Origin of the sequence: Rhodococcus sp. 14C212, from assembly GCF_011058195.1 — a bacterium.
Taxonomy (GTDB): Bacteria; Actinomycetota; Actinomycetes; order Mycobacteriales; family Mycobacteriaceae; genus Rhodococcus; species Rhodococcus aetherivorans.
The window spans coordinates 1-56,429 of record NZ_JAALEH010000022.1 but is presented as its reverse complement, the minus strand read 5'-3'; the positions used below and the strand labels follow the sequence as shown (position 1 = coordinate 56,429).

Annotated in this window: 56 protein-coding genes and 3 pseudogenes (1 of these 59 running past the window's edge); 21 read left to right on the top strand and 38 right to left on the bottom strand. The window is 69.1% G+C overall.

What is annotated here, in order from left to right:
* Positions 1–3, bottom strand: the 5' end (the start) of a protein-coding gene (locus tag G6038_RS12560; protein WP_165038090.1) for a hypothetical protein. Its footprint begins 351 nt before the window's first position; only the first 3 of its 354 coding nucleotides appear in the window; the start codon lies at positions 1–3; the stop codon falls past the left edge of the window.
* 378 nt (positions 4–381) lie between these two features.
* Here G6038_RS12560 and G6038_RS12555 point away from each other — a divergent pair, with 378 nt between their 5' ends.
* Positions 382–2,064, top strand: coding sequence for an alpha/beta fold hydrolase (locus G6038_RS12555; RefSeq protein WP_165038088.1), 1,683 nt, complete (start codon positions 382–384; stop codon positions 2,062–2,064).
* A gap of 84 nt (positions 2,065–2,148) precedes the next feature.
* On the opposite strand, the gene G6038_RS12550 is transcribed toward G6038_RS12555, so the two are convergent.
* Together G6038_RS12550 and G6038_RS12545 are read right to left on the bottom strand one after the other, a co-directional pair.
* A complete protein-coding gene (locus G6038_RS12550; RefSeq protein ID WP_165038086.1) occupies positions 2,149–2,445 on the bottom strand; it encodes a HigA family addiction module antitoxin in 297 nt (98 codons plus the stop codon).
* A gap of 45 nt (positions 2,446–2,490) precedes the next feature.
* On the bottom strand, positions 2,491–2,772 hold the full coding sequence (locus G6038_RS12545; protein WP_165038084.1) for a type II toxin-antitoxin system RelE/ParE family toxin: 282 nt from the start codon (positions 2,770–2,772) through the stop codon (positions 2,491–2,493).
* 298 nt (positions 2,773–3,070) lie between these two features.
* Here G6038_RS12545 and G6038_RS12540 point away from each other — a divergent pair, with 298 nt between their 5' ends.
* Together G6038_RS12540 and G6038_RS32080 are read left to right on the top strand one after the other, a co-directional pair.
* Entirely contained in the window at positions 3,071–3,700 is a 630-nt protein-coding gene (locus G6038_RS12540; RefSeq protein WP_165038082.1) for an antibiotic biosynthesis monooxygenase, read from the top strand.
* 255 nt (positions 3,701–3,955) lie between these two features.
* On the top strand, positions 3,956–4,942 hold the full coding sequence (locus tag G6038_RS32080; protein WP_346772811.1) for a DUF4188 domain-containing protein: 987 nt from the start codon (positions 3,956–3,958) through the stop codon (positions 4,940–4,942).
* A 95-nt stretch (positions 4,943–5,037) separates the two neighbouring features.
* Here the strand turns inward: G6038_RS32080 and G6038_RS12525 are convergent, their stop codons facing one another.
* From G6038_RS12525 to G6038_RS12505, 5 genes are all read right to left on the bottom strand, one after another.
* Positions 5,038–5,469: a GNAT family N-acetyltransferase gene (locus tag G6038_RS12525; RefSeq protein ID WP_346772810.1), complete on the bottom strand. Its 432-nt coding sequence runs from the start codon at positions 5,467–5,469 to the stop codon at positions 5,038–5,040.
* A gap of 157 nt (positions 5,470–5,626) precedes the next feature.
* Positions 5,627–6,076, bottom strand: coding sequence for a nitroreductase family deazaflavin-dependent oxidoreductase (locus G6038_RS12520; RefSeq protein WP_346772809.1), 450 nt, complete (start codon positions 6,074–6,076; stop codon positions 5,627–5,629).
* A gap of 20 nt (positions 6,077–6,096) precedes the next feature.
* Positions 6,097–6,975: an alpha/beta hydrolase gene (locus tag G6038_RS12515; protein WP_165038078.1), complete on the bottom strand. Its 879-nt coding sequence runs from the start codon at positions 6,973–6,975 to the stop codon at positions 6,097–6,099.
* The gene (locus G6038_RS12510; RefSeq protein WP_165038076.1) at positions 6,975–7,628 is read right to left on the bottom strand and encodes a TetR/AcrR family transcriptional regulator; all 654 of its coding nucleotides are present in this window, start codon (positions 7,626–7,628) and stop codon (positions 6,975–6,977) included. Before G6038_RS12510 ends, G6038_RS12515 begins: the two co-directional genes overlap by 1 nt.
* A complete protein-coding gene (locus G6038_RS12505; RefSeq protein WP_165038074.1) occupies positions 7,625–9,430 on the bottom strand; it encodes an amidohydrolase family protein in 1,806 nt (601 codons plus the stop codon). Before G6038_RS12505 ends, G6038_RS12510 begins: the two co-directional genes overlap by 4 nt.
* A 117-nt stretch (positions 9,431–9,547) precedes the next feature.
* Here G6038_RS12505 and G6038_RS12500 point away from each other — a divergent pair, with 117 nt between their 5' ends.
* Positions 9,548–10,618: an alanine racemase gene (locus G6038_RS12500; RefSeq protein WP_165038072.1), complete on the top strand. Its 1,071-nt coding sequence runs from the start codon at positions 9,548–9,550 to the stop codon at positions 10,616–10,618.
* Between the two features lie 32 nt (positions 10,619–10,650).
* Here G6038_RS12500 and G6038_RS12495 read toward each other — a convergent pair whose 3' ends face one another.
* A complete protein-coding gene (locus tag G6038_RS12495; RefSeq protein ID WP_165038071.1) occupies positions 10,651–12,096 on the bottom strand; it encodes a PLP-dependent aminotransferase family protein in 1,446 nt (481 codons plus the stop codon).
* A gap of 79 nt (positions 12,097–12,175) precedes the next feature.
* Between G6038_RS12495 and G6038_RS12490 the strand changes: the two genes are divergently transcribed.
* The gene (locus tag G6038_RS12490) at positions 12,176–12,871 is read left to right on the top strand and encodes a pyridoxamine 5'-phosphate oxidase family protein (RefSeq protein WP_165038069.1); all 696 of its coding nucleotides are present in this window, start codon (positions 12,176–12,178) and stop codon (positions 12,869–12,871) included.
* On the opposite strand, the gene G6038_RS12485 is transcribed toward G6038_RS12490, so the two are convergent.
* The 3 genes from G6038_RS12485 to G6038_RS12475 are packed head-to-tail and all read right to left on the bottom strand — an operon-like array spanning position 12,799 to position 15,204.
* Complete coding sequence (locus tag G6038_RS12485) at positions 12,799–13,251, bottom strand: MaoC family dehydratase (protein ID WP_165038067.1); 453 nt, start codon at positions 13,249–13,251, stop codon at positions 12,799–12,801. The genes G6038_RS12490 and G6038_RS12485 overlap by 73 nt on opposite strands.
* Before the next feature lie 17 nt (positions 13,252–13,268).
* The gene (locus G6038_RS12480; protein ID WP_165038065.1) at positions 13,269–14,033 is read right to left on the bottom strand and encodes a GntR family transcriptional regulator; all 765 of its coding nucleotides are present in this window, start codon (positions 14,031–14,033) and stop codon (positions 13,269–13,271) included.
* Between the two features lie 19 nt (positions 14,034–14,052).
* Complete coding sequence (locus tag G6038_RS12475; RefSeq protein WP_165038063.1) at positions 14,053–15,204, bottom strand: acyl-CoA dehydrogenase family protein; 1,152 nt, start codon at positions 15,202–15,204, stop codon at positions 14,053–14,055.
* Between the two features lie 260 nt (positions 15,205–15,464).
* Here G6038_RS12475 and G6038_RS12470 point away from each other — a divergent pair, with 260 nt between their 5' ends.
* Genes G6038_RS12470 through G6038_RS12460 form a run of 3 tightly spaced genes read left to right on the top strand, consistent with a single transcriptional unit; the run spans position 15,465 to position 17,656 of the window.
* A complete protein-coding gene (locus G6038_RS12470; RefSeq protein ID WP_165038127.1) occupies positions 15,465–16,292 on the top strand; it encodes a CoA ester lyase in 828 nt (275 codons plus the stop codon).
* Position 16,293: 1 nt separating this feature from the next.
* Entirely contained in the window at positions 16,294–17,301 is a 1,008-nt protein-coding gene (locus G6038_RS12465; RefSeq protein WP_165038061.1) for a MaoC family dehydratase, read from the top strand.
* A gap of 13 nt (positions 17,302–17,314) precedes the next feature.
* Positions 17,315–17,656 (top strand): WhiB family transcriptional regulator, encoded by a 342-nt coding sequence (locus tag G6038_RS12460; protein WP_165038059.1) that lies wholly within the window; start codon positions 17,315–17,317, stop codon positions 17,654–17,656.
* A gap of 99 nt (positions 17,657–17,755) precedes the next feature.
* Here the strand turns inward: G6038_RS12460 and G6038_RS12455 are convergent, their stop codons facing one another.
* Positions 17,756–18,826, bottom strand: a complete 1,071-nt coding sequence (locus G6038_RS12455) for an enoyl-CoA hydratase/isomerase family protein (protein WP_165038057.1) — start codon at positions 18,824–18,826, stop codon at positions 17,756–17,758.
* 44 nt (positions 18,827–18,870) lie between these two features.
* On the opposite strand from G6038_RS12455, the gene G6038_RS12450 reads away from it, so the two are divergent.
* Together G6038_RS12450 and G6038_RS12445 are read left to right on the top strand one after the other, a co-directional pair.
* A complete protein-coding gene (locus G6038_RS12450; RefSeq protein WP_165038055.1) occupies positions 18,871–20,097 on the top strand; it encodes a CoA transferase in 1,227 nt (408 codons plus the stop codon).
* Complete coding sequence (locus tag G6038_RS12445) at positions 20,094–21,491, top strand: amidohydrolase family protein (RefSeq protein WP_165038053.1); 1,398 nt, start codon at positions 20,094–20,096, stop codon at positions 21,489–21,491. The genes G6038_RS12450 and G6038_RS12445 overlap by 4 nt, the downstream gene beginning before the upstream one ends.
* A gap of 278 nt (positions 21,492–21,769) precedes the next feature.
* Here G6038_RS12445 and G6038_RS12440 read toward each other — a convergent pair whose 3' ends face one another.
* Genes G6038_RS12440 through G6038_RS12430 form a run of 3 tightly spaced genes read right to left on the bottom strand, consistent with a single transcriptional unit; the run spans position 21,770 to position 23,650 of the window.
* Positions 21,770–22,582 carry an ABC transporter permease gene (locus tag G6038_RS12440; RefSeq protein ID WP_165038051.1) on the bottom strand — a complete coding sequence of 271 codons (813 nt, stop codon included), beginning with the start codon at positions 22,580–22,582 and terminating at the stop codon, positions 21,770–21,772.
* A complete protein-coding gene (locus G6038_RS12435; RefSeq protein ID WP_165038049.1) occupies positions 22,579–23,505 on the bottom strand; it encodes an ATP-binding cassette domain-containing protein in 927 nt (308 codons plus the stop codon). The genes G6038_RS12440 and G6038_RS12435 overlap by 4 nt, the downstream gene beginning before the upstream one ends.
* A 1-nt stretch (position 23,506) precedes the next feature.
* Positions 23,507–23,650 carry a hypothetical protein gene (locus tag G6038_RS12430; RefSeq protein ID WP_165038047.1) on the bottom strand — a complete coding sequence of 48 codons (144 nt, stop codon included), beginning with the start codon at positions 23,648–23,650 and terminating at the stop codon, positions 23,507–23,509.
* Positions 23,651–23,947: 297 nt separating this feature from the next.
* On the opposite strand from G6038_RS12430, the pseudogene G6038_RS31290 reads away from it, so the two are divergent.
* Positions 23,948–24,213 (top strand): annotated as a pseudogene (locus tag G6038_RS31290) (hypothetical protein); the annotation flags it as partial.
* Positions 24,214–24,219: 6 nt separating this feature from the next.
* Here G6038_RS31290 and G6038_RS30935 read toward each other — a convergent pair.
* The 5 genes and pseudogenes from G6038_RS30935 to G6038_RS12410 form a co-directional block, all read right to left on the bottom strand.
* Positions 24,220–25,029, bottom strand: a pseudogene (locus tag G6038_RS30935) (DDE-type integrase/transposase/recombinase); the annotation flags it as partial.
* Between the two features lie 171 nt (positions 25,030–25,200).
* Positions 25,201–26,724, bottom strand: a complete 1,524-nt coding sequence (locus G6038_RS12425; RefSeq protein WP_165038045.1) for an aldehyde dehydrogenase family protein — start codon at positions 26,722–26,724, stop codon at positions 25,201–25,203.
* A gap of 61 nt (positions 26,725–26,785) precedes the next feature.
* The gene (gene ribB, locus G6038_RS32075; RefSeq protein WP_346772808.1) at positions 26,786–27,913 is read right to left on the bottom strand and encodes a 3,4-dihydroxy-2-butanone-4-phosphate synthase; all 1,128 of its coding nucleotides are present in this window, start codon (positions 27,911–27,913) and stop codon (positions 26,786–26,788) included.
* Entirely contained in the window at positions 27,910–28,407 is a 498-nt protein-coding gene (locus tag G6038_RS12415; RefSeq protein ID WP_165038043.1) for a flavin reductase family protein, read from the bottom strand. Before G6038_RS12415 ends, ribB begins: the two co-directional genes overlap by 4 nt.
* 59 nt (positions 28,408–28,466) lie before the next feature.
* Complete coding sequence (locus G6038_RS12410; protein ID WP_165038041.1) at positions 28,467–29,585, bottom strand: LLM class flavin-dependent oxidoreductase; 1,119 nt, start codon at positions 29,583–29,585, stop codon at positions 28,467–28,469.
* 527 nt (positions 29,586–30,112) lie between these two features.
* Between G6038_RS12410 and G6038_RS12405 the strand changes: the two genes are divergently transcribed.
* The 5 genes and pseudogenes from G6038_RS12405 to G6038_RS12385 form a co-directional block, all read left to right on the top strand.
* The gene (locus G6038_RS12405) at positions 30,113–30,997 is read left to right on the top strand and encodes a LysR family transcriptional regulator (RefSeq protein ID WP_165038039.1); all 885 of its coding nucleotides are present in this window, start codon (positions 30,113–30,115) and stop codon (positions 30,995–30,997) included.
* 1,250 nt (positions 30,998–32,247) lie between these two features.
* The gene (locus G6038_RS12400; protein ID WP_165038037.1) at positions 32,248–33,582 is read left to right on the top strand and encodes an MFS transporter; all 1,335 of its coding nucleotides are present in this window, start codon (positions 32,248–32,250) and stop codon (positions 33,580–33,582) included.
* 609 nt (positions 33,583–34,191) lie between these two features.
* Positions 34,192–35,214, top strand: a complete 1,023-nt coding sequence (locus G6038_RS12395) for a putative sulfate exporter family transporter (protein ID WP_165038124.1) — start codon at positions 34,192–34,194, stop codon at positions 35,212–35,214.
* 73 nt (positions 35,215–35,287) lie between these two features.
* Entirely contained in the window at positions 35,288–36,022 is a 735-nt protein-coding gene (locus G6038_RS12390; RefSeq protein WP_165038035.1) for a TSUP family transporter, read from the top strand.
* Positions 36,023–36,052: 30 nt separating this feature from the next.
* Positions 36,053–36,263, top strand: a pseudogene (locus G6038_RS12385) (acyl-CoA dehydrogenase family protein); the annotation flags it as partial.
* Between the two features lie 28 nt (positions 36,264–36,291).
* On the opposite strand, the gene G6038_RS12380 reads toward G6038_RS12385, so the two are convergent.
* The 13 genes from G6038_RS12380 to G6038_RS12320 all read right to left on the bottom strand — a co-directional run bounded on the left by G6038_RS12380 (position 36,292) and on the right by G6038_RS12320 (position 48,318).
* Entirely contained in the window at positions 36,292–36,936 is a 645-nt protein-coding gene (locus tag G6038_RS12380; RefSeq protein ID WP_165038033.1) for an NAD(P)H-dependent oxidoreductase, read from the bottom strand.
* Between the two features lie 62 nt (positions 36,937–36,998).
* Entirely contained in the window at positions 36,999–38,216 is a 1,218-nt protein-coding gene (locus G6038_RS12375) for a CaiB/BaiF CoA-transferase family protein (RefSeq protein ID WP_165038031.1), read from the bottom strand.
* Positions 38,213–38,986 carry a tyrosine-protein phosphatase gene (locus G6038_RS12370; RefSeq protein WP_165038029.1) on the bottom strand — a complete coding sequence of 258 codons (774 nt, stop codon included), beginning with the start codon at positions 38,984–38,986 and terminating at the stop codon, positions 38,213–38,215. The genes G6038_RS12375 and G6038_RS12370 overlap by 4 nt, the downstream gene beginning before the upstream one ends.
* Before the next feature lie 93 nt (positions 38,987–39,079).
* Positions 39,080–40,156, bottom strand: a complete 1,077-nt coding sequence (locus tag G6038_RS12365; protein WP_165038027.1) for an acyl-CoA dehydrogenase — start codon at positions 40,154–40,156, stop codon at positions 39,080–39,082.
* The gene (locus G6038_RS12360) at positions 40,156–41,304 is read right to left on the bottom strand and encodes an acyl-CoA dehydrogenase family protein (protein ID WP_165038025.1); all 1,149 of its coding nucleotides are present in this window, start codon (positions 41,302–41,304) and stop codon (positions 40,156–40,158) included. Before G6038_RS12360 ends, G6038_RS12365 begins: the two co-directional genes overlap by 1 nt.
* 23 nt (positions 41,305–41,327) lie before the next feature.
* The gene (locus G6038_RS12355; RefSeq protein ID WP_346772807.1) at positions 41,328–41,909 is read right to left on the bottom strand and encodes a TetR/AcrR family transcriptional regulator; all 582 of its coding nucleotides are present in this window, start codon (positions 41,907–41,909) and stop codon (positions 41,328–41,330) included.
* Positions 41,910–41,947: 38 nt separating this feature from the next.
* A complete protein-coding gene (locus G6038_RS12350; RefSeq protein ID WP_165038021.1) occupies positions 41,948–43,498 on the bottom strand; it encodes an acyl-CoA synthetase in 1,551 nt (516 codons plus the stop codon).
* Between the two features lie 33 nt (positions 43,499–43,531).
* Complete coding sequence (locus tag G6038_RS12345) at positions 43,532–44,689, bottom strand: acyl-CoA dehydrogenase family protein (RefSeq protein ID WP_165038019.1); 1,158 nt, start codon at positions 44,687–44,689, stop codon at positions 43,532–43,534.
* A 46-nt stretch (positions 44,690–44,735) separates the two neighbouring features.
* Positions 44,736–45,545 carry a crotonase/enoyl-CoA hydratase family protein gene (locus tag G6038_RS12340; protein ID WP_165038017.1) on the bottom strand — a complete coding sequence of 270 codons (810 nt, stop codon included), beginning with the start codon at positions 45,543–45,545 and terminating at the stop codon, positions 44,736–44,738.
* Between the two features lie 129 nt (positions 45,546–45,674).
* The gene (locus tag G6038_RS12335) at positions 45,675–47,021 is read right to left on the bottom strand and encodes a permease prefix domain 1-containing protein (RefSeq protein ID WP_165038015.1); all 1,347 of its coding nucleotides are present in this window, start codon (positions 47,019–47,021) and stop codon (positions 45,675–45,677) included.
* Positions 47,021–47,383 carry a helix-turn-helix transcriptional regulator gene (locus G6038_RS12330; protein ID WP_165038013.1) on the bottom strand — a complete coding sequence of 121 codons (363 nt, stop codon included), beginning with the start codon at positions 47,381–47,383 and terminating at the stop codon, positions 47,021–47,023. Before G6038_RS12330 ends, G6038_RS12335 begins: the two co-directional genes overlap by 1 nt.
* A 144-nt stretch (positions 47,384–47,527) precedes the next feature.
* Complete coding sequence (locus G6038_RS12325; RefSeq protein WP_006947358.1) at positions 47,528–47,779, bottom strand: hypothetical protein; 252 nt, start codon at positions 47,777–47,779, stop codon at positions 47,528–47,530.
* Between the two features lie 95 nt (positions 47,780–47,874).
* Entirely contained in the window at positions 47,875–48,318 is a 444-nt protein-coding gene (locus G6038_RS12320; RefSeq protein WP_165038011.1) for a hypothetical protein, read from the bottom strand.
* A 144-nt stretch (positions 48,319–48,462) separates the two neighbouring features.
* Here G6038_RS12320 and G6038_RS12315 point away from each other — a divergent pair, with 144 nt between their 5' ends.
* Positions 48,463–48,801: a hypothetical protein gene (locus G6038_RS12315; RefSeq protein WP_165038009.1), complete on the top strand. Its 339-nt coding sequence runs from the start codon at positions 48,463–48,465 to the stop codon at positions 48,799–48,801.
* Between the two features lie 83 nt (positions 48,802–48,884).
* A complete protein-coding gene (locus G6038_RS12310) occupies positions 48,885–49,331 on the top strand; it encodes an acyl transferase (protein WP_240918452.1) in 447 nt (148 codons plus the stop codon).
* A 39-nt stretch (positions 49,332–49,370) separates the two neighbouring features.
* Here the strand turns inward: G6038_RS12310 and G6038_RS12305 are convergent, their stop codons facing one another.
* Complete coding sequence (locus G6038_RS12305; protein WP_240918451.1) at positions 49,371–50,159, bottom strand: alpha/beta fold hydrolase; 789 nt, start codon at positions 50,157–50,159, stop codon at positions 49,371–49,373.
* A gap of 62 nt (positions 50,160–50,221) precedes the next feature.
* Entirely contained in the window at positions 50,222–50,929 is a 708-nt protein-coding gene (locus G6038_RS12300; protein WP_165038007.1) for an SOS response-associated peptidase, read from the bottom strand.
* Positions 50,930–51,188: 259 nt separating this feature from the next.
* Here G6038_RS12300 and thiD point away from each other — a divergent pair, with 259 nt between their 5' ends.
* The gene (thiD, locus tag G6038_RS12295; RefSeq protein WP_165038121.1) at positions 51,189–52,001 is read left to right on the top strand and encodes a bifunctional hydroxymethylpyrimidine kinase/phosphomethylpyrimidine kinase; all 813 of its coding nucleotides are present in this window, start codon (positions 51,189–51,191) and stop codon (positions 51,999–52,001) included.
* A 119-nt stretch (positions 52,002–52,120) separates the two neighbouring features.
* Positions 52,121–52,819, top strand: coding sequence for an SDR family oxidoreductase (locus G6038_RS12290; protein WP_165038005.1), 699 nt, complete (start codon positions 52,121–52,123; stop codon positions 52,817–52,819).
* Positions 52,820–52,932: 113 nt separating this feature from the next.
* On the opposite strand, the gene G6038_RS12285 is transcribed toward G6038_RS12290, so the two are convergent.
* A complete protein-coding gene (locus G6038_RS12285; protein ID WP_165038003.1) occupies positions 52,933–54,333 on the bottom strand; it encodes an AarF/UbiB family protein in 1,401 nt (466 codons plus the stop codon).
* Positions 54,334–54,501: 168 nt separating this feature from the next.
* On the opposite strand from G6038_RS12285, the gene G6038_RS12280 reads away from it, so the two are divergent.
* Positions 54,502–55,497, top strand: coding sequence for a sigma-70 family RNA polymerase sigma factor (locus G6038_RS12280; protein WP_165038001.1), 996 nt, complete (start codon positions 54,502–54,504; stop codon positions 55,495–55,497).
* 9 nt (positions 55,498–55,506) lie between these two features.
* On the opposite strand, the gene G6038_RS12275 is transcribed toward G6038_RS12280, so the two are convergent.
* Positions 55,507–55,959, bottom strand: coding sequence for a VOC family protein (locus tag G6038_RS12275; protein ID WP_165037999.1), 453 nt, complete (start codon positions 55,957–55,959; stop codon positions 55,507–55,509).
* Positions 55,960–56,429 lie beyond the last annotated feature (470 nt).

The window sequence follows — 56,429 nt, the reverse complement described above, 5'->3', positions numbered from 1 at the left end:
CACGGCCGGCCACGTGTGCCCGGTCTCGAGGTGTACGTCCCAGCCGGCTTCCATCGAGGGCCGACGATAATCGCACCGGCCCCGAGACGGCATCGGATGGGCCCTCCCGGTCGACCACCTCCCTGCTGCTGGTGGGCCTCCCTGCTGCTGGTGGGCGACCGCACCGTCCGATATGACGAGCGCCCTCCGGCTCGCGGGCGTGGACGCGGCCGCGGAACTGGACGCTCGTCATGGTTCGCCGACGCCGGCTCCCACCCGGCCGGGTCATACCGAAATGGCTACATACCATCTGAATGTCTTGCCTCCAAATTTAATTCGATACTGTTGGACGTCCCAGCAGCAATTCGGTGAGACAATCCAGGAGGCGGAGGGAGGCGCGTGATGGTCCAGGCACGAACCGTGATCGGTGAGAGCGTCGAGGAGTCGATCGGGGGTGGCGAGGACGTCGCGCCGCCGCGGCTCGGGGCGGCCGTCGGCGCCCTGGCCGACGTGTTCGGTCACGGCCGGGCGGTGGCCCGGCACGGCGTGTCGTTCGGCAGGGAAGTGGCGAAGATCGCCCTCGGCCGGTCGACGGTGGCTCCGGCGAAGGGGGATCGTCGGTTCGCCGACCCGGCGTGGAGTGCGAACCCCGCCTACCGCCGACTCGAGCAGACCTACCTGGCGGCCGCCGAGGCCGTCGACGGAGTCGTCGACGAGGTCGGTCGCGCGATCGGCCCGCGACGCACGGCCGAGGCCAGGTTCGCCGCCGACATCCTCACCGCGGCCCTGGCCCCGACGAACTACCTGTGGACCAACCCCGCCGCGCTGAAGGAGGCGTTCGACACCGCCGGACTCAGCCTCGCGCGCGGCACCAGGCACTTCGTCTCGGATCTGATCGAGAACCGGGGCATGCCGTCGATGGTCCAGCGCGGCGCCTTCACCGTCGGGAAGGACCTGGCGGTGACCCCGGGTGCGGTGATCTCCCGCGACGAGGTCGCCGAGGTGCTGCAGTACACCCCGACCACGGAGACGGTCCGCCGCCGGCCGGTGCTCGTGGTGCCCCCGCCGATCGGCCGGTACTACTTCCTGGACCTGCGGCCGGGACGCAGTTTCGTCGAATACAGCGTGGGCCGGGGCCTGCAGACCTTCCTGCTGTCGTGGCGCAATCCCACCGCCGAGCAGGGCGACTGGGACTTCGACACCTACGCCGGCCGGGTGCTCCGGGCGATCGACGAGGTGCGGGAGATCACCGGCAGCGACGAGGTGAACCTGATCGGGTTCTGCGCCGGCGGGATCCTCGCCACCACGGTGCTCAACCACCTGGCCGCCCGCGGCGATGCCCGGGTGCACAGCATGGCCTATGCGGTGACGATGCTGGACTTCGGTGATCCGGCACTGCTCGGCGCGTTCGCCCGGCCCACCCTGATCCGGTTCGCCAAGGGCCGGTCCCGCCGCAAGGGCATCATCAGCGCCCGGGACATGGGCTCGGCGTTCACCTGGATGCGCCCGAACGACCTGGTGTTCAACTACGTCGTCAACAACTACCTGATGGGACGCACCCCGCCGGCCTTCGACATCCTCGCCTGGAACGCCGACGGCACCAACCTGCCCGGCACCCTGCACGGTCAGTTCCTGGACATCTTCCGGGACAACGTGCTCGTCGAGCCCGGCCGGCTCACCGTGCTGGGCACGCCCGTCGACCTGAAGGCGATCACCGTGCCCACCTTCGTCTCGGGCGCGATCGCCGACCACCTGACCGCGTGGCGCAACTGCTACCGCACCACCCAATTGCTCGGTGGAGAAACCGAATTCGCGCTCAGCTTCTCCGGGCACATCGCCAGCCTGGTCAACCCGCCCGGCAACCCGAAGGCACACTACTGGACCGGGGGCACACCCGGCCCGGACCCCGATGCCTGGCTGAAGGACGCCGAGCGGCAGCAGGGCAGCTGGTGGCAGGCCTGGGCCGACTGGGTGCTCGCCCGCAGCGGGGAGGAGATGGCCGCGCCGGCCGCACCCGGCAGCGCGCGGCATCCCGCGCTCGACACCGCCCCCGGCCGGTACGTGCGCGACCTGCCCGCCGGCTGACCATCCGCCCCGGAGGTGGCGGCGCTACTGCGAGACAGGCGTCGCGGCCGCGGCCACCCCGCGGCGCGATCCGCGGGAGGTTTCTCATGCCGACAAGGGAGTGATGTTGGCGAGGGTGTCGCCGAGTTTGTCGGTGGCGATGTCGAGTTCGTAGCGGTCCTGGAGGTTGAGCCAGAACTGTGCGCTGTTGCCGAATGCCTTCGCCAGTCGCAGCGCGGTGTCCGCGGTGATCGATCGCTTACCGTGCACGATCTCGTTGATCCGTCGCGGTGGAACACCGATGAGGGTGGCGAGACGGTTCTGCGTGACGCCGAGCGGGACGAGGAAATCCTCGTTGAGGATCTCACCGGGGTGGAGGGGAGGGTGCAGGTCTGTGGTCATCGCTGAATCCTTTGTTGGTTCTTCCTGTGTGATGGGTGCGGTCGATCAGTGGTAGTCGGTGATCTCGACGTCGTACGCAGCCGTGCCGCGCCAGATGAAGCAGATGCGGTACTGATCGTTGATCCGCACGCTGTACTGCCCCACTCGATCACCGGGGAGCTTTTCGAGACGGTTACCGGGCGGCACCCGCAGATCGTTGACGTCGGTGGCCGCATCGATCACCAGGAGCCGGCGGCGAGCGATCCGTTGAATGTCCTGCGGAAGTTTCTTCGAGAACATCCGGTCGAAGACCCGCTCGGTCTCCTTGTCGGCGAACGATTCGATCACCACCCAAGCATAACGCGGTGCGTTAATAACGTATAGCGTTAATAACGGGTGGCGCGATGCCGGCCGTGGCCGGCCACCAGACGCTCCGTCAGCTGGCGTTCGCGGGCAGCTTCGAGGGGCAGACGACGATCGGGGCCGACCGCCGCAACACCGATGGGGCGACACCGCCAGATGACTGCGGCGGATCCTGGCCGCCGAGAATCGGCCACCGCCCATTGCCTCCGGCGGATTGAGGGAGCAGGGTGAAACACGGGGGAATGACCGGCGACGCCGCGTCGGCGCCGCCCTGAGGAGAAGGGTGCCGATCATGTTCGCACGCTCCACCACAATTCACGCGCATCCGTCGTACATCGACGCCGGGATCAAGCACGTACGCGACACCGTGATGCCCACGCTGGCAGACATCGAGGGCTGCCTCGGAATGTCCCTGCTGATCGATCGAGGCTCGGGCCGGTGCATCGCGACCAGTTCGTGGCGGGACGAGGAATCGCTCCGCGCCAGCGAGGGACCGGTGCGCACGCTGCGCGACGCCGCCGCCGAGATCTTCCACGGCACCACGGAGGTCTCGCGGTGGGAGATCGCCGTCATGCATCGCGACCACCATGCCGAGCGCGGGGCCTGCTGCCGCGTCACGTGGATCAAGACCGAGCCGGCCCACATGGACCGCGGCGTGGACCTGTGGAAGATGGCCGCACTGCCCCAGATGGAGGAACTCGACGGATTCTGCAGCGCCAGCCTGATGCTCGACCGCGCCGCGGGTCGCGGGGTGTCGTCGCTGACCTTCGACAGCGCCGAGGCGATGGAACGCAGCAGAGGACGCGTCGACAGCATCCGGGCCGAAGTGGCTCGCCAGGCGGGCGCCGAGGTGCTCGATACCTGCGAGTTCGAGCTCGCCATCGCGCACCTGCACGTCCCCGAGATGGCGTGAGCTGATCACCTGTCGAGAAGGACGACCTCGCCCGGTTGCGACGTCGCCGCAGCGGCCGGCCGTCATTCGAAAATCGAATATGCGCTCGCGCAATGGGGAGCGGTCTACGCCCCGAAACCGTGTCCGAAGACATGAATGCCGTGTCCGAAGACGTGAATGCCGTGTCCGACGAGGTGAATTCAGGGACCGAAGACCGGTCACCCTCACTCCCACCCGGTGGGGGCGCGGCGGTGCGAGGTCGGACAGGAGGCCGCCATGATCGAAGTCGAGGACAGCATTGTCATCGCGTGCCCGATCGGCGAAGTATTCACCTTTGTCGCGGACCAGACCAACGCTCCCCGATGGCAAGACGGATTGCTGGAAGTACGCCGGATCACCGACGGACCGCCGGGAGTAGGTACCAAGCATGTCGTTGTCCGTAGATTCATGGGACGCACGCTCGAGCTGACCAATGAGTACGTCCACTATGAGCCGAACACGAAGGTCATCTTCACGGGTGCTTCGGGACCGAGCAGTTTCGAGGTGGCGTATCTGACCGACACGACGGCCGACGGGACCCGGGTGACGTGCCGCATGCGGATGGAGCAGAAAGGCCTCTTCAAGCTCGGTGACCCGCTGGTTGCTGCCAGCCTCCGACGGGACTTTGCCGCGAACCTGGAGAACCTCAAGGACCTGCTCGAAACGAAGGCGGACCGACACCTGCCGACGAAAGACCGTGTCATGCGTGTCGACCGTTCGACCGTCGACCTGTCCGCCTACCCGGACCTGGTCGTCGTCTACCTCGGGATGCGCGTGAATCGTCCTCGCGGCTTGCTGCGATTGCTGGGGCTCGGACCGCAGATCAACCGATCGTGGAAGGACAAGCCCGACGGGCTGCTGCTGCACGAGGACTTCATCTGGTCCCTGCTTCCGCCCCACGCCGGGATGCGGCAATACTGGCGCGACCTGGACAGTCTGGAGCGCTGGACCCGCTCCGACCCGCATCGGCTCTGGTGGCGCACGTTCCTGCGCGACTCCGGCGGCACCGGATTCTGGCACGAGACCTACTTCATGCGCGGCGGCGTCGAGGCGATCTACGACGACGTGGCCGAGCCCACCGGTCTCGCGCGGGTTGCCCCACGCGTGCCGGCCCGCGGAGCGATGTTCTCCGCACGACGGCGCGCGGGCGATACCGAGCCGACAACGGTCGCGCCCGTGGTCTTGGAGAGCAACTACTACGCCGACGAACCGGAGTCGCGCTGACCTTGCTGCCGGGTGCTCCGAGTGGGCGCGGCGACCAACCCGGGGAAGCATCCCCCGCCGGGTCCGGGAAGAGATGTGCCCTGCGCAGGGGCCGGTTATCGGACGAGTCTGACTTCGACCAGAGCCGTGCCCGGGTAGTTCTTCTCCGCCCCATCGGGCTGGAAGCCGTTGCGGCGATAGAAGCTGTGGGCGCGGGAGTTGTCCTCGGCGACCCAGAGCTGCGCACGATCCCCGTCCAGAACCGCATCGAGAAGTGCTTGCCCCGCACCGCTCCCGTGGTGTTCGGGCAGGAGATAGAGGGTGTAGAGCTGAAGATCCCGGACGGGGTCCTCGTCGTCTATCGGATTGCCGGCAGAGGCGAACCCGACAATCTTCCCGTGAGCTTCTGCAACGCGTAGTCGCGGCGGTCGCCGCGGCCCGTTCAGCATGGAGCGCCACATAGCCTTCCGCTGTTCGAGCGCGTCGTCGTCGAAGAAGGAGCTCGGGAGAAGGTGCCCATACGTGGCACGCCAGGTGACGATGAGCACCCGAGCGATCGCATCGGCGTCGGCCGGTCCGGGCGCCCGCACGTGGAACTTCGAAGCCTCCCGCACGGCTCGAGACCAGCAACGCGGGCAGATATCGCACGCGGGGCTCGTCGGACGGCGGATACCGATCCGACACCGACCGATTCGGTGAGCCCTGTCAGTCCTCGTACGGCGCGAGCACGTAGATCGGGATCTCCCGCTCGGTGCGCCGGGCGTACACCTCGTAGTTGGGCCACACCTCCACCAGCACCTCCCAGTGGATCGCCCGTTCGCCGCCCTCCGAGCGTCGCGGCACCACCACGGTCTCGCGGCCGCGGTAGGTGACCCGGGCCTCGTCGGCGGCGTCGAGATTGCGGGCCCAGCCGGGCAGTTCCGGCATCCCCCAGTTCGAGCCGGCGACGAGCCAGGCGTCGTCGTGCGGGACGCCCAGCAGCGGCGTGCTCCGCTCGACCCCGCTCTTGCGGCCGCGGACCGTGAGGACGAGCTCCGGCAGGCCGGCCAGGGTGAGCAGGGTGAAGCGGCCGAAGGTGACCCGCTGGATGGTGTGGTCGACGGTGACGATCTGCTTGCCGAACCGCGGCAGCCACGGCTGGCTTCCCAGTTTCACCGCCACCGGCAGGATCGGATTCACGACAACGACCAGGCCGCCAGGACCGTGCGCACGGCGGTGACCACCGCCAGCGGCTGGTCGATGACCGGGTGATGCCCCGCGACCGGCAGATCCGTGACCAGCGCGTCCGGACCGAACTGGGGCCGCATCCGGTCCAGCAGGTCGGGACCGACGATGCCGTTCTCCGAGCGGAAGTAGGCGATGCGGCACTTCGCCTCGAAGCTCTCGAGGCTGGTGCGCCGGTCCTTGGTCATCCGCAGGGCGTCGAACTTCCAGCTCCACCCGCCGGGTACCTGCCGCATGGACTGCCGCGCGATGTGCTCGAGCACGTACGGCTCGGCGGTCTCCTGGGGCGGGACCAGCCGGAACCGCGCCATCGCCTCCTCCGCCGTCGGATACACCTTCGTGCCACTGCGCTCCCGCGCGGCCTGCGCCCGCATCTCGATCTCCTCGGGCGTCAGGTCCCGGATCGGCGAGTCGAGGATCACCACCCCGTCCAGCCGGTCGCCGTACAGATGGGAGGCCGCGAAGGACACGATCCCGCCCATGCTGTGGCCGACCAGCACCGGGGGCCCGGCGATCCCGCCGGCCTGCGCCACCGCGAGGATCTCCTCGGCCCACAGTTCGAGGGAGTAGTGCTCGCGGTGGCTGCTGTCCCCGTGCCCGCTCATGTCCAGCGCGACGACGCGCCGGCCCTCGGCGAGCTGGGGTGCGACGTGATCCCACCAGCGCGAGTGCGCCATTCCACCGTGCACCAGCACGATGCCGGGACGGCCCTCCTCACCCCACGCGCGGTAGGTGATCGAGACGCCGTCGACCTCGACGTTGCCGGTCTCCACCGGCGCGGCAAGTGCCTCGACGAACCACTTCGGCGCCGATTCGTTGTCGATGCTCATTACCCGAACCTACTTCGCTCCCGCCTTCCGGTCACCAGCTGGGCCACCAGAGCGAGACGCGGCTCCTCCTGCTCGGGTTGCGGGTGGACCACCGCGGCGACGGCCTCCCCGTCCAGCAGGTGCACGATCGTGAACAGCAGCGTGTCGAATTCCGCCGGTTCGAACCGGGAGGCGATCGGCAGGGTGCGGCCGAACTCGGCGATCTGGGCGTGGTATCGCTGCGCCATCGGAGCGAGGCGCTCGCGCAGCGCGGCATCGGTGCGCGCCGCGCCGAGCAGTTCGTACCAGGCGGCGTTGATCGGGGCGCGGCACGCGTCCCGCAGCAGCCGCAGGCACTCGCGGACCGACTCGGGGCTGTCGCCGGGCCCGCCGAGTTGTTCGAGCCCGCGCCGGAAGTTCGCGAACTGCCGCTCGCGGACGGCGTCGGCGGCGGCGACCATCAGATCGAGCCGGGCCGGAAAGTGCCGGAACACCCCACCGGAGGACACCCCGGAGCGGCGGCACACCTCCCCGATGGTGGTGGCGGTGTAGCCGAGTTCGCCGAGGGCCTCGACGGTCGCGTCGAGGATCCGCTCGATCGTGGCCGTGCGGCGCTGCTGCTGGGTGCGCCGCCCCGCGGCCGGGTGTCGTTCTCGCTCCGGCGCTTCCGTCATCGGGTGCCGCTCCGCGTCGGCACGGGTCCACGCGCGTCGACGCCCGCGCGCAGGAAGCGCCCGGTGCCGACGGTGGCGCCGTAGCCGGGCACGAACTCGCCCGCACGGAACACCACGCGCCCGGCCACCGCGGTCGCGGTGACGGCGGCGTCGTTGCGGTTGACCATGCGGCTCAGTCCACCGAACTCGGGCATGGGCGCCTCGTGGTAGGCGTCGGTGTCCTCGTTCAGACCGGCCGGGTCGACCACCACGAGGTCGGCGCGGTCGCCGATGCGCAGGTGCCCGGCGTCGATGCCGTAGAAGTCGCCGAGCTCACCGGTGAGCTTGTGGACCGCCGATTCCAGGGGCATGACCGGCTTTCCGCGCTCGGCGTACTCGTGGATGCGGCGCAGCATGCAGATGCCGTAGTTGTAGAACGCCATGTTGCGCAGGTGCGCGCCGGCGTCGGAGAAGCCGACGGTCACGCCGGGCTGCCGCAGGAGCCGGTTGGCCACCTCGGGCCGATCGTTCGCGATCACCGTGTGCCAGCGGAACTTCCGTCCGTGTTCGACGACGAGGTCCAGGAAGGTGTCCACCGGGTGCACACCGCGTTCGCGCGCCACGTCGCCGATGGAGCGGCCGACGAGCGACGCGTCGGGGCACTCCACGATGGTGGTGTCGTCGAAGTCGCGGTGCCACACGCGCGGCGAGAACTTCTTGTCGAAGTCCTGCCGGAACCAGCGGCGGTACGCCTCGTCGCGCAGCAGCTCGTTGCGGGCGACCTCCTCCTTCAGGTGCAGGGCGGCCCGCCCCGAGCCGAACTCCTCGAACACCACGAGGTCGATCCCGTCGGAGTACACCTCGAACGTGGTGGGCAGGTGCTGCCAGCGGAAGGCACCGCGGCCGATCCTGTTGGCGGCGAAGGCGATCGGAGCGAAAATGCGGTGCACCCAGCGTTCGGCCTTGGTGTCGGCGGCGGCGAGCACGGCGGCCTTCATCGGCTTGCGTCCCAGGCCGGTGGTGGCTAGGGCGAAGAAGGCCACGTCGTACTTGGTGTTGAGGTTCGGCACGGCCTGCAGGACACGGCCGCGGCGGCGCAGGATGCGGTGTACCCGGCGGAATTCGGACCACGAGGCGTGGGTCGAGGGCAGGGTGCGGGAGCGGTAACGATCGCCGTCGAGCTTGTCCCAGGGATTCGTCATGGTGGACACGCCGAGGAATCCGGCGTCGAGGGCGTCCTCGATCCCGGCCTCGATCGCGGCGAGTTCGGCACGGCTCGGAGCGCTGGCGGGATCGGTGGAGCGGCCGAGCCCCAGGACTGCGGCCCGGACGTCGGAATGCCCGATGAACGCCGCGACGTTCGGACCGAGCGGCAGGGCGTCGAGCGCATCGACGTACTCCCGGGGCGACGACCAGGTCCGGCCCTGCTCGAGCGCGACGAGGACATGCTCGCGGGGCAGCGCCTCGACCCGGCTGAACAGGTCCGCGGCGTCGAGCGGCGGCACGAACACGGTCGAGAGCGAGCAGTTGCCCATGAGGACGGTGGTGACGCCGTGCCGCACCGATTCCGGCAGGCCGGGAGAGACGAGCACCTCGGCGTCGTAGTGGGTGTGAGGGTCCACGAAGCCGGGCATCACCCACCGGCCTTCCGCTTCGATCACCTCGGTGTCCGGCCCGATCGGCAACGGTTCGGCGCTCGCCGCCGCCACCACGCCGTCCCGGATTCCCAGGTCGCGGACGACGCCGGGTGCACCGGTGCCGTCGAACCACAGCCCTCCGCGGACAACCAGGTCGAACTCGGCGGGTGCCGGTGTCGTGTCCATGTGACCTCCCTCACGTCGATGTGCCGAGCATAGCGAGAAAGAGGACGACCGCTCTCTATTTTCGGATAACTCCCGGGCAGGCGCCCCGCCGGTGGGGGCCACGAATAGAGTGCGGCCATGCCCGCGTTCCCGGCCCTTCCCGCCACCCCTGCTCTGCTCGTCGACCGTGACGTCCTCGACCGCAACATCGCGCGGATGGCCGACGCGGCGCGCGGTCGCGGCGTGGCCCTGCGCCCGCATGCCAAGACGCACAAGTGCGTCGAGATCGCCCGTCGCCAGATCGCCGCCGGCGCCGTCGGGCTGACCGTCGCGACGGTCTCCGAAGCCGAGGTCTTCGCCGACGCCGGTTTCCGGGACCTGTTCATCGCGTATCCCCTGTGGACGGACGCCGCGCGCGGGGCCCGGCTGCGTGCGCTCGCCGCGGAGGTCCGCCTGACCGTCGGGGTGGACTCGGCCGAGGGCGCGCGGGCACTCGCCGAGCACGCCCGGCCGGGCCTGCACGTGCTCGTCGAGGTCGACAGCGGTCATCACCGCACCGGGGTCGCCCCGGAGCGGGCCGGGTCGGTCGCCGTCGCGGCCGCCTCGGTCGGGCTCGAGGTGCGCGGCGTGTTCACCTTCCCCGGGCACTCCTACGGGCCCCGGCAACCGGCCGTCGCGGCGGCGGACGAGGCGACGGCACTGGGCCGGGCGGTGGCGGCGGTGGAGGCCACCGGCCACGACGCGAGCGTGGTCAGCGGCGGCTCGACCCCCACCGCGCACCTCGACGTCCCGGCTGCCACCGAGTTGCGGCCGGGCGTGTACGTCTTCGGGGACGCGCAGCAACTCGAGCTGGGCACGGCCGGTGCGGACGCGATCGCGCTGACGGCGCTGTCGACCGTGGTGTCGGCGCGTGACGACACGGTGGTGCTCGACGCCGGCAGCAAGGTCCTCGGCGCCGACCGCGCCGCCTGGGCGACGGGCTACGGCCGCATCCTCGGCGCACCGGACGCACGGATCGTCGCGCTGTCCGAGCACCACGCCACCGTGCAGTGGCCGGACGCCGCCGATCGGCCCGCGCTCGGCACCCGGGTCCGGGTGATCCCCAATCACGTGTGCACCACGGTCAATCTCGCCGACGACCTGATCGTCGTCGCCGGGGACACGGTCGTCGACCGGTGGTCCGTCGCCGCCCGCGGCTGCAACACGTAGGCGGCTCCGCCGCCGGTGTGTCCTTTGGGCGGCTAGGACAGCCCGAAGGACACACCGCCACGTAGGGCGGCCCCGATCGCGTCGGCCGCGTCCGCCGCCCGGGATTCCGGCAGCCGCGCGTATCCGCACACGAGTCCGCTCGGACCGCCGGCGGCCGCGCTGTACCTGCTGAGCGGCGCGCTCTCCACTCCGAACCGTCGTGCTGCGGCGGCGATCGCCACGTCGTCGACGCCCTCCGGAAACCGCAGCACCACATGCAGACCCGCTTCGATGCCGGTCACCGACACGCCGAACCGCTCGAGATCGTGAAGCGCACCGACGAACGCGGCCCGCCGGGCGCGGTACGTGCGGGTCGCACGCGCCAGATGCCGCGACAGCGCCCCCGACTCGATCAGCCGGGCCAGCGCGGACGCCGCGACGGAACACGCGACCTCCCCGCTCTCGGCCACGGCCGCCGCGATCCTCGAGCGCAACGGGGTCGGTGGGATCAGCCATGCGAGCCGCAGATCCGGCGACAGGATCTTCGAGGCGGTCCCGACGTAGGCGACGCACTCGCGCCCGCCGTCGATGCTGCGCAGCGCCGGTAGTGCGGACACGTCGTACCGGAACTCGCCGTCGTAGTCGTCCTCGACGACGATCGTCCCGGCCTCGGCGGCACGGGCGACGAGCCGTGCCCGACGGGACACCGGCATGCGCGCCCCCATCGGATACTGATGAGCGGGTGTGCAGTACACCGCGGCGTCGGTGTCCCGCAGCAGGTCGGGATCCAGACCGTCCTCCCCCACCGGGACCGGCCGCGGCCGGGCGCCCTCGCCGACGAGCGCCCGTCGCGCACGGCCGTACCCCGGGTCCTCGAACGCGACGTCGCGGCCCCGCAGCGTCGCGGCGATCGCGAGCACCCGGATCGCGGCGGCGACGCCCGGCAGCACGACGATCTCGTCCGGGCCGCAGGCGAGGCCCCGCGTCCGCCGGAGGTGATCGGCCAGCGACCGGCGCAGCTCCGGATGCGCTTCCGGGTCGGCGACGCCGAGGGTGGGTGGTGCCGAGGCGGCCGCACGCCAGGCTCGGCGCCAGTCCGCGTCGGAGACCAGTGCCGGGTCCGGTATGCCCGGCCGCAGGTCCAGCACGGGCGCGCGACGAGCCCGGTCCGGCGCCGACGGCCGCACGGCAGTCACGACCGGGTGCGACGCGGCGTGCGCCCGGGCCGCCACGTCCGCACCGGCCGCGACGCGCGTACCCGAGCCCGCCCGGGCCACGGCGAATCCCGATGCGCACAGCTCGTCGTACGCCTCGACGACGCAGCCGCGGGACACCCCGAGCTCCGCGGCCAGCGTGCGGGTCGACGGCAGGAGATCGCCGACCCGGATGTGACCGCACCGGATCCGGTTGACGACGGCTTCGGCGAGACGCTGCCGCAGGGGGGCGCCCGTGTCGGGCAGCTCGAAGGTCAGATGGACGACGGGCGTGACGCGGGGCACGGCACGACAATACTGGTCCTGAAATCGGCCGGTTTTGTGGATCTGTTCATAGGTCCACATATCGGCGAGGCTCGCCTGCATGGACAACATCAGGCGCTATCCCGAACGAGCCCGGACCCAGCGGGCCGACCTCGACGCGGTACTGGACGCGGCGGTCACGTGCACGTTCACCACCGTCGTCGACGGCATGCCGTGGGCCGTACCGATGCTCTACGCTCGCGACGGCGACCGGATCCTGCTGCACGGCTCCACCGGGGCGGGCGCGCTGCGCCTGGCGACGTCCGGAGCGCCGGTGGCCCTGTGTGTCTCGATCCTCGACGGCATCGTCGTGGCGGAGGACCTGTTCCACTCGTCCGCGAACTTCCGGTCCGCCGTCGTCCGGGGCGAAGTCACCGTCCTGTCCGCAGAGGAGTCCGCCGCCGCCCTGGACGTCCTGTCGGACGGCCTGATACCGGGGCGCAGCGCCGAAACCCGGGCACACACCAGAAAGGAACTGGCTGCCACGGCCACCCTGGCGCTGCCCATCCGGCCGGGGCAGTGGACGGTCAAGATCCGCGACGCACCCCCGTCCGCGCCCGACGTGAGCGACGGCTCCTGGGCGGGCGTGGTCCCGTTGCGGACGGTCGCGGGCCGGCCGGTCGCCGCGCCGTGGGTCGCGGGCGACGTGCCCGTACCCGCGTCCGTCCGCAGGCTGGTGGACCGCTACGCCACGAGCACGACGATGGTTTCCGCGACCAGCGCCGGCTTCTCGGCGCCCTCGGCCTCGACGGTGTAGGTGACGGTGAGGTTCGCGCCCTTGGCGGTGCGTTCGAGGGACGCGAACTTCGCGGTCGCCCGCACCTTCGACCCCACCGGCACCGGGGACGGGAACCGAACCTTGTTGGCGCCGTAGTTGATCTTCATCGTCAGGCCCTCGGCGGCGAAGATCTGGGATCCGAGGACGGGCAGCAGCGAGAGGGTGAGGTAGCCGTGGGCGATGGTCCGGCCGAAGGGCCCGGACTTCGCCCGCTCGGGGTCGACGTGAATCCACTGATGGTCGCCCGTGGCCTCGGCGAACCGATTCACCCGCTCCTGGGTGATCTCGAGCCAGTCGCTGTGGCCGAGGTCCTCGCCGACGGCCGCCTCGATCTCGTCGATTCCGTTGAAGGTCCGCATGATTCGTTTCTCCTTGGTCAGGGCCGCTGCGGCCGGTGTCCGGCGCGGCGGAGGGTGACGCGATACGTGTAGTGCTCGGGCAGAAAATAACTGACGGACAGCTCGGTCGGTTCGCCCGCATCGTTCGAATACAACCGGTCCACCCGCAGCAACGGGTGCTCCGTGTTGCAGTTCAGTTCGCGCGCAATCTCTTCCGTGGCGCGCGCGACGGTGATCGTCTGGGCCGCCTCGACGATGGGGTGCTCGAGGTACGGCTCGAGCAATCCCATCACGGTGTTGCGGCTCGCCGCGCCGGCGGCGAGCTCCGGGGCGTCGTGCACGTGCGCGGCCACGCGGTCGGGCAGGTACACGGTGGTCAGCGCGAACGGGATCCCGTCGTGTACGCGGCGCAGCACCACCGCGTGCACCAGATCGGTGTCCAGGCGCAGCCGGCTCGCGGCCTCGATGTGCACGCCGCGGCGCAGCGGCGCGACGATCTCCATCGTGGTGTCCGCGGCGAGGTCGAGCAGGTCCTCGATGGAACCGAGCTGGCGCCGGTAGCGCCGCCCGTCCTCGTTGGCGAACGTGCCGCGTCCGGGCACCCGGTAGACGACGCCGTCGGCGACGAGGTCCTGGAACGCCCGCCGCACCGTCTGCCGGCTCAGCCCGTACCGCTGCGCGAGTTCGGCCTCGGTGGGCAGGCGCACGCCGCCGCGGTACTCGCCGGCGTCGACGGCCTCGCGCAGCCGCCGCGACAGCTGCGCGTACGCCGGTTCCGTGTCGCGTTCGCCCATGACGACCATGGATCCTAGTGACGGCCGGTCACAGGCCGCCGCGGGCCACCAGTTGGGACGCGATGACGCCCTTCTGGATCTCGTTGGTGCCCTCGCCGACGATCATCAGCGGGGCGTCGCGGAAGTAGCGTTCGACGTCGTACTCGGTGGAGTAGCCGTAGCCGCCGTGGATGCGCACCGCGTTCAGCGCGATCTCCATCGCGATCTCCGAGCAGTACAGCTTGGCCATGCCGGCCTCCATGTCGCACCGCTCGCCGCTGTCGAAGCGCTCCGCCGCGTAGCGGGTCAGCTGCCGCGCCGCGGTGAGCTTGGTGGCCATCTCCGCCAGGTAGTTGCCGATCGACTGGTGCTTCCAGATGGGCTGGCCGAAGCTCTCGCGCTGCTGCGCGTAGGCCAGGGAGTCCTCGAGCGCGGCCGCGGCGACACCGAGGGCGCGGCACGCGACCTGGATGCGGCCGGTCTCGAGCCCCTTCATCATCTGCCCGAAACCCTTGCCGGCCTCGCCGCCGAGGATCGCCGTGGCCGGGGTGCGGTAGCCGTCGAAGCTCAGCTCGCAGGACTCGACGCCCTTGTAGCCGAGCTTGGGCAGATCCCGCGAGACGGTCAGGCCGGGCCCGTGCTCGACCAGGACGATGGAGATGCCCTTGTGCCGCGGGGTGGCGGCCGGGTCGGTCTTGCACAGCAGCGCGATCAGCCCGGCGCGGCGGGCGTTGGTGATCCAGGTCTTGGCGCCGGTGATCACCAGGTCGTCGCCGTCGCGGCGGGCGGTGGTGGTCATCGCCTGCAGGTCCGAGCCGCCGCCGGGCTCGGTCAGCGCCATCGTCGCGCGGATCTCGCCGGTCGCCAGGCGGGGCAGGTAGGTGCGCTTCTGCTCCTCGGTGCCGAACAGCGCCAGCAGCTTGGCGACGACGGTGTGCCCGCCCATCGCGCCGGCCAGGGACATCCAGCCGCGGGCGAGTTCCTCGGTGACCTGCGCGTAGCACGGCATCGACACCGGCATCCCGCCGTACTCCTCCGGCACGGCGAGCCCGTAGATCCCGATCTGCTTCATCTGCTCGATCCACTTCTCGGGGTACTCGTTCGCGTGCTCGACCTCCTGCACCGACGGCTTGACCTCCCGGTCGATGAACTCGCGCACCGTCTTGACCAGGAAGGTCTCTTCGTCGCTCAGGTAGCTCACGGAAAAATCCTCGAATCGACACGGGACCTGCGATCCCACCCGTCATTTGTACGGCCATTTTCGGCCTCGTGTCCTCGCGATGTCAATACCTCTGGGTGCGGCATACCCCCTGAACGGCCTATGTGTTGCCTTAGTCGTCACTTATGAGTCGGCGCCGGGTAGCGCCGGACCGGACAATGGCCGTACATTTATCCCGTCCCCGACCGTCCCACAGCAGAGGTTGATCCGTGATTCTCGCGCAGCCCCGCCGCCGGCGAGCCGTGCTCGTCGCCCCCGGCTCCGACGACCGCAAGGCCGGCAAGGCGCTGGCCTCCTCGGCCGACGAGGTGGTTCTCGATCTCGAGGACGCCGTCGCCACCGCACACAAGGACACCGCCCGCGACCTCGTCGCCGATCTGGTGTCCACGCACGGCACGGGCCGCGCGATCGCGGTCCGCGTCAACGGTCCCGGCACGCCGTGGTTCGCCGACGACCTGCGCGCCTGCGCCGCCCTCGGACCGGCCCTGTCGTCGATCGTGGTGCCCAAGGTCGAAGGCCCGGCCGACCTCGCCGAGACCGACCGCATCCTCGCCGCGGCAGGCGATACCGGCCTGGCCGTGCAGGCGCTGATCGAGACCCCGGCCGGGGTGACCCGCCTCGACGAGATCGTCACCGGACCCCGGTTGGCCGCGGTGATCCTCGGTTACGCCGACCTCGGCGCCGCGCTCGGCCGCGCCCGCACCGCCGCCCCCGAGCACTGGCTGTATGTGCAGGACCGCCTCCTGCACGCCGCCCGCGCCGCGGGCGTGCAGGCGATCGACGGACCGTTCCTGTCCATCGCCGACGACGAGGACTTCCGTCGCGCCGCCCGCTGGACCGCCGACCTCGGCTTCGACGGCAAATGGGTCATCCACCCGGCCCAGATCGACTCGGCCGCAGCGGCCTTCACTCCCGACGACGCGCAGGCCGAGCAGGCGCGGCGGGTGCTGGCCGCCCTGGCCGAGGCCGAGGCCCGCGGCGCCGGCGCCGCCCAGCTCGACGGACAGATGCTCGACGAGGCGGTCGCCGTCGCCGCCCGCCGCACCCTCGCCCTGATCGGAGACAAGTGAGATGACCACCGCACGCACCGCCACCGAGGTCGGCGGACCCTACTTCGACGAACTCACCGTCGGCCGGGTCTTCGACACCGCGCCGGCCGTCACGATCACCGACGGCCTCGCCGCCGCCCACCAGGCGATCCTCGGCGACCGGCTGCGCCTGCCCCTCGATGCGCACCTGTCGGCGGCCGTCGCCGGTGGGCCCGTCGCGCACGCCGGGCTCGTCACCGACCTGGCGATCGGCCAGTCCACCCTGGTCACCCACCACGTCAAGGCCAACCTGTTCTACCGCGGCCTGCGCTTCCACCGCTTCCCGCATATCGGCGACACCCTCTACACCACCACCGAAGTGGTGGGCCTGAAGGAGAATTCGGCCAAGCCCGGCCGCAAACCCACCGGGCTGGCGGCGCTGCGGATGAACACCGTCGACCAGAACGGGCACACCGTCCTCGACTTCTACCGGTGCGCGATGCTGCCGCTGAGCGAAAACCCCGATCCCGAACGCGTCGTGGCCGCGGACGACCTGTCCGCGATCGGCCCGCAGGAGCCGCCGCGGTGGTCCGCCCCCGCCGACTGGGATCTCGCCGCCTACCGGACACGCGTTCCGGGAACGCATTTCGATCCGTCGCTGGCCGGTGCGGTGCTGCGGTCGAGCGGCGACGTCGTCTCCAGCGCGCCCGAGCTGGCGCGTCTGACCCTCAACATCGCCGCCACCCATCACGACGAACGTGTCGGTGCCGCAGGGCGACTGGTGTACGGGGGCCACACCATCGACCTCGCCCTGGCCCAGGCCACCCGCGCGCTGCCCAACCTCGTCACCGTCCTCGGCTGGCACTCGTGCGACCACACCGGCCCGGTCCACGAGGGCGACACCCTCACCAGCGACCTGCACATCGAGTCCGCCCACCCGCTCGACGGCGGTGGGGGCGTCCTCGAACTGCGCTCGATCGTCCACGCCGACCGCGGCACCGACGCGCCGGCACCCGTACTGGACTGGCGCTTCACTGCCCTCATGGCCTGACCCCGGAACCGACATGACACTCCCCGCCTTCGCACTGAGCCCCACCGCCGTCCCGGACGCACGCGACGGTCACAGCTGGCGTCTGCACGCCCGCTGCCGGTTCGTCGGACCGGACACCTTCTACGCCCCCGAGGACGAGACCTGGGGCGAGCGGCAACGCCGGGAACGAGCGGCCCGGGACATCTGCGCGGCCTGCCCGGTCCGCCTCCCGTGCCGCGACGATGCCGTGAAGAACAAGGAGCAGCACGGAATCTGGGGCGGACTCACCGAAAGGGAACGCCGCGGACTGCGGTACGTCCGCTGGCTGCCGGACGGTTCTGCGACTCGTGGGGCGGCTACACCGGCGGCCGGCTGACCTCACTCGCGGTCGCTCGGGCCCGAGCGAATGTATCGCTCACTCGATCTGATCGAGTGGGCGATACATTCGCTCACTCCCCTTCGCTCACCCCTTCGCTCACTCCCCCGACGAGGCGATCTCGTCGATCAGCCCCCATTCGAGCGCCCGCGGCGCCTCGAGCGCGGTGCCGGTGACGAACAGGTGCAGCGCGCGCCAGCGGCCGATGCGGCGGGGCACGCTCACGGTGCCGCCCGCGCCGGGGATCAGGCCCATCGTCACCTCCGGCAGCCGGAAGAGCGTGTCGGGGGTGGCGACGATCCGGCTCGCGAATGCCGGGACCTCGATGCCGGCGCCGACGCAGTGCCCGTGCAGGCGCACCTCCATCCGGTCCGCGAGCCGCGCCATCAGCCGTCCCGCGCCTCCGCGGGTGCGGATCAGGTGAGCGGTCGCGGTGTCCGGGGTGTGGCCGAACTCGTCGAGGTCACCGCCGGCGCAGAACGACGGCCCGGCACCGTCGAGCACCACCCGCGCGACGGTGTCGTCGAGCAGCGGCAGGCGCAGCGCCTCCACCAGGGCGTCGCGCAGCGCGGTGCCGTAGGCGTTGCGGCGTTCGGGGCGGTTGAGGGTGAGGTGCAGGGTGTCGCCGTCGCGGTCGATCAGCACCGGATCCGCGGCGGGCGACGGCGGCAGGGACCGCCCGAGCCTGCGACGCTCGTCGAGCCAGCCACCGAACTCGGCCCCGCCCTGCAGGGTGGAGTAGGCCAGCGATTCGACGTCGATCGCCTCGGGCACCGGCAGCGTCTCCGAGATCCGCACCACCTGTCCGGCGACGAGCGCCGACTGCGGATACCGTCCCACCGCCAGGACGAACTCCTCGAGCGCCGCGTCGACGTCCTCGGTGCCGACCACCGCCCGGTCCGCCGGATCGGGCCCCGCGACGTACGTGAGGTCCAGCGCGGCGGTCAGCGGCGCGAGGGCGGCCGGGACGGCGCCCGTGCAGCGTCCGACGAGCAGCCGGTCGAGTGCCGGCACGCGGGCGGCCGCGGCCTCGACGATCGCCTCGTCGGCGTCGTCGAGGTCGACGATCAGCACGGGTTCGGGCAGGGCGGCGCCGTCACCGAGAAGCGGGGTGTCCGCGGCGCCCCCCGCGAGTTCCGCCACCGTGAGGGTTCGTACGTCGATGCGCATGTCCGCCGTCCTGAAGTCGTTTCGCGGACTGTAGCATCGGCAGCGTGTCGACCTCCGCGCGCCCGGACCCGGTGCGGGACTGGGCCGAGAGCGGAATCGCTTCTCTCACCGGCCGTCCCGACGGGCCACCCCTGATTCCCCCCGGTCGCGCGGCGACCGTCGCGCGAGAACGCACCGCGTGGATCGCCGACGTCACCGGCGGGGCGGTGCAGCTCGACGGGGCGCGCGTGCTCGCCGAGCGCGCCGCCTTCACCGGGCATCGCCGTGCCGGCGCGACGTCGGCCGGTGGGTCGTGCCGGTTGCTGCCGACGGCCGACGGCTGGGCCGCCGTCTCGTGCGCCCGCCCCGACGACCCGCTGCTGCTCGGCGCCCTCGTCGGCGCGGACGTCGGGGACGACCCGTGGCCCGCGGTCGAGGCCTGGCTGCGCGAGCACACCGGCGCCGAGTTGGCCGAGCGCGCCGACCTGCTCGGCGTCGCGGCCGGACCCGTCACCCCTGCGCACGCTCCCGCCCCCCTGCGACCGCTGGCGCCGCGCCCCGTCGACGGGTTGCTCGTCGTCGACTTCAGTGCGCTGTGGGCGGGGCCGCTGTGCGCGCACCTGCTGGGCCTCGCGGGGGCGCGGGTGATCAAGGTGGAGACGCCGTCCCGGCCGGACGGCGCCCGCCGCGGCAATCCCGACTTCTATCGCCTGCTGCACGGTGGCCACGAGACCGTGCAGCTCGATCCCGCCCTCCCCCACGAGCGCGCATCCCTGGCCGCGCTCGTCGCGGCCGCCGACATCGTGATCGAGGCGTCCCGTCCGCGCGCGCTGGCCGGATTCGGTTTGAACGCAGACGAGTTCGTCGCCGGCGGCGCAACGTGGGTGTCGATCACCGCGCACGGGCGCGGATCCGGCCGGGTGGGTTTCGGCGACGACATCGCCGCGTCCGCCGGACTCGTCGCCCGCGACGACGCCGGGCCGATGTTCGTCGGTGACGCGATCGCCGATCCGCTCACGGGACTGACCGCGGCGGCGCTGGCGATGTCCGCGCCCGGCGACGGCGGCGGGGTGTTGTGGGACATCTCGATGGCGGCGACGGTGGCCGCAACCCTGGACGGAGCCGAAACCGCTGCGGCGCAGGCATACCGACGGGGCGACGAGTGGTACGTCGACACCTCGACGGGCCGTACGGAAATCGTGACTCCGCAACCGCGCACACCGCGCGGCGACGTCGCCGAACCGGGTCGCGACACCGCCACAGTGCTGGCGGAGCGGGGGATCGCTCGGTGACCGGCCTGCTGCTGCGCGACGTCGCGCTTCCGGCCGGCCGGTGCGACGTCGCGGTCCGCGACGGCCGGGTCACGGCGATCGGGGTCGGCCTCGAGGCCGGCGGCGCCGAGGTGATCGACGGTCACGGCGCGGCGCTGCTGCCGGGACTGCACGATCATCACCTGCACCTGCACGCGACGGCTGCGGACGCCACCTCGGTCCGGTGCGGGCCCCCGCACGTGCGCACACCGGACGACCTGGCCCGGGCGCTGGACGCCGCGCCCGGCGACGGCTGGGTCCGCGGCGTCGGCTACGTCGAGACGGTTGCGGGCCTGCTCGACGCCGCGACGCTGGACCTGCTGCACGCGCGACGGCCGGTGCGGCTGCAGCACCGCAGCGGGGCGATGTGGGTGCTCAACTCGGCGGCGGCGACCCTTGCCGCACTGGACTCGGCCGACCATCCCGGGGTGGAGCGCGACGACGCCGGTCGTCCCACCGGGCGGGTGTGGCGTGCGGACGCGTGGCTGCGGGAACGGCTGCCTGCCACCGGGCCGCCACCGCTCGATGCCGTGGGCGCAGACCTGACCCGCCTCGGGATCACCGGGATCACCGACGCCACACCCGATCTGGCCCCGGACTCGCTGGCAGCGCTGATCGACGCACACGTCTCCGGTGTGCTGCCGCAACGAGTACACCTGCTGGGAGTACCTCTCGGCGGCGACCCCGAAAATCGACCGGCGACCGTGACGACCGGCCCGTACAAGATCGTTCTTGCCGACTCGGAACTGCCCGACTTCGAGACCCTGTCCGGCACCGTCCGTCGCGCCCACGCCCGCGGTCGGCCGGTGGCGGTGCACTGCGTCAGCCGCGAGGCGCTCCTCCTGTTCCTCGCGGTGCTCGACGAGGCCGGCGCCCTGCCCGGCGACCGGATCGAGCACGGCGCGCTGGTTCCGCCCGAGTCGATCGGCGAGCTGCGCGGGCGTGGGTTGTGCGTAGTGACTCAACCCGGCTTCCTCGCGCACCGCGGCGACGACTACCTGGAGCGGGTCGATACCCGGGATCTGCCGGACCTGTACCGCTGCCGGTCACTGCTCGACGGCGGCGTGCCCGTCGCCCTGTCGAGCGACGCGCCGTACGGGCCGCTCGACCCGTGGGCGGTCATCGCGGCCGCGGCGAACCGTCGCGCCCCCACCGGTGACGTCGTCGGTCCACAGGAGCGGATCACCGCCGCCGAGGCCCTCGACCGCTACCTGTCCCCCCTCGACGATCCCGGCGGCGGGCCACGCCGGGTGAAGGTGAGCGCGCCGGCGGATCTGGTGCTGCTCGACCGTTCGCTCACCGATGCGCTTGCGGAGCCGACCGTGGAAGTAGTGCGCTGCACCGTGATCCGCGGCGAGATCCGGTATCGCCGCTGAGCTCGGGCCGGGTCGGACGAGGTCGTGCCTACGCTGCTGCACCCGTTCACGGGTCACGCCCGCGCAACCGTCATGAGTATCCGTTCCTTCGTCGAGGTGCGCGTCCGCGCTGCATGACGAGGTCGTCCAGGTAGGGCGCGATCTTCGCCTCCTGTGCCTTCTCGCGACTGCACAGTCGAGCGATCTGTTCGACCGACGACGACCTTCCAGTCCCGTGGACGGGTAGTCCGATCGCGGGTATGAACCATCCCGGCAGCGCACCGCCCAGGCGGGCCGGCTCAACGCGCGACCAACGCGCGCAACCGGCGCGCGATGCCGGGCAGGAGCGTCACCGTCGCCCACAGCGCGACCGCAGCGACGACGGCAGTGGCCGTGTCGCCGAACGTGGCGGTGCCGAGCTCGTGGCCGCGCAGGGCATCGGTGGCGTGGGCGACCGGGTTGAGCGTCGCGGCGGCCTGCATCCAACCGGGCATGGTCCCGAGCGGGGCGAAGGCGCTCGAGACGAACATCAGCGGCATCATCACCATCATCCCGGCGAACTGCACCACATCGGGACGGCGGAGTCGGTCACCGATGAGCCCGAACAGGGCACTCATCGCCGCGGCCAGCACGGCGAGAACGACGAGGCCGGCCAGGGCGTCGACGACGGTGCCATGGAACTCGAACCCGAGTACGACGGCGGCGAGACCGAGGAGCGCGGCCCGGGCGAGTGTGAACGCGGCCTCGTTGAGCGTGCGCGCCACACCGGGCAGCGCCGCCCGCATGGGAAGCGCGGCGAAGCGGTCGTGCAGGCCGCTGGTGTGATCGATCGCCGCGGACACCCCCGCGTTGGTGCCGGCCATCACGGTGGAGACTGCCAGCATGGCGGGGGTGAGGAAATCGATGTAGCTGACCCCGGCAGGGAAACCGGGTCCGGCCGCCACACTGCGGAACACCTGACTGAACAGGACCAACATCGCCATTGGCATGGTCAGCGAGAACATCAGCAACTGCGGGACGCGGGCACTGGTGCGCAGATTGCGGACCACGAGAGCGGCGAGCTGGTCCCCGGCGGGTGACCGCCCGGATCGGGTGGTGAGCATGGCGTTCATGGGGTGGCTCCGTCGGGGGTGAGGTGGGTGAAGACGTCGTCGAGACTGGGCGAGGCGACATCGAGGTCGCTGACGTCGACGCGGTCCCGGGCGAGCTGGGCGACGAGTTCGGCAGCGGTCATCGCGTCGCCTACGGTGAGCGAGACACGGACCCGACCGCCGTCGACGGGATTCTCGGTCTCGGGTCCGAACGGCAGGCCGCCGAGCTGGTGCGTGGGGATCGTGGCGGTCACCACCTTGCCGCCGACCATCCGCTTCAGCTCGGCGGGCGTGCCGCGGGCGGCGACCCTCCCCCGGTTGAGCACGACAATGTGGTCGGCAAGCCGGTCGGCCTCTTCGAGGTACTGGGTCGTGAGCACGACGGTGGTGCCGTTGGTGGTGAGTTCGTCGACGACGTCCCACAGCGCGCTGCGGGCGATGGGATCCAGTCCGGTGGTCGGCTCGTCGAGGAACAGTACCGACGGAGATCCGACCAGGCTGGCGGCGAGGTCGACCCGACGTCGTGACCCACCGGAGAGTTCACCGACCCGCCGCGACGCGAGGTCGAGCAACCCGAGCCGGTCGATCAGAGTGTCGGCCCGAGCCCGTGCCCGGCCGTGCAGACCGGCGAGGCGGCCGATCAGTTCCAAATTTTCTCGGGCAGTGAGGAACTCGTCGAGTCCGGCATACTGTCCGGTGACTCCGATCCGGCGGCGCACGTCCATCGCGTCGGTGACGACGTCGAGGCCCTCGACCAGCGCCCGGCCGACGGTCGGCCGCACCAGCGTGGTGAGCACGCGAATCAAGGTCGTCTTACCGGCGCCGTTGTGGCCGAGCACGCCGAGCGTCGTGCCCGCCCTCACCTCGAGGTCGAGGCCGTCGAGCGCCCACGTCTTGTCGTAGGCGACATGGAGATCGTCCACCACTACTGCAGGGGCGTTCATCTCACGCCTCCGAACCGGTGCCGGGCACGTGCACTGCCGGCGCGCTCCGACGTCGCCGGCCCGGACGTCGGGGCACCCCCGCAAGGAGGGGCGGTACGTTGGTGTCGTCGGCGTCGAGCGCGATGTGGACACGGCTGGTCATCATCTGAGGGTCCTTCCGAGACGGCGCTCCCCTGGGTTGGGGAAGTCGACATCTCTGACGAGCGACCCGCGATTTGGACGCATCGCATCGACAGCGACCGCTCGAGCGCGGGCGGCAGGACCGAACGAATGGACGTGAGGGGAGCCCGGTCGGCCCACCACAAACGGCGCATCTCCCAGGGCAGGTGTCACGTCCCATCCATCCAGCCACCCTCGCATCCGCAGGCACACCAGGGAGGCCGACCAGGTAGACCCCAAGGGACTGAGATCCCGTCGGTCGTGGCCGCACTACCGTTTCCGAATACGAGGACGACCTTTCACGGGCAGAGCCCCATGGCCGCACATCCCCGCCGCACTCCGAGGAAGGCGCCACGGCACGCGGTGATCGTCTGTGGGTAATGATGCGCCCGACCTGCTCCCGCTCCGCGCCGGTGACGTCCTGGTCGTCAACGCCGCTGCGCACTGCGTGCGCACGCCACCTCCCCGCCGTCCTCGCCCGATAGCTCCACCGTCACCGATGAGGCGGCCGTGATCACCGACGACCCCGACGCGGTCGCAGCCGCGCGCAAGCTCATCTACTGGGGTCAATCGGCCGAGGGTGGTCTGGCGTCGGCGGCGGTGGTAGATACTCTCGATCCAGGTGACGATCGCGATCTGTAGCTGTTCGCGGGCGGCCCGGAGGCGACGGTCGGGGACGTTCTTCTGCAGGATGCGAGGAACGATTCCATGGCGGCGTTGTCGCCAGGCTATGACTCTCCCCATCGAGCCGACCGGATTGTGGCTGCCGAGTGTGCGGACGAACTCGACAGCGGAACTGCGATCCGCGGTCCGTATGGACCGTACATCCGGCGACCTGGCCACGTCAGGTGACGGCTGATTCGAGTGCGGTGACAGCGAGCTGCGAATTCGTTCGGTCGCTGATCGAGTCATCCACGATCCGGTGGAGCAGCCGTCCTTGATTGCGCAGACGTAGAGCTTGTCCTCACCGGTGTGTTGTTCGGTGATGCCATTGAGCCACCAGCGATTCGGGGTACCCGGCACGTCACCACCACTGGGATCCCGTCAGCGGCCGGCACGCTCACGAGCGGGTAGAGCCTTTCCGGCAGGTCCGACTGCGACAGGTACGCCGCGGCACCTCGTAGCACCTCGTTGTCTTGCTCGAGCATACGGACACGCTTGCGCGCTTCGCGCAGTTCAGCGTCCTCGCTCACGGTGGAAACGGGGTCGATTCCGTCCTCGATGTCGGCGGCCTTGTCGAGTCGATCAGACAGCATTCGCTGATCCGAATTCGGCCGCAACCTATTTCAGATGCTGGCCCCGTTCACGGCTGCGCGCCACGCGGACGACGTCGTCGCGGAACTCTTCCGGATACGGTTTCGGCACAGTGCACATCCTTCCAGTGACACCACACGGCACGACAGATGGGATATCACCCATCCGTGCAGCAGACCCGATCTACCCGCAAGGCGATGCGCCGAGACCTGCCGGTATTGCGGCAGGTCTCGGCACCGATCGGTCACCGGGTGGATAGCTCCCCGCGGTGGGCACTTCGTATCAGAAGAAGCCCTGGGCGTTCTGCGAGTAGCTGACCAGCATATTCTTGGTCTGCTGGAAGTGGTCGAGCATCATCTTGTGGTTTTCCCTCCCGATTCCGGACTGCTTGTATCCACCGAACGCCGCGTGTGCGGGGTAGGCGTGGTAGTTGTTCACCCACACCCGGCCGGACTGGATGTCGCGTCCGGCGCGGTAACCGGTCCTGCCGTCGCGAACCCAGACACCTGCGCCGAGGCCGTACGACGAGTCGTTGGCCGACGCAATGGCGTCGTCGTAGTCGTCGAACCGCGCGACGGCAAGGACAGGACCGAAGATCTCTTCCTGGAAGATCCGCATTTTGTTGTTGCCCTCGAAGACGGTCGGCTGGACGTAGTGCCCTCCGGACAGGTCACCACCGAGGTCGGCCTTCTCACCGCCGGTAAGAAGTGTCGCGCCCTCCTGCTTACCGATTTCGATGTACGACAGGATCTTCTGGAACTGGTCGTTGGATGCCTGCGCACCGATCATGGTTTCGGTATCGAGCGGGTGTCCCTGCTTGATCTGCTCGACTCGCTTGACGCCTTGCGCAAGGAAATCGTCGTAGATGCCCCCTTGGATCAGAGCGCGGGACGGGCAGGTGCACACCTCGCCCTGGTTGAGGGCGAACATCGCGAAGCCTTCGAGGGCTTTGTCGTAGAACGCGTCCTGGGTGCTCGCAACGTCGTCGAAGAAGATGTTGGGGCTCTTGCCGCCGAGTTCGAGGGTCACCGGGATCAGATTCTGCGAGGCGTACTGCATGATCAGGCGTCCGGTGGTGGTCTCCCCGGTGAACGAGACCTTCTGGATGCGACGACTCGACGCCAAAGGCTTACCCGCTTCGACACCGAATCCGTTGACGACGTTGAGGATGCCCGGCGGCAGCAGGTCGCCGACAACCTCGAGCAGGACGTGGATCGATGCCGGGGTCTGCTCGGCCGGCTTGAGAACGACGGTGTTGCCGGCCGCCAGGGCCGGGGCGATCTTCCAGATCGCCAACAGCAGCGGGAAGTTCCACGGAATGATCAGTCCCACAACCCCGAGCGGCTCGTGAAAGTGGTATGCGACCGTGTCCTCGTCGATCTCGGAGATGCCACCTTCTTGGGTCCGCACTGCGCTGGCGAAGTAGCGGAGGTGATCCACCGCCAACGGGATGTCCGCGGCGAGGGTTTCTCGGATAGGCTTGCCGTTGTCCCAGCTCTCGGCGACGGCGAGCTTCTCGAGATTCGCCTCCATGCGGTCGGCGATCTTGTTCAAGACGGCAGCCCGCTCGGTGACCGACGTTCTGCCCCACGTCTTTGCGGCGGCGTGGGCGGCGTCGAGCGCACGCTCGACGTCTTCGGCGGTTCCTCGGGCGACCTCGGTGAATTTTTCTCCGGTGACGGGGGTTTCGTTCTCGAAGTAGCCACCCTTGACGGGAGCAATGTACTCGCCGCCGATGTAGTGGTCGTAGCGCGCCTTGAAGGTGACGACACTTCCGGCCGTGCCGGGCGATGCGTACTTGGTCATGGGAGTTGTTTCCTTTCGAGACCGGTAGATGGCCGAAGTGGTATTTGCCGTGCCGACCTGGTCAAGCACTCAACGGTGGGGAGACGATTCGATCCACAACGCCGATTCCGCCAGGGGTCAATCCGGACGCTGTAGTCGGTCCATCGAGCAGGCGGACATCGGAGAAGCCGAGATCGGCCAGTATCGCGGCGGCCGCGGCGTCGCTCGATGTTGTGGTTTGCGAGCATTGATGTCCGTCCCGCAGAACGGAATTCAGGTGCCCCTGGCCGGCCCGGAGATAGAGGAGAACGCCACCCTGGGTGCTGATCTGGTCCAGGGCCGCACCGAGGTTGCCACCGCAGTTGCAGCGCAGGCTGCCGAAGGCATCTCCGAGCAGGCACTCGTGGTGGATGGCAACCAGAGGGTAGGTACCCGCCGGGTCTTCTCCGAGCAGGGCGAGATGCTCGGCGCCGGTGATCTCGTCGCGGTATCCGATGGCCCGGAGTCCACCGTGAGCCGAAGGCAGCCGGGTGGAGGCAACGCGCGAAACTCGTCCGGTCCGCCCGTCGCCGTGGTAGAGCCGATGTGTCACCAGGGCATCGATATCGAGCATCGGCAGTTCTGTTCGACTGGCCAGCTCGAGAATGTCGGGACGGCGCGACATGGTGCCGTCGTCGTTGACCAGTTCGGCGATCAGCGCAACCGGTGGCAGGCCGGCCAGTTGACACAGGTCCACGCCGGCCTCGGTATGGCCACGTCGCTCCAGTACGCCCCCGGGGCGAGCCCGCAGCGGCAGTACATGCCCAGGGCGACTGAGATCAGTGGGCAGGGTGAACGGATCCGCCAATACCTGGGCGGTATGCGCGCGGTCGGTGGCACTGATGCCCGTCGAGACGCCCCGGGCGGCATCGACGGAAACAGCGTAGGCGGTGCCGCGGGGATCGGTGTTGCGTCCGACCATGGGCGGTAGGTGGAGTTCGTCAGCTCGTGCCGCGGGCAGCGGCGCGCACAACAGTCCGGAGGTGTGCCGCACCATCCACGCCACCCAAGACGGCTCGGCCATAGCAGCAGCCAGGACGACGTCGCCCTCGTTCTCGCGATCGGAGTCGTCGAGGACCAGAACGGGACGTCCGGCGCACAACGCGTCGAGGGCGGCAGGTACCTCGTCGATGTGGTGCCGTGAGGAGGCGTCGGCAAGCTGAGTACTCACGCTGCCTCCAACTGTCGGAAGGTACTGGCGTGAAACACCAGCGGGGCCACGTCGGAGTGGATGCGCAGGGCGGTGACCCGCAGCAGCGCCACATCGTGGTCGCCGGCGGTCACGGTATCGTGCAACGCACAGTCCAGCCACAGGGTTGCCGGACGTAGCAGCACCGCGCCTTGTGCCGTGGCGACCCAGTCCAGGCCGGCGAACCGGTCACCGGTCTTGGAAGCGAGCTGCCGGCAGGCCGCATCCTGGCCGGCACCGAGCACACTCACGCCCAGGCGAGGCCGTTTGACCAATCGCGGCCACGTTCGGGAGGTGTGCTGTACGCATACAGACACCAACGGAGGATCCAGCGACACTGTCGTGAACGAGCTCGCGGCGATGCCATCCGGTGCGCCGTCCGTCAACGCACATACCGCCGCTATCCCACTCGGAAAGCACCCGTAGGCTTTCCTCAAGGCTGTCTGGTCGTCATTGACGGGATCTAGATCGATCATCGCTCACTCCTGGGACGCTGGACTCGAAGGTCACATACTTCAACTAGGGCTGAGTGCCTTCAGCACTTCACAGGCTGCACTTCGCGAACGAAATCGGCATCCGACCCGACACTCAATTCCTGTTCGGCAAGGTCTTCCGCGAACAACGGCATCACGAGCTTTCCGAATCGCTCTGCCTCGGCCGCGTGCGGGTAGCCGCTCAGGCAGAAGCTCGAGCAACCGGCAGCCATGAATCGACGGATCGTCGCCGCCACCTGCTCGGGATTTCCCACAATTGCGACGCCGGCGCCTTCACGGACGGTCGCAATGCCGCTCCAGAGATGCTCATCGATCATATGGTTCTCGACCTTTGCGAGTTCCTTCATCCGATCGTTCGCCTCGGACTGATCTCCCAGCGCCGCCCTTTCCTGTTGGAGCTTGGGAGTAGCGTTGGCAATAAGGGCTCGCGCAGCTGCCCAGGCCTCGTCTTCCGTTTCGCGGACGATGACGTGTAGCCGCATCCCGTATCGCAGCGAACGCCCCTCCCTCGCAGCACGCTCGTTCATCTCCTCCACGCGTTCGGCGATCTTGTCCGGCGTGTCTCCCCAGAAGAGATGGACGTCCGCATGCCTTGCGCAGAGCTTCTTGGCGGCTTCCGACAGACCTCCGAGGTAAATCGGAGGAAAGGGCTTCTGATAAGGCTTGGGCTTGACCACGATTTGGTTCGCCTTGAAGTACTTGCCAGCGAAGTCGAACGGTTCGTCTTCGGTCCAGGCACGCTTCATGACGTCGAGAGATTCGTCGAACAATTCGTATCGCTCGTCATGGCCGTAGAACGAGCCGTCGGCCTCGAGCTCGCTGGATGTTCCTCCGGCGATCAGGTTCACCCGGACTCGGCCACCGGTCAGCTGGTCGAACGTCGACAGCATTTTCGCCAGGACGGTGGGTGCGATGAATCCGGGTCGCGCAGCCACCAGCGGAACAATCTTCTCGGTCTTGGCGGCAACCATGGCGCACGTGATATATGCATCCCAGCAATTTGTTTGAACCGGAACGAGAATATACTCGAAACCAGCATTCTCGGCGGATTGGGCCACCCCCGCGAAGAGATCCATGCCGGGCGGGATTTCGGCCTCGGGCACTCCGAACGCGGCAGTGTCGCCCCAGGTAGGGATGAACCATCCAAACTCGACCGTCATGATCTCCTCCTGCACTTTGATCGGTTTTCGAGGATTCGCCTCGACTGATTCACTATCGGCATCGGCTTGGAGTCTTTTGCCCCGGCCATTTGCTCTTCACTCAAGCTATGGAACGACGATCCATAGAACAAAGTCGCGCTTCTTTTGCCCTCGATACGTGGGGCTTATCGCCGCCTGTCAACATCGAGATCCAGGCTCGATCCTGGCGAGTCCGCAACTCACGCCGAGCGCCGCGGTCCTGCAGGAGAGCGACGACGATGCTCTCGTCGAGGGCCGGCCCACCGGACGACAGCTACCCCCGGAGGAGCTTCAACCGGGCGCATCAGGATCCGCTCGTGCCGGCGAACACGGCCTACCGACCTCCGTCCACTGGGGCCCGGGCGCCCGTCGCTCGGCGTACCTTCCCGAGCGTGCTGGCCGGCGGTACCTTCAAGAGCCGTCCCGACCTCGTGCGTTGCGACAAGGATCGGCGGCTGCACCGGCTCGCTGGCCTAAGCTGAGAGCCCGGCGGAGAAAGGAGCCTGCCCGTGGAGGTTCGTCAGGCGCGCCACTTCTTGGCGATTGTTGATCATGGGACCACGGGACGCGCCGCTGCAGTACTGCACATGACCCAGCCCGCGTTATCGCAGTCCATCGTGAGCCTCGAGAGAGAACTGCGGGTACCACTTTTCACGCGTTCGTCTCGAGGCATGCAGTTGACCCCCTCCGGGGAGGCGCTGGTACGGCCCGCCCGGCGACTGATCGAATCGTCGATCCGGGCTGTCGCCGCAGTCGAAGAGAGCAAAGATGTTCCTCGGGGGACACTGAACATCTCCGTAATGCCCGCACTGGCCGCGATCCCGGTTTCCATGTGGACCGCTCGCTTCCGGGAGCGCTATCCGCAGGTCTCGGTTCATCTCGACCCGTACTTCGGAGAAGATCCAATTGTCAAGCACTTCGGCAAGAGTCCTGTCGAGGTGCTTGTATCATTCTCGGATGAATCGGTGTCGGGCAACCTGAGACGCTTGGAGATCGACTCCCAGGAAATGGTTTTTGTGTTGCCTCCTGGGACTGTTGTGACCGACGAGCCGGCGGTGAATATCAAGGAGATCGCACACTGCCCCTTCGTGGTTGCGCCACCTCACACATCCATGCGCCGCATCCTCGATCAGGAATTTGCGCATATCGGGGCGGAACTGAAGATAGCCGTTGAATCACCCTTCATGGACACACTTCCGACACTCGTCGCCGCGGGTGCAGGCTGCGCTGTCGTACCAGCCCAGGGCGCGGAGAGATTCCGCGAACTCGGGGCCATCGTCAAGCATCCGGATCCACCCATCAACCGACCCTTCTACATGTATTACAGCATCCATCGCCTTTCCTATGCCGCACAGGCATTTATCAAAATGGCAAAAGCCGACCGGCGTCAGTGATTACGTCTTGTGGTATCAAATCAACAAACCGAGAGAACATACGGACCCACTGCCCACCTGCCGATTTTCACCATTGCTACGTGAGAACATCTCGACACGGCCGGTCCCCGTAGGGTGCGTCGCCCGATTCACCTTCCATCGAGACCCCTGATCAGTGAACGCAGAGGATCCCACCCAGACGCCGGATCGAGAGGGCTACTTGGAGGGCCGGGCCAGCCTCAGGATTCCGGGGCCGCGGCGAGTTCGCGATGCCGGCCGTGTGGCCGTCTCTCGGCGGCATCGAGTGCGGAGGCACGTGGTGCGAGCATGATGCCCAGCAAATCCGGTAATACACCGGACGGCACGACGAGTCCGCCGGTCACGGCGGACACAGGGGTCGGCTGCAGCCATTGTCCCAGGGCACACGCACTGCGGCGGTAGCACTGGCCTCGACTACGCAGGCGATGTACCGGTCGGTGCCGCCGAGTCGTTCAGCGATCGCGTCGACGAGCGGATGTTCGATCACGGTAGGAGGCGACGAACGCGTCACGCAGCGCAGAGCGGGTAGTGATCGGCAGCAGCGCCTCGCGACCGGAGGCAGGCACCAGCGGGCCGCTCGGCCACTGCCACCGCGATCCGTGTTTCGGCGATCAGGGCGGCAACGACCGCCTGTTCGCGACTGGAGAGCCGATCTTGTCAGTCGTCGGTAAGACGCTCGCAGCCTCGGCGATGTCACGCACTCGCACGCTCGGTAACTACCGGGCCCACCCTGCACTTGCGGAACAAGCGAGCAGGGCGTTCGCCCGCTCGATAACCCACGCAATGGACGGGCGAGACCCCAGCCCGCAACCTCACCTCAACGCCGGCAATCACCCATGTCATCGAGGCCACCATAAGTGAGGCCTATGCCCTGGGTAAGCAGAATGGATTGGATCCGGCCCGCCTCGCCAGCCACCATGAACAGACCGCGGAAAGCAGACGGTAAGCGGCGTCACCCACGCACTGTCGCCAACTCAGAAACCTCGAACCGTCGGAAACGACTAAACGGGACGAACGGGCCGAATCCACGGCGTCACCGGACCTACACAACGAACGCACAACGCCAAGGCTCCGGCCATCCGCCAATCGTCGACCGGAGCACGCGAGCCCTTCGAAGTTCTGAGCTACTGCTTTACCTGACCTGGACTGTCGTCCCATCGAGCCACGTATCAAGGTTCGAAGTAGTAACGATACCGACCGCGGTCGGTATCATCAAACCAAGGAGCGTCACAGTGGACATAAGCGCAGAGCGGGTTCCGACGAGGCTGGACAGAGAGACGCCACTGCCTGACGTCGAACCGAAGAATGGGATCGGGAAGGTTGTCGCGGCGAGTACGGTCGGGACATCCATCGAGTACTACGACTATTTCATCTTCGGAACCGCCGCGGCCATCGTCTTCCCGCAACTCTTCTTTCCGTCGTTCAGCCCCGTCGCAGGTACACTCGCGGCCTTCGCGACATTCGGCGCCGGATTCATCGCTCGGCCACTCGGCGCTGCTGTGGCCGGCCATTTCGGCGACCGGATCGGCCGCAAGTCCATGCTGGTGACCACTCTTCTCGTCATGGGCATCGCAACCTTCCTCATCGGCGTATTGCCTACCTACAACGCCATCGGCGTCTGGGCGCCGATACTCCTCGTCGTCCTTCGCCTCGTCCAGGGATTCGGAGTAGGAGGCGAGCTCCCCGGTGCGCAGCTCATGTGCGTCGAACATGCGCCGCCGAATCGGCGCGGGTTCTACGGCAGCTGGCCGCAGAGCGCGTCACCCATCGGTCTTGCCCTCGCCACTGGAGCTTTTGTACTCATCGGGAATTTCCTTGCAGAAGATCAGTTCATGTCGTGGGGTTGGCGGATCCCCTTCCTTCTCAGTGGACTTCTAGTCCTGGTAGGCATCTTCGTGCGTCTGTCGACTCACGAGAGTCCCGCATTCGAGAGAGTCCAGAAACTCGGCGCCGAGACCGCAATGCCTCTCCGCGAATTCGTCAGCAACAACCGCGTGTCGGCCGCCCGCGGCATCGGGATGTACTTGGGCGTCACCGTCATCTACTACATTGTGACGACCTTCATGATTTCCTACACCACTGGGCAACTGGAGATGAGCCGTTCCACCGTACTGAACGTTGTCCTTCTGGCACAGCCGCTCTTCTTCGGGCTCTGCCTCATGGGCGGTGCACTGTCGGACAAGTTCGGTCGTCATCGCATTTACGCCTCGAGTTCGTTAGGCGTCGCTGTGGTCGCGTTTCCCGCCTTCGCCCTGATCGACCAGGCCACTCCACTGATGCTGTTCCTCGGAGTCGCGCTTCTCGGTGGCTTCCTCTTCGTCTACTGCGGAGTTCAGGGAGCTCTCTTCGCAGAGATGTTCGACGTGCGGGTCCGATACACCGGGATGTCGATGTCCATCGCTATCGCGACCCTCATCGGCGGGGCCTTCACACCATCGTTGGGCACCCTACTCGTTGCGTGGTTCGATGGACGGAGCTACGGCGTATCTCTGCTGGTAATTGCCATCGCCCTTGTTGCCGCGGTCTCAGCGAACAGCGGTAGGAAGGCTAAGAGCTTCAGAAACTGAGAATCCGCCGCAGACTCCGGGGAAGATTCTCCGGTTATGCGCCCGAGGACCAGCGGAGCCCACTTCCCCGAAGGTCGGTGCGGAATCACACCACGAATTTCGGACGGCCTGTCCCGATATCACCACTGCGCGCGATCCACGCGCTCGCAGTCGATCGGAGGGTCATTACTCCGGAAGTGGCCTCCGCCGGTCCCATCGTTTCACGCCGGTGCTCCAGCTCCGGCTGTAGGGCAGCACATTTCTTCGAAGTCCGGCCACGAAATCGGAGGGGCATCGAGAAAGGCGCGACGACTCGAAGTCGCTGACACACCCCAGTGACGCCCGGAAGCAATGAAATCCCGCCTCACAAACGAGCAGACGGTCCACACCCCACTGTCCCGGTGCCGGAACCCGAACCGGCGTCGTTGCGGACCTTGCCCTACCCCAAGCCGCGAGACCGACAGTCACACCAGCAGGAGGGTCATGCGTTCAGAGCATGAACAGGCAAACGCGTATGAGCGTGATATCGGGGTGTCAAATCGACCAGTACCCAGTCTGTTCCATTCTTCGGAAGTTGAACGAGTGAGAAGTCAACAGAGTACATCGAAGACCGGCGAGCAATCCGCGGGGATCAAATCGGTGCAGTCGCCACTGGCGATCGGCATCTCCACGCTGGCACCGGGGCTTGCATTGTGCCTCATCGGAACAGCGGTCGCGCTGGGTGTGAACCGACTCCTGCCGACCGTGAGCCCACTGCTGATCGCCATCGTGCTCGGAGCGGTTCTCACGAATGTTCTGCACCTTCCCGAACTCGTGCGTCCTGGCCTGACCTTTTCGGCGAAGAGGATACTGCGCGTTGGCGTCGCACTGCTGGGGCTACAACTGCTCCTCAGCGACATCCTCACACTCGGCTGGGGGGTCAGCCTCGTGGTGGTCGCGATCGTCTTCCTCGGCATTGTCGGAACGATGTTCGTGGGCAAGCTTCTCGGACTCACATGGACACAGCGACTACTGATCGCGTGTGGATTCTCGATTTGCGGAGCAGCAGCGGTCGCGGCCGTGGACGGTGTCGCAGACGCAAAGGAGGAGGAGGTACTCACCGCGGTCGCGCTCGTCGTCATCTTCGGCACCTTGATGATTCCGACCATCCCACTGCTCTCACGAGTCCTCGGACTCTCGGACACCGACGCCGGGCTGTGGGCGGGCGGGTCGATCCACGAGGTCGCACAGGCCGTCGCGGCGGCTGGTGCGATCGGCGGTACAGCATTGGGGGTTGCAGCCGTCATCAAGCTGGCCCGCGTGCTCATGCTCGCTCCACTCATCGCTGTACTCAGCATGCGCCAACGCAGGTTGGCCGGCAGAGGCGCGGACGTCAAACGTCCCCCGCTGATCCCGCTGTTCGTTCTCGCCTTCCTCGTCTGCGTAGGCCTACGGTCAACTGGCATACTCCCCGCCGATCTCCTCGCCCACGCCAAGACGCTGCAGACCGCTCTCCTCACCGCAGCAATGTTCGCCCTCGGCGCCGGCGTCCGCATCGAAACGATAAGGAAGGTCGGTGCACGCCCTTTCATCCTCGCCACCGTCTCCACCGTCCTGGTCGCGTCCGTTGCCCTGACCGGAGTGCTGTTGACGGACGCGGACCTCGGATCATAACTGACGAGCACTTATCGCTCGCTCGAAGTCACGACCCCAAGTAGCCCCACAGGCGCATGCAAAGAAGGCTGAGATGGATATCGAACAGCTCGTCTTCGGAACGGTCATCGTCACGGTAGCCGCAGGAATAGGGGGAATCACCGGATTCGGTTTCGCGCTGGTGTCCACGCCGCTGTTCCTCCTTATCGGACTACCGCTGCCCACAGTAGTGGCCCTCAACATGGCCTTCGGGATGTCAACTCGTCTCCCGGTCGCGATTCAACTCAGACGGCAGGTCGACTACCTCCGCGTCTCTGTGGTCATCCTGGGCACCCTGCCCGGCATGGCCGTAGGGCTACTCCTCCTCAACACCGTGGATGCGAGCCTCCTCAAGAAGGCGGTGGGCGTGGCCGTGCTCGTCGCCGCCGTAGCGCTTGCGACTTCACGACCAACCGGCCGAAAGTTCAGTACGACTGCATCGTTCGGAGTAGGTTCGATCGCCGGCGCGCTCGGAGTCGTCGGGTCACTGAATGGAGTACCTCCGGCCGTCATGTACGCCCGAGAAGGCCGCAGTGCCATATCAACCCTGGCCGACATGGCAGCCATCGTTGTTGCTTCGAGCGCCATCACCGGAATCCTGGTCGTCCTGAATCAAATCGGGGACATGAAAATGGTCCTGATCGGTGTAGTGTTCTGGCTACCCGTGGCGCTGCTAACGACTGTTGTCAGCACCCACCTTGCGGTTCGTCTGCCCGTGCAGGCCTTTCGTTCGGCGGTGATTGTTTTGATCGCGGCAGGCGGCATGTCCGTCCTGCTGTCGCCTGGCTGATGCGAACTCCTCGATGGACCGCCCGAGGGCGAGCTCACCGCCGTCGTCGCCGCCGTGGCCACATGGTGGGGCAAGCGAGCTGCAGAATCGCGTCGTCGACCGGTGCATGCAGGTGCACGGGGGCTACGGCTACATGATGGCGTTCCCCATCGGTCGCGCCTACGTCGACACCCGCATCCAGACCCTCTACGGTGGCACCACCGAGATCATCGGCTGCGACATTTCCGCCGAATTCGCCTGAGAACCAACAGGAGGACCGGCCGCGCCGGTCAGGCGCCGAGGTCGTGCGCGAGCCGCTGCACCCGCTCGCGCGCCGCGTCCAGGCTCGCCGTGGAGCGCTCGGTCATCGGCGCCAGCGCCGGAATACGGGACGCGAGAGTGTATTCGGCGGTCACGACCGTGACATCCATGCCCAGCGACGTGCCGAGCACCTGCTGCAGCGGCGGCACGGTGTGGTCGAGCCCCTCGTCCGGGTCGCCGGGCCCGTAGGCCAGCCCGCGGCTCGAGATCACCACGACGGGCATGCCCGCGAACGGCTGGTCCGGCGTGTCGAACGGCACGGTGGTGCCGAGCACGTGGACGTGGTCGATCCACGCCTTCAGCGTCGACGGCAGCGACCAGTTGTACATCGGGGCGCCGATCACGACGACGTCGGCTGCGGCCACCTCGGCGATCAGCTGGGTCTGCACCGCCTCGGCCGCGGGGTCGACGGAGGCGCCGGGTGCCCGCAGGCGCGCCGCGTAGTGCAGTTCCGCGTCCACGAGATGCGGGACCGGGTCTCGGTGCAGGTCCCGCTCGACCACGGTGTGGCCGGGTCCGCGGCGGCGCCACGTGTCGGCGAACAGGCGGGTCAGTTCGCGCGTGACGGACGTCTGCAGGTTCGCGGACGAATCGAGCTGCAGCAACTGGGGCACGTCGGGCTCCTTCGGGTTCGAGTACTGCGCCGGGTCGATTACTGCGCTGGGCCGGCTACCGGCTACTGCACGATGCCGGCGGCACGCAGCCCGGCGACCTGCTCGTCGGTGAGGCCGAGTTCGGCGAGCACCGCGTCGGTGTGCTGGCCCAGCGCCGGGACCGCACCCATGCGCAGCTCGACATCGGAGAACGTCATGGGCGGCAGCACCGCCCGCACCACTCCGGCCTCGGTGCCGACCTCCCGCCAGCGGTCACGGTCGGCGAGCTGTGGATGCTCGATCAGGTGCTTCATGTCGTTCAGGCGGGCGGCCGGAACACCGGCCGCGGCGAGCCGCTTGTCCAGTTCGGCGGTCTCGAAGCGGCGCGTGTTCTCGGCGACGACCGCGTCGGTCTCGGCGCGGTGCTGCACCCGCAGGATGTTCGTCGCGAACTTCGGGTGCTCGGCGAGATCCGGGCGGCCGAACACCTCGGTGACCAGCGCCCGCCAGCCGCGGTCGTTCTGCACGCCGATGAGAATCTTCCCGTCGACGGTCGGGTACGCGTCGTAGGGCGCGATCGACGCGTGGCTCAGACCCATCCGCTGGACCTGCGTGTCCTGGTACATCTGCAGGTACATCGGGTGGCCGAGCCACTCGACGGTCGCGTCGAACATCGACACGTCGATCGTCGCCCCCGCGCCGGTGCGCTCGCGCCGGAACAGTGCCGCCTGGATCGAGGTGAGCGCGTACATGCCGGCCGCGATGTCGGAGGTCGGGATACCGGTCTTGGTGGCGGTCTCCGGGGTGCCGGTGATCGAGCACAGCCCGGTCTCGGCCTGGACCAGCATGTCGTAGGCCTTGCGCTCGCGCAGCGGGCCCTCGGTGCCGTAACCGGTCATGTTCACCACGATCAGCTCGGGCCGCTCGCGCCGCAGCTCGTCGGCGCCGAGCCCGAGCCGCGCCGCCGCGCCGGGCGCGAAGTTCTGGATCACCACGTCGGCCTCGTCGACGAGCCGGCGCACCGCGGCCACGCCCTCGGCGGCCTTGAGATCGACGCAGATCGACTCCTTGCCGCGGTTGAGCCACACGAAATGCGATGCCAGCCCGTGCACGGCGGCGTCGTAGTTGCGGGCGAAGTCGCCCTCCCCGATGCGTTCGACCTTGATGACGCGGGCACCGAGATCGGCGAGGTGGCGGGTCGCGATGGGGGCGGCGACCGCCTGCTCGAGGCTGACGACGGTGATGCCGTCCAGCGGCAGGCCCGCCGATCCCCCGGCTTTCGGCTCGCTGTGCTCGCTCATCGCGTCTGTGCCTTCCTGTCTCCGTATGCCGTTGCAGTCACGTCTTCTCCTCGGGCCCGTGAGCGCCATCGCCGCACGTCGTCCTCCTCCGCCCCGTGTTCGATCAGCCAGGCCCCCGGTCCTCCGGGATGCGCGACGAGGCGTTCGACGATCGGGGAGATCGCCTCGGCCGGGGCGCGGAACAGGTCGGACGGCACTGCCCGGCCACCGTCCGGGGACGAGCCGCCCAGGCGCAGCCCGACGGCCTCCCAGCGACGCAGGAGCAGGGGCATGTTCGTGTCGGTGGCCGCGTAGTCGTCGACGACGGCCTGCGGTTCCACGCCCGCGGCGAGCAGCAGGACGGCGACGGCGAGACCGGTGCGGTCCTTGCCGGCGGTGCAGTGCACGAGGACCGGACCCGCGGCCCGCGCGACGACCGGCACGAGGCCGGCGAACAGCGGCGCGGCCACGTCGAACACCCGGCCGTAGAGTTCGGCGAGGCCGAGCCCGGTGCGCCCGGCCGGCGCGGCGTCCGCGTGCAGCGACAGGCGATGCACGTGCGTGCCGTCCGGCCAGGTGTAGGCGCGGTGCCCGCGTTCGGCGTCGGAACGCAGGTCCACCACCGTCGTGGGCGGCCGGTCGGAGAGGACGCCGCGCACCACGTCGCCGGTGTAGCAGGCGTCGCCCCGGTACAGCACGCCGGGCGCGGTGCGACCGCCGTCGGTCAGCGGCAGTCCGCCGAGATCCCGCAGATTCACCGGCCCGGGCACGAACTGCTCTTCGTCCTGCACTTGCGCCTCTTCTCACTCGACCGGGACAACACGCCCCGTCACCCCACAGTTCATACCGGGCCGGTGGTGCCTGTCCAGCGGGCGGCGGGCGCCCTATTCCGGTCGGCCGTCGGCGATCAACGGCCAGAGCCCCCGGGAGCCGGCATCGACGGCCGCCGCGGTGAGCACCTCGTCCCAGAACCGCACGGAGCCGAACTCCCTGCGCCACGACAGCAACCGGTTCGCGTGCCGGTGCAGCTCGTGCTCCATGGTGAAGCCGATCGCGCCGAGACTCTGGTGGGCGTTGCGCACGACCACCGACGCGGCGTGCCCCGCGCAGGACTTCGCGGCAGCGATCGCGAATCCCGCTTCGTCGCTGCCGAATCCGGAATCCTCGGCGATCGTCACGGCGGCCTGTGCGGCGGCGCGCGCGAGCGCGCCCTCGGCGGCGATGTCCGACACCAGGTGCTGCACGGCCTGGAACTTGGCGAGGGGACGGCCGAACTGGACGCGGGCGGTGGTGTGCCCGACCACCAGGTCGAGCACCCGCTCCATCGCGCCGCTCATCGCCAGCGCCCGGGCGAGCGCGCCCCGGCGCAGGAACTCCTCCGCGGTGCCTGCCGGCACCTCGGCGCCGGACAGCGCGGAGACATCGACACGGATGTGGTCGCGTGGCTCGGACGCGACGTCGACCGCCTCGGTGACCTCGACGTCGGCGCGGGCGACGTCGGCGACCCGCCACGTGCCGTCCGCCTCCCACAGCACGACGACGGCGTCGACGTCGCGGGCCCACGGCACGTGCCGGGCCGAGCCGTCGGCGGCCAGCACGGCGGCGGTGCGTGCCGCCGCCGGATCGGTCACCGCGCGCTCGCAGCCGGACAGCTGCAGCAGCCAGCCCGCGAGGAGGTCGTTCTCGGCCACCGGCACCGCCGCGGCACCGGCGCCCGCGGCGCCGAGCAGGTATGCGGCCTCGGCCCATCCTGCCTCGCTGCCCCCGTCCGCCTCCGGACCGGTGAGCCGGGCGAGACCGAGTTCGACCAGGGTGGACCACAGTTCGCGGTCGAGGCGCAGCGGCCCGGTGAGGCGGTGATCGTCGCCGCGGCGCTCACCGAAGACCTGTTCGAGCATCTGCGCGAATTCGCGCATCTCCACGTCGTTACCGGTCGACGTGCCGTTCGTCGCGTTGCTCATCAGCGCATCCCCAATCCCCGCGCGATGACCCCGCGCAGAATCTCACTCGTGCCGCCTCGGAGGGTGAATCCGGGACGCTGCATGACACCCGCCCGCACCAGCTCGGCGAACCGATCACCGGCGGTGTCGGTCTCGTCGGCCAGTTCGTCGGCGAGGTCGGCGATGTCGCCCTCGGTCTGGGTGCCGAGCACCTTGACCACCGAGGCGGCGACCTCCGCATTCTCGTGCCGCTGCAGCGCCTCGGACACCCCGCGGGACATGTGGTGCAGGCCGAAGATCCGGCCGACGAACGCGCCGATGCGGGGGTCGGCCGGCAGGCGGCCGGCGGCGGCCTCGTCCACCGCGCCGGCGAGCACCCCGAAGGTGGACATGAAGCGTTCCGGGCCGCTGCGCTCGTAGCCGAGTTCGGAGGTGACCTGCGCCCAACCGTCGCCGACGGTGCCGAGCACGAGGTCGTCGGGCACGAACACGTCGTCGAGGACGACCTCGTTGAAGTGGTGCTCCCCGGACATCGACAGCACGGGCCGGATCTCCACGCCGGGCGAGTCGAGCAGGACGATGAACTGGCTCAGGCCGGCGTGCCGGTGCGCCGGGTCGAGCGGGGCGGAGCGGGCCAGCCCGAAGAAGGCGTCGGCGTGGTGGGCGCCGGAGGTCCACAGCTTGGTGCCGGTGAGGCGCCAACCGCCGTCGACCTGCACGGCCTTGGTCTTCACGCTCGCCAGGTCGGATCCGGACTCGGGCTCACTCATGCCGATGGCCCAGCAGATCTCGCCGCGGGCGATGCCGGGCAGGAACCGTCGCTTCTGCTCCTCGGTGCCGTACTTGAGCAGCGAGGGCGCGGCCTGCCGGTCCGCCACCCACTGGGCGGCGACGGGCGCGCCGACCGCGAGGAGTTCCTCGGTGACGACGAAACGCTCCATGAAGGTGCGGCCGTGCCCGCCGTACTCGGTGGGGATGGTCATGCCGACCCAGCCGCGGGCGGCCAGGGCCTTGGTGAAGTCGGTGTTCCAGCGGGCGAGCCAGGTGTCCACGCCCGGGGCGAACACGCCCGCCTCGATCTGCTCGCGCAGAAAGGCGCGCACCTCGGCCCGCAACGCGGCGAGACTCGGGTCGGGGGCGCCGGCGGACGGCACCAGTGATGTACGCATGGTCGTCTTCTTCCGTGAGTGGGTCAGGGTCGCGGCTGCAGCAGCAGCAGGGCCAGATCGCCGTACCGGCCCGCGATGTCGGCGGGGGTGTCCGGACCGTCCGGGTCGTACCAGTTCGCGATCGAGGTCGTCATCGCCAGGATCGAGCGGCGACAGTCCTCCGGGTAGGGGGTGGTGAACGCTCCGGATCGCATCCCGTCCTCGATGATGCTGCCCAGCAACTCGTTTCCGGAACGTCGCCGCTGCTCGTAGACGGCCGCGTTGTCCGGTTCCAGATTGCGGACCTCGGTGCCGATCATCAGGCTCTGCTCCTGGCAGGTGGTCCGGAACCGGACCAGGGCGATCACCAGGGCCCGCAGCCGCTCCACCGGGTCGTCACCGACGCGCGACAGCTCCTCGTCGCACATCGCGTCGAAGGCGTTCACGCCGTCGATGAGGATGGCCAGCAGCAGGTCCTGCTTGTTCTTGTAGTGGTAGTACAGCGCCGACAGGCTGACGCCCGCCTCCTGGGCGATCGTCCGGATCGAGGACGCACCGTATCCGTTGCGGACGAACTCGCGACGTGCCGCCTCGATGAACACCCGTTGCCGCTCCGACGGCGCCACTGTTTCTCCCTGTCGTGCGTACGTTCCCCGCCGAACGCTCATCCGTTGCCTCCGGCGGTCGCGGGGCGCAGCGCCCCCTTGACGAGCTTGCCGGTGGGCGTCCGGGGCAGCGCATCGACGAAGTCGACGCTGCGCGGGCACTTGTACCCGGCGATGCGGTCGCGGCAGTAGGCGATCAGCTCCGCGGCCAGCGCGTCGTCGCCGGCGACACCGGGCGCGGGCTGCACCACGGCCTTGACCGACTCGCCCATCTCGGCGTCCGGCACACCGATCACCGCGACGTCGAACACCTTGGGGTGCAGGGCGAGTGCGTTCTCGATCTCCTGCGGGTAGATGTTCACCCCGCCGGAGATGATGGTGAACTTCGCCCGGTCGGTGAGGAAGAGGTAGTCGTCCTCGTCGAGATAGCCGATGTCCCCGGTCGTCGCCCAGGTGGGATGGAGCGGGTTGCGCGACTCGGCCGTCTTCTCCGGATCGTTGTGGTACTCGAAGGTGTAGCCGGGACGTTCGAAGTAGATCAACCCGATCTGTCCGTGCGGCAACTCCGTTCCGTCCTCGGCACAGATGTGGGCGAGGCTGGCACGGCCGTGTCCGGTGCGGCCGACGGTGCCGGGCTTGCGGAGCCACTCCTGCGGCGAGACGATGGTGCTGCCGACCGATTCGGTGGACGAGTAGTACTCGTAGATCACCTCGCCCCACCAGTCGATCATCGCCTGCTTGACCTCGACCGGGCACGGGGCGGCCGAGTGGATGGCCGCCCGCATCGCGGACAGGTCGTAGCGGCCGCGGATCTGCTCGGGCAGCTGCAGCAACCGGACGAAATGCGTGGGCACCCACTGACTGTGGGTCACACGGTAGCGCTCGAGGTGCGCCAGGCAGGTCTCGGCGTCGAACCTGCCCGCGACGATCGCCGTGCCACCGAGCGCCTGCGCCGCGGCACCGAACCGCAGCGGCGCGGCATGGTAGATCGGGGCGGGCGCGTAGTACACGCAGTCGTCGTCGAAGCCGAAGCTCTGCAGCAGTCCGACCGCGTTGGAGGCCGCCTGCTCACCGACCTGCGCGCCGCTGAGCGCGGGCTTGATCCCCTTCGGCCGGCCGGTCGTGCCCGACGAGTAGAGCATGTCCGTCCCGCCGGGCTGGTCGACCGGCGGGGTGGTGCTCATCGCGGCGATCTCGGTCTCGTATCCGAGGTGGCCGGGCACATTGCCGCCGAACGCCAGGCGGTGCCGCACCTTCGGCGTGTCGCCGGCCACGGCGACCGCGAGGTCCGCGAGGGGCGCGGACACCACGAGGGCCGCGGCGTCACAGTCGTCGACGATGTAGGCGACCTCGGACGGGGCGAGATGCGTGTTCACGAACGTCACGTACATGCCGGAACGCACTGCGGCCCAATACAGTTCGAAGACCGTGATGTCGTTGACCGACAGCACGGCGAGGTGGTCGCCCGCGCCGAGTCCGTGCGCGCGGAGCCAGTGCGCGAACTGCACCGAACGGTCCTCGAGCTCGCGGTAGCTGATCTCGCGCCCCGTGGCCGCCTCGATCGCCGCCGGCTTGTCCGGGGTGATCGAGGCATAGCGTCCTGGATACATTCGTGCTCCTTCTGCCGGTCCGCGCCGGGACGCCTAGAGGCCGAGGTCCTTGGCGATGATCGTCTTCATGACTTCGCTGGTGCCGCCGTAGATCCGGCTGACGCGGGTGTCGGCGTAGAGACGGGCGATCGGGTATTCGGTGATGTAGCCGTAGCCCCCGTGCAACTGCAGGCACTTGTCGATCACGCGGCCGGCGACCTCGGTGCAGTACAGCTTGGCACGGGCGGCGTCGGCCACCGACAGCTCGCCCCGGTCGAGCAGCTCGAGGCAGTGGTCGGCGAAGACCCGTGCCGCCTGCACCTCGGCGGAGCATTCCGCGAGAACGAACTTGGTGTTCTGGAAGGAGGCCACCGGCTTGCCGAACACCTTGCGGTCCTTGGTGTATGCGACGGCATGCTCGATCGCGGCCGCGGCCTGGCCGACCTGGTTGAGCGCGATGCTCAGGCGTTCCTGGGGGAGATTGTGGGCGAGGTAGCCGAAGGCCTTGCCCTCCTCGCCGAGGAGGTTCTCCACCGGGACCCGCACGTCCTGGTACGACAGCTCGGCGGTGTCCTGCTGGTGCAGCCCGATCTTGTCCAGCTTGCGACCGACGGAGAACCCCTCGGCATCGGTGGGCACGCAGAGGATCGACAGGCCGGCACGGCGGTCCTCCGGGTCGAACGGCGCCGTCCGGCAGACGGTGAGGACCAGGTCGGCGGTGACACCGCCGGTGATGAACGTCTTCGCGCCGTTGACGACGTAGTGCGAGCCGTCGGCGGACAGCTTGGCGGTGGTGGCGATGTTGGCCAGGTCCGAGCCGGTGCCGGGCTCGGTCATCGCGATGGCGGTCATCATCCGGCCGGACGCGAAGTCCGGCAACCAGCGCTTCCGCTGCTCGTCGGTGCCGTATTCGAGCAGGTACGGCAGGATCAGGCAGGAGTGCACGGTGTAGGAGCCGAACGAGACGCCGGCCCGGGCCACCTCCTCGAACACGATGGCGTTGTACTTGAAGCTCGATTCGCCCCCGCCGCCGAACTCCTCGGGCACCTGGATGCCGAGGACGCCGAGCTCACCGAGACGGTGGAAGAACTCGCGCGGGGGCCGGCCCAGCGCATCCCACTCCGCCTGATGCGGCAGGACCTCGCGGTCGATGAAATCCCGCAGCATGGAACGGAATTCGTCGTGCTCCTGAGTGAAGATCGTCCGTTCCACGGCCGTCTCTCCTTCGTTGCGTGCGGCGACTCGGAGGCCGCGGCGGTCAGTTGCCGGTGAAGTTCCCGGTGCGGCGTTCGAGGAACGCCGAGAGTGCCTCGCCGTGGTCGGCGGTGTGGTGCGAGAGGGCCTGGAACGCGGCGGAGAGCTCGAGGATGCTGTCGAGATCCTGGCGCTGCCCCTCGCGCATCAGCTTCTTGGTCATGCGCAGCGCGTGCGGCGGATTCCCCGCGACCCGGGCGGCGAGTTCGTTCGCGGCGGCCAGCAGCTGATCGGGTTCGACGACGCGGGAGACCATGCCCCAGTCCAGCGCGGTCGCCGCGTCGACCCGGTCGCCGGTGAAGGCCATCTCCGCGGCCCGCGCCGCACCGATGGCGCGGGGCAGCAGCCATGCGCCGCCGTCGCCGGGGATGATGCCGAGCTTGACGAAGCTCTCGGCGAAGAATGCGGTGCTCGAAGCGATCCGCATGTCGCACATCATGGCCAGGTCGCAGCCGGCGCCGACCGCGGGGCCGTTGACGGCGGCGATGATCGGCACCTCGCAGTGGTAGATCGCCTTGGGCAGCCGCTGGATTCCGCGACGGTAGCCCTCACGCAGCTGATGCGGGGCACCACCGAACATCCCCGTGCGGTCGGCCATGTCCTTGACGTTGCCGCCGGCCGAGAAGGCGCTGCCGGCGCCGGTGAGGATCACCACGCGGGTCTCGTAGTCCGCGTTCGCCTCCTCCACCAGCTGCACCAGCCGCTCGACGACGTCGTCGCCGGAGATCGGATTGCGCGCCTCGGGCAGGTTGATCGTCCACGTCGTGACGTGGCCTTCCCGGCGGGAGAGTACGACGTCCTCGGGTGCGCTCATGCGGAGGTCCTTTCGGCCGGCGATCGGCGGCAGGCAGCAGATTAGGTCGAACGATCGTTCAAATTACTGCCTCGCGGTCCGGTTGTAAAGGCGTGGACGGATCGACGGCCGGTATTCGGTGACCGACGGTCACGCGAAGTCGAACATCGGCGGGAGGAAGCAGACGACCAGCGCCGCCCAGATGCCGAAGACGGGCAGGTAGCGGGTCTGCCAGCGTTCGATGGAGCCGAACCCGCGGCGGCCCCGGACGAACCCGAGGACGAGCCGGGCCGACCAGGCCAGATTGACCAGTAGAACCAGGTTCATCCCGAGTGCTGCCACCTTGTTGGGGGTGAAGCCGAACTCCGCGATGCGGGTCAGCATGGCTGCCAGCATGAGCAGGTCGACCGTGAGAGCAAGGACCACCAGGACGAGCTGGAGACAGTCGAACAGGTCGGGCGGCAGGTGAGGCTCGCGGGCGGAGACCGCATACAGCAGCAGTCCCAGGACCACGACGAGGATGAGATCCATCAGGATCAACAGGTTTCGGTCGACGTCGACGACGCTCCCGGTCGTCGCGAACGCCGCGAGCAGCACCAGCAACATGAGGATCGTGAGGGGTGTGAACACGCGGGTGAGGACGGGCGCGATGTTCTCCACCACGTTCTGCTTCGCCTCCACGAGCCAGGCGGCGACGACGACCGCACCCGCCGCGCCGAACGGCAGCACCCAGTCCTCGACGACCCACTCGGCATCCGTGCCGAGCGCGTCGAACGCGCCGATCGTCAGGCCCACGAGGACCCCGCCGCCGAGGGCGAGCAGGGTGAGGTAGACAACCCACTCACCGGTGAATCGGACGAAGTCCATCCACCGCCGGTCGGACCGCCACTCGCCTCCCACATATGCGAGGCCGACAACGAACCACAACGCGATCGGAACATGGATCGCGACGATCACCTCGGTCGAGCCGTTCGGGACGAACGGGAACACGTTCGCCACGACCGCCACCAGGGCGAACGGCACCAGCAGCCCCGCGGCGCCGCGGGGCGTCACGCGGCGCTTCCAGGCGAAGTACCCGGCGAGGAACGGAAGCACGAGAAGGCTCAGGTTGCGCGCGACGACGTCCTCGTCCAGTGTCGCCAGACCGGACTTCAGCGCGACCGCTCCGCCGACGGCGAGCGCGAGCACGACGAACAGCTCACGCGTGGGCCGGGTACCGGCGTCGTCCGGCGCGGCAGGCATCAACACGAGCTGCTTCCACAGCCGATCGGAATGCTCGCGCGCGAACTCTCGGGAGATGTCGTCCACGCTGCCCATGCGTTTGACCGCGACCAGGAAGGCCTCGTCGGCCCCCAACCCGGCGGCGGACAGATCCGAGATCTGGTCACGCAGGTGGTCTTCCATCTCGTCGGCGTCGGCGGCGGATATCGCGTGACGACGCTCGACGTAGCCGCGCCACTGACCGATCTGCGACTCCAACGCGGCGTCGGTGTCCATCACGACCATCCTTCGGCGGGGGTCGCGGGCACCTCGGCGCAGCGCCAGACCTGGCCCAGCGCGTCCGCCACCACGTCCCACTGACTGCGCCGTTCCGCGAGCACGCTCCGGCCCGCGTCGGTGATCGCATAGTGCTTGCGCCGGCGCCCACTCTCGGAACTTCCCCACGACGCCGACACGTATCCGGACCGTTCCAGACGGTGCAGCAGGGGATACAGCATTCCGTCGGTCCACTGGATCCGTCCACCGGACAGGTCCTTGACTCGTTTGAGGATGGCGTACCCGTAGGAGTCGCCGTCGGCGAGGATTCCGAGCACGAGCGGGGTCGCCGAGGCCGCCACCAGGTCCTTGTCGAGGTACATAGGACTCCTATACCTAGATCTGCTAGGTATCAACCTAGCAGATCCAGGCATGGGCCAACCGCGCTTCTCGCTGCGGACGGTTCGTCCGAGGCCGGCACGCCGGCGGGTTGCGTGTCGCGACGGTCCGGGACGTACGGACAGCGGTCAGGACTTCTTCGGCTCGGCCTCGACCTCGTCGTCGTCGGCGAAGACGAGCCGGCCGTCGTCCAGCGCGACGGCCCACCGGCGCACCGGCGCCCAGTCCCGTCCCAGCTGCTCGCCTGCCCGGGCGGCTTCGCTCGCATAGTCCTCGACCACCACGCCGGGCAGTCGGCTCTTGTCGTCGCCACGGCGCACCACCACCCGCGAGCCGACGGTGAGCCCGCCCCTGCCTGCAACTCCCGAGTTGTCACTCATGACAAATGATCATTGCATCGATCGCTCTTCCGGACACCTCTACCACGGCAGGACCACCTCCGTGTCGGCACCCGCGGTCACCGGCGGCGTCCATCTCACTCGACCACCGGGAAGAGGGACTCGCCGTCCTCGGGGCTGCCGTCGATCTGACCCCGATCGACCCGCGAGTCCTCGACGATGACGCCCTCGACCACCTCTGCGTGCTTACGCCCGCCGTCGACGGCGGTGTCGCCTCCGCCGTCGACGACGGCAGTGTCGCCTCCGTCGTCGACGATGTCCTCGGTCAGCTCGTCGTCCGGCATGGCCGCGACCGGCCGCTCCAGTGGCTCCGCGGGCGCCACGTCGGGTTCCTCCTCGGCGAGGCGCTGGTCCAGCGACTCGCCTTCCTGTTCCTCCCGCTGCGTGGTGCCGAATCGGTCGGCCCCGCTCCAGCCCTCCGGCGGGTCGACGACCTCGTCGCCGTCGTCGTTGCGGACTTCGTCGGCGTCGAGGCCCTCGCTCGGGCTGAGCGTGTCGCCGGCACCGTCTTCGATACTCATGGCTGCGAGGTACCCGAGCCGTGGGGCCGCGAAACGCGGACGGGTTTGCCTGCCCCGGATACCGGCTATGCCCGGGGCACGACCACTGAGGTCGAGTCCTGCCGTCAGTGAGGACGACCGCGGCCGATCGTTTCGGGGGGTGACATGACTCGAGGCCCGGAAGCCGGAAGCACCGAGACGTTGATCGTGGAGCTGGAGGACGCGGGCGGCACGTCGTGGTGGGCCTCCCTGCTTGCGACGCTGAGTTCGCAGTACGGCAACGCCTACAAGCGGTTCGTCGGCCGGGTGGACGGGGAACGCCGCTATGCCGGTCCTACCTTCCCGGTCCCGCGGACGTGGGGAGGCATCCCGCCGCAGGAGGCGTGGGCGCCCGAGATGAACCGGAGCCTCGCCGAAGTGCTCCGGCACATCGAGGACGATCACTGGGTGCAGACCGGCAAGGGGCAGCAGCCGTGGGAGTTCCGGTTCACCCGGCCACGGTGACCGGATCGCGAGGAGGATTCCGTGCGGATGAGAATATCGACAATCGTTGCCGCAGCGGTGATTTCGGTCGGATTCGCCGCGTCGTGCGGCGACGGCGACACCACGCCGGGCGCACAACCGGCTACGGGCGCGTCAGTGCCCACGGCGGCACCGGCCCCGACGACGACGGTCGAGAGCCGTCCCACGTCCCGTCGCCGGAGACGCCGCCGGCCCCGACGAGCGAGGACACGACGCCACCGCCCGGATCGTCCTTTCCCGGTGAGAATCTCACCCCGGGGGAGGCCGAAGCGCTTCAGCGTGCGGTCGACGAGGGGCGCCAGCCGTGGCGGCTGGATCCGTCCCTCGTCGCGCAGGCGTTCGTGGCGGCCCGATTCGGATGGAGCGACACCGACGCGCGCGCGGCCGACCCGCACACCGTCGAGGTGACCAACCGGGCGGACGGCAGCATCGTGGTGCTGCAGCTGCGCCGGCCCGCCCGGGAGGGCGCCGACGGAATCTGGGTCGTCACGGACGGCGTCCGGATCGGCTGAGCCACGATCGGAAGCGGAGCCGGCACCCACGCGCCGGAATCATGCCGCCGCCGCGGCCCGCCGGACCAGGTCGACGATGGCCTCGGGGGCATCCGACTGCGGCGCATGCCCGGCCCACGGCAGCGGCACGAACCGCGCGCCGGGAATCAGCGGGACGTACCGCACCGTCTGCGCGGACGCGACGACGTCGAGTACACCCTCCGCGAGGGTGACGGGGCACGCGATCCGGTCGAGACCCGTCGGCACGTCCGTCAGCACGGCGTTCCACAGCATCGACCAGTATCCCTCGGATTCCGCGAATCCTCCCTTCACGGAAAGTGATTCGGCTCGCGAGGCGCGCCACGGCAGGGCCCGCAGACCGGCGGTGAGCGCCGCACGTCCCACGGTGCTGTGCGACATCCGCTCGATCAGCGGGCTGCGTGCCTTGTTGCCGATCCGCGCGCCGGCCATGAGCAGTCCCTGGAACACCCGCTCGGGCGGCAATCCGAGACCGGACGGGGACAACGCCACCACCGAACGTGCACGGCCCCGTTTCGCGAGGTCCAGAGCCAGCCGGCCGCCGAGGGAGTTGCCCAGCACGTGCACCCGATCCAGACCGTGGGCGTCGAGGTCCGCGACGACGGCAGCGCCGAGGGACTCGACGGTGGGCCGGGTCGGCAGCGTCGGTGACGAGCCGTGGCCTGGGAGGTCCACGGCCAGGACGTCGAAGTGCTCGGCAAGGCGCGGAACGAGTTCGGCGAAGTCGTCGCGGGTGGCGCCGATGCCGTGCAGGAGAAGCAGTGGCTCGCTGGAACCGGCACGTCGATAGGCCATTCGAGGAGTGCGCATCGTGCCCATCCTGCCCGGACCGGACGGGCACGGCCACCCGAGCGCCGGTGGGGCAACCTTCGTCACACCGGCTCGAGCAGTTCCGGGCGGTTGTTGCGAGGGTTGTTGACCGCAGTGCCGACCTCGTAGGGCTGCAGGTGGGGTTCGGGGACGGAGGCGATCAGCGCGTCGACGTCGTCGCGGTCGGTGAGGGCCGGATCGAGCCACACGTCGTGGAACGACGGCGGCAGCACCAGCGGACACCGCTCGTGGATCTGTCCGGCGGCGTCGGTGGCCTCCGTCGTCAGCACGGTGACGGACCACAGCCACTTGTCGGGATCGTCGTCCGGCAGGTTCGGATCCGGCCACAGCTCGTACAGGCCGGCCATTCCGAGCACGCCGTCGCCGTGCAGGAAGTACGGGACCTTGGTGCCGTCCTCACGCTTCTGCCACTCGAAGTACCCGTCGGCCGGCAGGATGCACCGCCGCCGCGCGGCCGCTGCCTTGAACGACGGCTTCTCGGTGATCGTCTCGCAACGGGCGTTGATCAGTCGGTTACCGATCTTCGGGTCCTTGGCCCACGACGGCACCAGCCCCCACCGCGCGGACCGGAGCTGACGCACCGCCTCCGCGCCGGGGTCGTCCTTCGGGGCGCGCTCGAGCACCACCCGCACCGTCTGCGTCGGCGCGACGTTGTACGACGGAGGCAGCGGCTCGCCCACCGTCTCCACCACGTCGAACAGGGAGCGCAGTTCCTGATCGGTGACCGTGCTCGCATACCGCCCGCACATGCCGCCCACCTTCTGTCGTCGTGCCTCGACCGGTCGATTCCCATGGTGCCGCACCGCACCGACACGCGCCCGGCCCCCTGTGACGCCGGTCATCGGCACGGGTCGTCCGGCCGGGACGCACGGCCGGGCGCGCTAGCCTGGTGCCGGGACCGATCGTGCGAACCCGGCGACCTCGTCGCGGGCAGCCGCGGTCTCCCCCGACATGCCGGTGCCTTCCGGGCCCGGCACGAGTCTGTCCCCCATCGGATTGGAGTACATCGTGGTCGACCTCGCCTATGTCATCGCCGGGTCCGAAGCCACCGGCGGCGCAGGGTTGCAGGTGGATCTGAAGACATTCCAGGAGCTCGGCGTCTACGGCGTCGGCACCACCACCTGCATCGTCTCGTTCGACCCCCGGAACGACTGGTCGCACCGCTTCGTCCCGATCGCGCCCCAGGTCATCGCGGACCAGATCGAGGCCGCCACCGCGGCCCACGACCTCGACGTCGTCAAGATCGGCATGCTCGGCACCCCCGCGACCATCGAGGTGGTCGCCGAGAGCCTGCGTCGCCGGTCGTGGCGGCACGTCGTCCTGGACCCGGTGCTGATCTGCAAGGGTCAGGAACCAGGCGCCGCGCTCGACACCGACAACGCGCTGCGCGAGTCCGTGCTGCCGCTGGCCACGGTGGTCACCCCCAACCTGTTCGAGGCCCGCACCCTGGCGGGGATGGACCGCGTCGACACCGTCGACGACCTCGTCGAGGCCGCCCGCCGGATCCACGCCCTCGGCCCGCGGTACGTCCTCGCCAAGGGCGGCGTGGAGCTGGCGGGCGACGACGCCGTCGACGTGCTCTTCGACGGCGCGGAGATCACCGTGTTCTCCGCGCCGAAGGTCGGCCGGGAACGGGTCTCCGGCGCCGGCTGCACGCTCGCCGCGGCCGTGACCGCCGAACTCGCCAAGGGCGCCGACGTGCCCGCCGCCGTCGCGCTGGCGAAGGACTTCGTCACCGCCGGCATCGAGGGCCGGGTCGGGGCGCACACGCCGTTCGACACGGTGTGGCAGGGCGCGTACGCGGCGTCGCGCTCCGCGTAGGACCACCTCTCCGTCGGCGGGCCGGATTCGCCCATCGGTGTGGCTCGGTATCGCGATGCGCGGGTACGTCCGACGCCTATCGTGGACGGGCATCCGTCCGCTCGGCCGAGAGGATTCCCATGACCGCGATCCGGACCGCGCTCGTCACCGGCGGGACCGGCGGGCTCGGTGCCGCCGTCACGACGCATCTGCTCGAGACCGGCTGGCGGGTCGTGGTCCCCTGGGTGGCTCGTACCGAACTCGGCCGGCTCGCGGACCATCCGGGTCTGCATCTCGTGGAGGCGGACCTGTCCGACGAGGCGCAGCTGCGGCAGGCCGTCTCGCTCGCGGCGGCCGAGGAATCCGCGCCGCTGTTCGGCGTGGTGAATCTGGTGGGCGGGTTCACCTCGGGGCCGCGGGTACACGAGACTCCGATCGAGGTCCTCGACGCCCAGCTGGATCTGAACGTGCGCACCGCCTACGCCGTGACCCACGCGGCGCTGCCGCACCTGCTCGCGGGCGGCGGTGGGTCGGTGGTCTGCATGTCCACCGCGGCGACGAAGCGGCCGTTCGCCGGGGGTGCCGCCTACGTCGCGTCGAAAGCCGCCGTGACCGCACTGGCCGAGACCCTGGCCGTCGAGTACGCCGCCGACGGCGTCCGGGTCAACGCGCTGCTGCCCGTCGTCATCGACACGCCCGCGAACCGGGCGGCGATGCCCGACGCGGACCGGCGCTCGTGGTCGCAGCCCGTCGAGATCGCGCGCGTGATCCGGTTCCTGCTCTCCGACGACGGCGCCGCCGTCACCGGGGCTTCGATACCCGTCACGCACGTGGGCTGACGCGCCCCGCGCACTCCGCAGCCGACGGACGTCCCCGGCTCGAACCGAGCGAATGGACCATGCTGTCGACGTAAGGAGCTGAACGATACATTCGCTCGTCCCGCGCGCCCGCGCTACGCGGGTAGCTCGAGTCCCAGCTCGGCGGCGCGGCGCGCCACCTCCTCGGGGAAGACGTTGCGCAGCAGGTACAGGTCCTGGCCGATGACCCAGCCGGGGGCGAGGGCGGTGGCGTAGCGCTCGAAGTAGCCGAGCTGCTTGCCGAACAGCACCAGTTCCTCGGGGCTGGCGATCCCCCACTGCTTGCCGAGCCGGATCAGCGCGACGATGAGTTCGCTGAGTCGCAGCTGTCCGAGGTCGCGCCCGAGGATCGGCGCGAGGGCCTGCGCCACCTGCCGGCCGATCTCGGCGTCGTCGGCATCGAGTCCGCTGGTGTAGCCGAGTGCGCGGATGCCCTGTGCCACGCGGGCGAAGTCCCCGTCGATGGCGGTCGCGCGGAACAGGTCGCGCAGGATGGTGCGCCAGTGCTCGGGCAGTTCGCCGACGATGCCGAAGTCCAGGAAGGCGAGGCGGCCGTCGTCGAGCAGCCACAGGTTCCCGGCGTGCACGTCGCCGTGGAACGGCCCGTGCAGGACCACCGATTCGATCCATACCTTCACCCCGCGACGGATGAGCAGGCGGGTGTCGATGCCGGCGCCGGCGGGCACGCGGTCCATGGGCACACCGCGAAGGCGTTCCATGCAGATCACGCGCGGCCCGCAGTAGTCCCAGTACACCTGCGGCGTGGTGACGGCCGTGTTGTCCCCGAACGCACCGATGCACTCCCGGAACCGGCTCTGCCGGTCCGCCTCGACCGCGCTGTTGAGTTCGGTCATCGTGGACGAGTGCAGGTCGCGGATGATGGCGGTGGCGTTCGCGATGCGGAAGAACTCGAAGGCCTGCAGCAGGCGCGCGCCCAGGTAGGCCGCACGCAGGTCGATGAGCATGCGGTGAGCGATGCCGGGCCGCTGCACCTTCACGACCGCCTCACGCCCGTCGTGCAGGACACACGCGTGCACCTGGCCGACGGACGCGGCGGCCAGCGGGAGGTCGTCGAACCGGGCGAACAGTTCGCCGACGGGATGCCCGAGGTCTTCCTCGATCACGGCGCGGGCCTGGTCCGCGGAGACGGGCGCGACGTCGTCCAGGCAGCGCAGGCACGCGTCGGCCAGCGGCTTGGGGAACACACCGGACGACGAGGCCATGAGCTGGCCGAGCTTGACGAATGTGGGGCCGAGGATCTCGAATGCGTCGACGGTGCCCTCGGCGGCGGCGTCGGCCGGGCCGCGCCCGTCGGGTCGCAGCGGCCAGGCCAGCAGTTTCAGCAGCACGCTGACGACGAGCACCACGGCGACGACGACCGTGCGGCCGGCTTCGCGCAGACCGAAACGCTCGAGCGGGGGCATGTCGACGTGCAGGGCCGACGCGGGCGGTCCCCCGGCGTACGGACCTGTCGGTCGTGGCGCGATGTCGGGCACGCGTCCCCCTCGTCCTTGCTGCCTGCCGGCGGGGCTGTCGGCCGGAGGCAGTTACTGGACGGTACCCGGAGTGCACAGATAGTTCGAGGCCCTGTTTCCTGTCGGCCCCCGGGGCTACGCTCACGCTCGTAACTGCACTTCGGACCGACGGGCAGGCGGGGGCACACCATGACGGAGCAGGTTCTCGATTCGCAGGACGACTTTCTGACGCTTGCCGGTCCGTACCGGCGTGAGCTGCTGGCGCACTGTTACCGGATGAGCGGCTCGATCCACGACGCGGAGGACCTCGTGCAGGAGACGTACCTGCGCGCCTGGCGCGGCTACGCCAACTTCGGCGGCCGCTCGTCGCTGCGGACGTGGCTGCACCGCATCGCGACCAACGTGTGCCTGACCGCGCTGGAGGGCCGGTCACGCCGGCCGCTGCCGACCGGGCTGGGGGCGCCGAGTTCGGATCCGGTGGACGATCTCGTCGAACGCGGGGAAGTGCCGTGGCTCGAGCCGATCCCCGGCGGATCCTTCGGCGACGACGGCCGGCCGGACGACCCGACGGACCCGGCGGCGATCGTGACCTCGCGCGAGTCCATCCGTCTGGCGTTCGTCGCGGCGCTGCAGCATCTGTCGGCGCGGCAGCGGGCGGTGCTGCTGCTGCGGGACGTGCTGCAGTGGCGGGCGACGGAGGTGGCCACCGCGCTGGACACCTCGACGGCCGCGGTGAACAGCCTGCTCCAACGGGCGCGTGCGCAGCTGCAGCAGGCGCAGGTGACGAAGGAGAATCTGGTCGAGCCGGAAAGCCCGGAGGCGCAGGCCCTGGTGCGGCGCTGGGTCGAGGGGTTCGAGAAGTACGACATCGATTCGATCGTCGAGATGCTCACCCAGGAGGCGGTGTGGGAGATGCCGCCGTTCGAGGGCTGGTACCGCGGCGCCGAGGCGATCGGAACCCTCATCCGGACGCACTGCCCGGCGAGCGGGCCGGGTGACCAGGTTCTGCTGCCCACGGTGGCGAACGGGCAGCCCGCCCTCGGCCTCTACATGAGAGGCGAGGACGGGCAGCACCATCCGTTTCAGCTGCAGGTGCTCGATGTCGTGGGCGACCGGGTCGTGCATGTGACGGTGTTCTTCGACACCGAGCTGTTCGCCCTGTTCGGGTTGCCCGAGCACCCCTGACGCCGGCCGCTACGTCTGCACGGACGTCTCGGACTGGGGTCCCATCGCGGCGGCCGCTGCCTCGACGTCCATCCACATGACCTCCCAGACGTGACCGTCGAGGTCGCGGAAGGCCCGGCCGTACATGAAGTCGGTCTTCATCTCCTCCGACCCGGCGGTGATCCAGTCGCTGCCCCCGGCGGCGAGCGCGGCGTCGACGAGCCGGTCGACCTCGTCGCGGCTGTCGGCGGACACGCTCATGAGCACCTCGCGGGCCGCGGCGGTGTCGCAGATGTCGCCGGTGATGAAGTCGCGGAAGCGCGGCTCCTCGAGGAGCATCACGTAGGTCTGTTCGTTGATTTCGAGGCAGGCGGTGTTGGCGTCGCAGAACATCTCGTTGAAGGTGAAGCCGAGAGCGTCGAAGAACGTGCGGGTGGCGGCGACATCCTTGACGGGCAGGTTGGCGAAGAGCATGCGGGACATCTTCAACTCCTTGCGTGTGAGCGGGCGGACGGTACCTCGTATGAGGGTGTCGAGCAGGTAGACCACCCGGCAGCGGGAAACTCATCGCGCCGCCCGGGATCGACGAAATCCCGGCGCAGGTCCGTGCGAGGAACTACGCTCTGCGGCCGGTGCTTCGCGCACCGAAGCAATGGACCATACCCCCGCGGGTATGTATCCTGGGCTTCAGGCGGCCGACGGAGAACATGGGCCGCAACCGACACCGCGTCCCTCCTCCCTCCCCCCGTAGGTGGGACGTGGCGCCGGGCGTCACGCGCCCGGCGCGGGCCCCCTGCCCTCCCTCCCCTCGGGCAGGGGGCTTCGTCGTTTCCGGACCGGCCGGCTCGCGCCCGTCGCACCGCAGGAACAAATTCCCCGGCCGGTCGGTTAGAGTAGTTGCATAGTCAACTACATGCCGAAGGAGCCCGCCATGCCCGCGGTGACCGTAGACA

Coding starts and splice junctions, on each gene's coding strand:
- G6038_RS12555 (WP_165038088.1), top strand. CDS start 382: ATGGTCCAGGCACGAACCGTGATCGGTGAGAGCGTCGAGGAGTCGATC.
- G6038_RS12550 (WP_165038086.1), bottom strand. CDS start 2,445: ATGACCACAGACCTGCACCCTCCCCTCCACCCCGGTGAGATCCTCAAC.
- G6038_RS32080 (WP_346772811.1), top strand. CDS start 3,956: ATGATCGAAGTCGAGGACAGCATTGTCATCGCGTGCCCGATCGGCGAA.
- G6038_RS12515 (WP_165038078.1), bottom strand. CDS start 6,975: ATGAGCATCGACAACGAATCGGCGCCGAAGTGGTTCGTCGAGGCACTT.
- G6038_RS12510 (WP_165038076.1), bottom strand. CDS start 7,628: ATGACGGAAGCGCCGGAGCGAGAACGACACCCGGCCGCGGGGCGGCGC.
- G6038_RS12505 (WP_165038074.1), bottom strand. CDS start 9,430: ATGGACACGACACCGGCACCCGCCGAGTTCGACCTGGTTGTCCGCGGA.
- G6038_RS12500 (WP_165038072.1), top strand. CDS start 9,548: ATGCCCGCGTTCCCGGCCCTTCCCGCCACCCCTGCTCTGCTCGTCGAC.
- G6038_RS12490 (WP_165038069.1), top strand. CDS start 12,176: ATGGACAACATCAGGCGCTATCCCGAACGAGCCCGGACCCAGCGGGCC.
- G6038_RS12485 (WP_165038067.1), bottom strand. CDS start 13,251: ATGCGGACCTTCAACGGAATCGACGAGATCGAGGCGGCCGTCGGCGAG.
- G6038_RS12480 (WP_165038065.1), bottom strand. CDS start 14,033: ATGGTCGTCATGGGCGAACGCGACACGGAACCGGCGTACGCGCAGCTG.
- G6038_RS12465 (WP_165038061.1), top strand. CDS start 16,294: ATGACCACCGCACGCACCGCCACCGAGGTCGGCGGACCCTACTTCGAC.
- G6038_RS12460 (WP_165038059.1), top strand. CDS start 17,315: ATGACACTCCCCGCCTTCGCACTGAGCCCCACCGCCGTCCCGGACGCA.
- G6038_RS12455 (WP_165038057.1), bottom strand. CDS start 18,826: ATGCGCATCGACGTACGAACCCTCACGGTGGCGGAACTCGCGGGGGGC.
- G6038_RS12440 (WP_165038051.1), bottom strand. CDS start 22,582: ATGAACGCCATGCTCACCACCCGATCCGGGCGGTCACCCGCCGGGGAC.
- G6038_RS12435 (WP_165038049.1), bottom strand. CDS start 23,505: ATGAACGCCCCTGCAGTAGTGGTGGACGATCTCCATGTCGCCTACGAC.
- G6038_RS12430 (WP_165038047.1), bottom strand. CDS start 23,650: ATGATGACCAGCCGTGTCCACATCGCGCTCGACGCCGACGACACCAAC.
- G6038_RS12425 (WP_165038045.1), bottom strand. CDS start 26,724: ATGACCAAGTACGCATCGCCCGGCACGGCCGGAAGTGTCGTCACCTTC.
- G6038_RS12415 (WP_165038043.1), bottom strand. CDS start 28,407: ATGATCGATCTAGATCCCGTCAATGACGACCAGACAGCCTTGAGGAAA.
- G6038_RS12410 (WP_165038041.1), bottom strand. CDS start 29,585: ATGACGGTCGAGTTTGGATGGTTCATCCCTACCTGGGGCGACACTGCC.
- G6038_RS12390 (WP_165038035.1), top strand. CDS start 35,288: ATGGATATCGAACAGCTCGTCTTCGGAACGGTCATCGTCACGGTAGCC.
- G6038_RS12375 (WP_165038031.1), bottom strand. CDS start 38,216: ATGAGCGAGCACAGCGAGCCGAAAGCCGGGGGATCGGCGGGCCTGCCG.
- G6038_RS12365 (WP_165038027.1), bottom strand. CDS start 40,156: ATGAGCAACGCGACGAACGGCACGTCGACCGGTAACGACGTGGAGATG.
- G6038_RS12360 (WP_165038025.1), bottom strand. CDS start 41,304: ATGCGTACATCACTGGTGCCGTCCGCCGGCGCCCCCGACCCGAGTCTC.
- G6038_RS12350 (WP_165038021.1), bottom strand. CDS start 43,498: ATGTATCCAGGACGCTATGCCTCGATCACCCCGGACAAGCCGGCGGCG.
- G6038_RS12340 (WP_165038017.1), bottom strand. CDS start 45,545: ATGAGCGCACCCGAGGACGTCGTACTCTCCCGCCGGGAAGGCCACGTC.
- G6038_RS12335 (WP_165038015.1), bottom strand. CDS start 47,021: ATGGACACCGACGCCGCGTTGGAGTCGCAGATCGGTCAGTGGCGCGGC.
- G6038_RS12330 (WP_165038013.1), bottom strand. CDS start 47,383: ATGTACCTCGACAAGGACCTGGTGGCGGCCTCGGCGACCCCGCTCGTG.
- G6038_RS12325 (WP_006947358.1), bottom strand. CDS start 47,779: ATGAGTGACAACTCGGGAGTTGCAGGCAGGGGCGGGCTCACCGTCGGC.
- G6038_RS12320 (WP_165038011.1), bottom strand. CDS start 48,318: ATGAGTATCGAAGACGGTGCCGGCGACACGCTCAGCCCGAGCGAGGGC.
- G6038_RS12315 (WP_165038009.1), top strand. CDS start 48,463: ATGACTCGAGGCCCGGAAGCCGGAAGCACCGAGACGTTGATCGTGGAG.
- G6038_RS12305 (WP_240918451.1), bottom strand. CDS start 50,159: ATGCGCACTCCTCGAATGGCCTATCGACGTGCCGGTTCCAGCGAGCCA.
- G6038_RS12300 (WP_165038007.1), bottom strand. CDS start 50,929: ATGTGCGGGCGGTATGCGAGCACGGTCACCGATCAGGAACTGCGCTCC.
- G6038_RS12290 (WP_165038005.1), top strand. CDS start 52,121: ATGACCGCGATCCGGACCGCGCTCGTCACCGGCGGGACCGGCGGGCTC.
- G6038_RS12280 (WP_165038001.1), top strand. CDS start 54,502: ATGACGGAGCAGGTTCTCGATTCGCAGGACGACTTTCTGACGCTTGCC.
- G6038_RS12275 (WP_165037999.1), bottom strand. CDS start 55,959: ATGTCCCGCATGCTCTTCGCCAACCTGCCCGTCAAGGATGTCGCCGCC.